Annotated in this window: 51 protein-coding genes and 2 pseudogenes (1 of these 53 running past the window's edge); 28 read left to right on the top strand and 25 right to left on the bottom strand. The window is 62.2% G+C overall.

What is annotated here, in order from left to right; all coding sequences use genetic code 11:
• Positions 1-91: 91 nt before the first annotated feature.
• Positions 92-4,453 carry a proline dehydrogenase family protein gene (locus AMM41_RS07605; protein ID WP_228769173.1) on the bottom strand — a complete coding sequence of 1,454 codons (4,362 nt, stop codon included), beginning with the start codon at positions 4,451-4,453 and terminating at the stop codon, positions 92-94.
• Between the two features lie 210 nt (positions 4,454-4,663).
• On the opposite strand from AMM41_RS07605, the gene AMM41_RS07600 reads away from it, so the two are divergent.
• The 4 genes and pseudogenes from AMM41_RS07600 to AMM41_RS07585 all read left to right on the top strand — a co-directional run bounded on the left by AMM41_RS07600 (position 4,664) and on the right by AMM41_RS07585 (position 6,874).
• Positions 4,664-5,137: an Lrp/AsnC ligand binding domain-containing protein gene (locus tag AMM41_RS07600; RefSeq protein WP_089956317.1), complete on the top strand. Its 474-nt coding sequence runs from the start codon at positions 4,664-4,666 to the stop codon at positions 5,135-5,137.
• A gap of 115 nt (positions 5,138-5,252) precedes the next feature.
• Positions 5,253-5,558 (top strand): annotated as a pseudogene (locus tag AMM41_RS07595) (type II toxin-antitoxin system RelE/ParE family toxin); the annotation flags it as partial.
• The gene (locus tag AMM41_RS07590; RefSeq protein WP_089955646.1) at positions 5,548-5,871 is read left to right on the top strand and encodes a helix-turn-helix domain-containing protein; all 324 of its coding nucleotides are present in this window, start codon (positions 5,548-5,550) and stop codon (positions 5,869-5,871) included. The pseudogene AMM41_RS07595 and the gene AMM41_RS07590, both read left to right, overlap by 11 nt.
• 109 nt (positions 5,872-5,980) lie before the next feature.
• Complete coding sequence (locus tag AMM41_RS07585) at positions 5,981-6,874, top strand: NAD(P)-dependent oxidoreductase (protein ID WP_089955642.1); 894 nt, start codon at positions 5,981-5,983, stop codon at positions 6,872-6,874.
• Here the strand turns inward: AMM41_RS07585 and AMM41_RS07580 are convergent.
• The 5 genes from AMM41_RS07580 to AMM41_RS07560 form a co-directional block, all read right to left on the bottom strand.
• A complete protein-coding gene (locus AMM41_RS07580) occupies positions 6,864-8,237 on the bottom strand; it encodes a leucine-rich repeat-containing protein kinase family protein (RefSeq protein ID WP_089955639.1) in 1,374 nt (457 codons plus the stop codon). The two genes, AMM41_RS07585 and AMM41_RS07580, sit on opposite strands and share 11 nt — an antisense overlap.
• Positions 8,238-8,325: 88 nt before the next feature.
• Positions 8,326-8,634, bottom strand: a complete 309-nt coding sequence (locus tag AMM41_RS07575) for a PaaI family thioesterase (RefSeq protein WP_089955636.1) — start codon at positions 8,632-8,634, stop codon at positions 8,326-8,328.
• A 36-nt stretch (positions 8,635-8,670) separates the two neighbouring features.
• Complete coding sequence (locus AMM41_RS07570) at positions 8,671-9,084, bottom strand: PaaI family thioesterase (RefSeq protein WP_089955629.1); 414 nt, start codon at positions 9,082-9,084, stop codon at positions 8,671-8,673.
• 10 nt (positions 9,085-9,094) lie between these two features.
• On the bottom strand, positions 9,095-10,084 hold the full coding sequence (locus AMM41_RS07565) for a tripartite tricarboxylate transporter substrate binding protein (RefSeq protein ID WP_089955624.1): 990 nt from the start codon (positions 10,082-10,084) through the stop codon (positions 9,095-9,097).
• A 224-nt stretch (positions 10,085-10,308) separates the two neighbouring features.
• On the bottom strand, positions 10,309-10,728 hold the full coding sequence (locus AMM41_RS07560; RefSeq protein ID WP_089955621.1) for an Lrp/AsnC family transcriptional regulator: 420 nt from the start codon (positions 10,726-10,728) through the stop codon (positions 10,309-10,311).
• A gap of 140 nt (positions 10,729-10,868) precedes the next feature.
• Between AMM41_RS07560 and AMM41_RS07555 the strand changes: the two genes are divergently transcribed.
• Positions 10,869-11,975 carry an ornithine cyclodeaminase gene (locus tag AMM41_RS07555; protein ID WP_089955617.1) on the top strand — a complete coding sequence of 369 codons (1,107 nt, stop codon included), beginning with the start codon at positions 10,869-10,871 and terminating at the stop codon, positions 11,973-11,975.
• Positions 11,976-12,099: 124 nt separating this feature from the next.
• On the opposite strand, the gene AMM41_RS07550 is transcribed toward AMM41_RS07555, so the two are convergent.
• Positions 12,100-13,002, bottom strand: coding sequence for a LysR substrate-binding domain-containing protein (locus AMM41_RS07550; RefSeq protein ID WP_194944655.1), 903 nt, complete (start codon positions 13,000-13,002; stop codon positions 12,100-12,102).
• 116 nt (positions 13,003-13,118) lie between these two features.
• Here AMM41_RS07550 and AMM41_RS07545 point away from each other — a divergent pair, with 116 nt between their 5' ends.
• From AMM41_RS07545 to AMM41_RS07535, 3 genes are read left to right on the top strand one after another with little or no spacing between them, the layout of a single operon-like run.
• The gene (locus AMM41_RS07545) at positions 13,119-14,105 is read left to right on the top strand and encodes a tripartite tricarboxylate transporter substrate binding protein (protein ID WP_089956314.1); all 987 of its coding nucleotides are present in this window, start codon (positions 13,119-13,121) and stop codon (positions 14,103-14,105) included.
• Positions 14,102-15,292, top strand: a complete 1,191-nt coding sequence (locus AMM41_RS07540; protein WP_089955609.1) for a M20 aminoacylase family protein — start codon at positions 14,102-14,104, stop codon at positions 15,290-15,292. The genes AMM41_RS07545 and AMM41_RS07540 overlap by 4 nt, the downstream gene beginning before the upstream one ends.
• A 5-nt stretch (positions 15,293-15,297) precedes the next feature.
• Positions 15,298-16,722, top strand: a complete 1,425-nt coding sequence (locus AMM41_RS07535) for an amidase family protein (RefSeq protein ID WP_089955605.1) — start codon at positions 15,298-15,300, stop codon at positions 16,720-16,722.
• Positions 16,723-16,807: 85 nt separating this feature from the next.
• On the opposite strand, the gene AMM41_RS07530 is transcribed toward AMM41_RS07535, so the two are convergent.
• From AMM41_RS07530 to gndA, 5 genes are all read right to left on the bottom strand, one after another.
• Positions 16,808-18,616: a flavin-containing monooxygenase gene (locus AMM41_RS07530; protein WP_089956313.1), complete on the bottom strand. Its 1,809-nt coding sequence runs from the start codon at positions 18,614-18,616 to the stop codon at positions 16,808-16,810.
• Positions 18,617-18,817: 201 nt separating this feature from the next.
• Positions 18,818-20,722 carry a sigma-54-dependent Fis family transcriptional regulator gene (locus AMM41_RS07525; protein WP_089956310.1) on the bottom strand — a complete coding sequence of 635 codons (1,905 nt, stop codon included), beginning with the start codon at positions 20,720-20,722 and terminating at the stop codon, positions 18,818-18,820.
• Positions 20,723-20,821: 99 nt separating this feature from the next.
• Positions 20,822-21,820 (bottom strand): type I glyceraldehyde-3-phosphate dehydrogenase, encoded by a 999-nt coding sequence (gene gap / locus AMM41_RS07520; protein WP_089956309.1) that lies wholly within the window; start codon positions 21,818-21,820, stop codon positions 20,822-20,824.
• Positions 21,821-22,034: 214 nt separating this feature from the next.
• Positions 22,035-22,439, bottom strand: a complete 405-nt coding sequence (locus tag AMM41_RS07515; RefSeq protein WP_089955601.1) for a GFA family protein — start codon at positions 22,437-22,439, stop codon at positions 22,035-22,037.
• Between the two features lie 344 nt (positions 22,440-22,783).
• The gene (gene gndA, locus AMM41_RS07510) at positions 22,784-24,190 is read right to left on the bottom strand and encodes an NADP-dependent phosphogluconate dehydrogenase (protein ID WP_089956306.1); all 1,407 of its coding nucleotides are present in this window, start codon (positions 24,188-24,190) and stop codon (positions 22,784-22,786) included.
• Positions 24,191-24,390: 200 nt separating this feature from the next.
• Here gndA and AMM41_RS07505 point away from each other — a divergent pair, with 200 nt between their 5' ends.
• Positions 24,391-25,677, top strand: a complete 1,287-nt coding sequence (locus tag AMM41_RS07505) for a hypothetical protein (RefSeq protein ID WP_089955596.1) — start codon at positions 24,391-24,393, stop codon at positions 25,675-25,677.
• A gap of 137 nt (positions 25,678-25,814) precedes the next feature.
• On the opposite strand, the gene AMM41_RS07500 is transcribed toward AMM41_RS07505, so the two are convergent.
• The 10 genes from AMM41_RS07500 to AMM41_RS07455 all read right to left on the bottom strand — a co-directional run bounded on the left by AMM41_RS07500 (position 25,815) and on the right by AMM41_RS07455 (position 33,916).
• Positions 25,815-26,492 (bottom strand): microcompartment protein, encoded by a 678-nt coding sequence (locus AMM41_RS07500; protein ID WP_089955592.1) that lies wholly within the window; start codon positions 26,490-26,492, stop codon positions 25,815-25,817.
• Positions 26,493-26,521: 29 nt separating this feature from the next.
• Positions 26,522-26,794 carry a BMC domain-containing protein gene (locus AMM41_RS07495; protein ID WP_089955588.1) on the bottom strand — a complete coding sequence of 91 codons (273 nt, stop codon included), beginning with the start codon at positions 26,792-26,794 and terminating at the stop codon, positions 26,522-26,524.
• 69 nt (positions 26,795-26,863) lie between these two features.
• A complete protein-coding gene (locus tag AMM41_RS07490) occupies positions 26,864-27,133 on the bottom strand; it encodes a EutN/CcmL family microcompartment protein (protein WP_053168998.1) in 270 nt (89 codons plus the stop codon).
• On the bottom strand, positions 27,130-28,104 hold the full coding sequence (locus AMM41_RS07485; protein ID WP_089955583.1) for a nuclear transport factor 2 family protein: 975 nt from the start codon (positions 28,102-28,104) through the stop codon (positions 27,130-27,132). Before AMM41_RS07485 ends, AMM41_RS07490 begins: the two co-directional genes overlap by 4 nt.
• Positions 28,101-28,715: a BMC domain-containing protein gene (locus AMM41_RS07480; RefSeq protein WP_089955580.1), complete on the bottom strand. Its 615-nt coding sequence runs from the start codon at positions 28,713-28,715 to the stop codon at positions 28,101-28,103. Before AMM41_RS07480 ends, AMM41_RS07485 begins: the two co-directional genes overlap by 4 nt.
• Before the next feature lie 9 nt (positions 28,716-28,724).
• The gene (locus AMM41_RS07475; protein ID WP_089955575.1) at positions 28,725-30,233 is read right to left on the bottom strand and encodes an aldehyde dehydrogenase family protein; all 1,509 of its coding nucleotides are present in this window, start codon (positions 30,231-30,233) and stop codon (positions 28,725-28,727) included.
• A 19-nt stretch (positions 30,234-30,252) separates the two neighbouring features.
• Positions 30,253-31,302, bottom strand: a complete 1,050-nt coding sequence (locus tag AMM41_RS07470) for a TauD/TfdA dioxygenase family protein (protein WP_194944654.1) — start codon at positions 31,300-31,302, stop codon at positions 30,253-30,255.
• A gap of 35 nt (positions 31,303-31,337) precedes the next feature.
• The gene (locus AMM41_RS07465; RefSeq protein ID WP_089955566.1) at positions 31,338-32,093 is read right to left on the bottom strand and encodes an ABC transporter permease; all 756 of its coding nucleotides are present in this window, start codon (positions 32,091-32,093) and stop codon (positions 31,338-31,340) included.
• On the bottom strand, positions 32,083-32,883 hold the full coding sequence (locus AMM41_RS07460; protein ID WP_089955562.1) for an ABC transporter ATP-binding protein: 801 nt from the start codon (positions 32,881-32,883) through the stop codon (positions 32,083-32,085). Before AMM41_RS07460 ends, AMM41_RS07465 begins: the two co-directional genes overlap by 11 nt.
• A 28-nt stretch (positions 32,884-32,911) precedes the next feature.
• Positions 32,912-33,916, bottom strand: a complete 1,005-nt coding sequence (locus tag AMM41_RS07455; protein ID WP_228769151.1) for an ABC transporter substrate-binding protein — start codon at positions 33,914-33,916, stop codon at positions 32,912-32,914.
• A 174-nt stretch (positions 33,917-34,090) separates the two neighbouring features.
• Here AMM41_RS07455 and AMM41_RS07450 point away from each other — a divergent pair, with 174 nt between their 5' ends.
• From AMM41_RS07450 to hutG, 11 genes are all read left to right on the top strand, one after another.
• The gene (locus tag AMM41_RS07450) at positions 34,091-34,798 is read left to right on the top strand and encodes a Crp/Fnr family transcriptional regulator (RefSeq protein ID WP_089955556.1); all 708 of its coding nucleotides are present in this window, start codon (positions 34,091-34,093) and stop codon (positions 34,796-34,798) included.
• Positions 34,799-34,901: 103 nt separating this feature from the next.
• Entirely contained in the window at positions 34,902-35,702 is an 801-nt protein-coding gene (locus AMM41_RS07445) for a class II aldolase/adducin family protein (protein ID WP_089955553.1), read from the top strand.
• A 97-nt stretch (positions 35,703-35,799) separates the two neighbouring features.
• Positions 35,800-37,389 carry a GMC family oxidoreductase gene (locus AMM41_RS07440; RefSeq protein WP_089955550.1) on the top strand — a complete coding sequence of 530 codons (1,590 nt, stop codon included), beginning with the start codon at positions 35,800-35,802 and terminating at the stop codon, positions 37,387-37,389.
• Positions 37,390-37,827: 438 nt separating this feature from the next.
• On the top strand, positions 37,828-38,793 hold the full coding sequence (locus AMM41_RS07435; RefSeq protein ID WP_089955546.1) for an ABC transporter substrate-binding protein: 966 nt from the start codon (positions 37,828-37,830) through the stop codon (positions 38,791-38,793).
• 4 nt (positions 38,794-38,797) lie between these two features.
• Positions 38,798-39,631, top strand: a complete 834-nt coding sequence (locus tag AMM41_RS07430; RefSeq protein WP_089955541.1) for an ABC transporter permease — start codon at positions 38,798-38,800, stop codon at positions 39,629-39,631.
• A complete protein-coding gene (locus tag AMM41_RS07425) occupies positions 39,628-40,410 on the top strand; it encodes an ABC transporter ATP-binding protein (protein WP_194944653.1) in 783 nt (260 codons plus the stop codon). The genes AMM41_RS07430 and AMM41_RS07425 overlap by 4 nt, the downstream gene beginning before the upstream one ends.
• 36 nt (positions 40,411-40,446) lie before the next feature.
• Positions 40,447-41,298, top strand: a complete 852-nt coding sequence (gene hutC, locus AMM41_RS07420) for a histidine utilization repressor (protein WP_089955533.1) — start codon at positions 40,447-40,449, stop codon at positions 41,296-41,298.
• A gap of 48 nt (positions 41,299-41,346) precedes the next feature.
• Positions 41,347-42,885, top strand: a complete 1,539-nt coding sequence (gene hutH, locus AMM41_RS07415; RefSeq protein WP_228769150.1) for a histidine ammonia-lyase — start codon at positions 41,347-41,349, stop codon at positions 42,883-42,885.
• A gap of 41 nt (positions 42,886-42,926) precedes the next feature.
• A complete protein-coding gene (gene hutU, locus AMM41_RS07410; protein ID WP_089955526.1) occupies positions 42,927-44,624 on the top strand; it encodes a urocanate hydratase in 1,698 nt (565 codons plus the stop codon).
• 164 nt (positions 44,625-44,788) lie between these two features.
• Positions 44,789-46,111 carry an imidazolonepropionase gene (gene hutI / locus AMM41_RS07405; RefSeq protein WP_089955522.1) on the top strand — a complete coding sequence of 441 codons (1,323 nt, stop codon included), beginning with the start codon at positions 44,789-44,791 and terminating at the stop codon, positions 46,109-46,111.
• A complete protein-coding gene (gene hutG / locus AMM41_RS07400) occupies positions 46,108-46,920 on the top strand; it encodes an N-formylglutamate deformylase (RefSeq protein WP_089955519.1) in 813 nt (270 codons plus the stop codon). The genes hutI and hutG overlap by 4 nt, the downstream gene beginning before the upstream one ends.
• A gap of 504 nt (positions 46,921-47,424) precedes the next feature.
• Here hutG and AMM41_RS07395 read toward each other — a convergent pair.
• A complete protein-coding gene (locus AMM41_RS07395) occupies positions 47,425-48,579 on the bottom strand; it encodes an alkane 1-monooxygenase (protein ID WP_089955515.1) in 1,155 nt (384 codons plus the stop codon).
• Between the two features lie 213 nt (positions 48,580-48,792).
• On the opposite strand from AMM41_RS07395, the pseudogene AMM41_RS07390 reads away from it, so the two are divergent.
• The 8 genes and pseudogenes from AMM41_RS07390 to AMM41_RS07355 all read left to right on the top strand — a co-directional run bounded on the left by AMM41_RS07390 (position 48,793) and on the right by AMM41_RS07355 (position 53,737).
• Positions 48,793-50,381: pseudogene (locus AMM41_RS07390) on the top strand (GMC family oxidoreductase).
• A 400-nt stretch (positions 50,382-50,781) separates the two neighbouring features.
• Positions 50,782-51,435: a glutathione S-transferase family protein gene (locus AMM41_RS07385; RefSeq protein WP_089955511.1), complete on the top strand. Its 654-nt coding sequence runs from the start codon at positions 50,782-50,784 to the stop codon at positions 51,433-51,435.
• 141 nt (positions 51,436-51,576) lie between these two features.
• Positions 51,577-52,137, top strand: coding sequence for a GNAT family N-acetyltransferase (locus AMM41_RS07380; protein ID WP_089955508.1), 561 nt, complete (start codon positions 51,577-51,579; stop codon positions 52,135-52,137).
• Positions 52,138-52,228: 91 nt separating this feature from the next.
• On the top strand, positions 52,229-52,612 hold the full coding sequence (locus AMM41_RS07375) for a nuclear transport factor 2 family protein (protein ID WP_089955504.1): 384 nt from the start codon (positions 52,229-52,231) through the stop codon (positions 52,610-52,612).
• 93 nt (positions 52,613-52,705) lie between these two features.
• A complete protein-coding gene (locus tag AMM41_RS07370) occupies positions 52,706-52,885 on the top strand; it encodes a hypothetical protein (RefSeq protein WP_089955500.1) in 180 nt (59 codons plus the stop codon).
• A 72-nt stretch (positions 52,886-52,957) separates the two neighbouring features.
• Positions 52,958-53,176, top strand: a complete 219-nt coding sequence (locus tag AMM41_RS07365; protein ID WP_228769149.1) for a BrnT family toxin — start codon at positions 52,958-52,960, stop codon at positions 53,174-53,176.
• On the top strand, positions 53,148-53,414 hold the full coding sequence (locus tag AMM41_RS07360; protein ID WP_228769148.1) for a hypothetical protein: 267 nt from the start codon (positions 53,148-53,150) through the stop codon (positions 53,412-53,414). The genes AMM41_RS07365 and AMM41_RS07360 overlap by 29 nt, the downstream gene beginning before the upstream one ends.
• A gap of 53 nt (positions 53,415-53,467) precedes the next feature.
• Positions 53,468-53,737, top strand: coding sequence for a type II toxin-antitoxin system BrnA family antitoxin (locus AMM41_RS07355; protein ID WP_089956301.1), 270 nt, complete (start codon positions 53,468-53,470; stop codon positions 53,735-53,737).
• A 190-nt stretch (positions 53,738-53,927) separates the two neighbouring features.
• Here AMM41_RS07355 and gap (AMM41_RS07350) read toward each other — a convergent pair whose 3' ends face one another.
• Both gap (AMM41_RS07350) and tkt read right to left on the bottom strand, forming a co-directional pair.
• Positions 53,928-54,935, bottom strand: coding sequence for a type I glyceraldehyde-3-phosphate dehydrogenase (gene gap, locus AMM41_RS07350; protein WP_089955487.1), 1,008 nt, complete (start codon positions 54,933-54,935; stop codon positions 53,928-53,930).
• 191 nt (positions 54,936-55,126) lie between these two features.
• Positions 55,127-56,042: the end of a transketolase gene (gene tkt, locus AMM41_RS07345; protein ID WP_089955484.1), read on the bottom strand. It continues 1,115 nt past the right edge of the window; 916 of the gene's 2,031 nt are visible here — the last part of the coding sequence; its start codon lies off the right edge, out of view; its stop codon occupies positions 55,127-55,129.

Genomic DNA, 56,042 nt, shown 5'->3' with positions numbered 1-56,042 from the left:
GCGGCGGGGCTCCCACCCAGATGGCAGCGCTGACCGCTGCGCCCCATACAAGCCTTTCACTTCAAACTTCACAGGGCCGCATCCATGGACATCACATGTTGAGTGTCATCAAACTGGCGTTGCCCCCCGCAGCGGCCGTGTTGGTGCTGATGCTGCGCTCACTCACCAGGCGTGCCAGCGGCACGGCGGCATCGCCCGGGCGCAGGGCCGTGAGCGTGACGATGGCCCCCGGGCGCTGCGCCAATTGGGCTTGCCAGTGCAAGGTGGTGGCTGCGTCGCCGTGCAGCAAGGCGGCGTCTACCGGGTGGCCGTTGGCGATTTCTTCCAGCATCACCTGGCTTTGCACCGCAGCAGGCAGCTGTGCGTGCTGCGCCTGCGCGGACAGGGGCCACACGGCGCGGCTGCCCACGGCCAGCACGGCGGCCAATTGCGTCAGCCGGTCGGCATCGGCCCCGGGCTGTTCGCCCGTCAGGCACAGCACCCGTGCACGGGCTTGCACACGGTAGATGTTGCGCTCGCCGGTGGGGCCGCTCAGGGTGGCTTGCAGACCCGCCGGGCTGGTCGCGGCAAATTGCGCACACACATGCGCCAGCGGCAAACGGCCTTGCGCCACCGCCCAGTCGTGCAGGGCTTGCAACGCAGGCGTGACCTGGGGCAGCGATGCCGCACCGCTGGCCTGCACGCTGCGCAAGGCGGCATCGGGCGGGCAACGCGCCAACAATCGCAAAAGGTAAAGCGGCCCACCCGCCTTGGGGCCGGTGCCCGACAGACCTTCGCCGCCAAAGGGCTGCACGCCCACCACCGCGCCCACCATGTTGCGGTTCACATAGACATTGCCCGCGTGGCTGTGGTCAATGACTTGCGCGATGGTCTCTTCGATGCGCGAGTGCACGCCCAGCGTTAGGGCGTAGCCGGTGGCGTGGATGCTTTGCAGCAGCTCGGGCAGTTCACTGCGGGCATAACGCACGATGTGCAGGACCGGGCCGAAGACCTCGCGTTGCAGTTGAGCGATGCGGTCGATTTCGATCAGCGTGGGCTGCACGTAGGTGCCTGCGGGCAAGCCGTTGGCATTTTTTGTCCATTCGGGTGTTGCACTTTGCATGGATTTTGTGGGGGCTTGCCCTGCAAGCGATGGCTTGTGGTCCACAGGCGTCTGATCGCCAGCAGGGCTGGCTCCTACAAAGCCGTGTGTCTGTAGGTCGGCGGCTTCCGCCCCGACATGGGCTTGCGCCAAAGCCTGCAACGTCGGACCTGAAGGTGCCGACCTACGGGATGTCTGTAGGTCGGCGGCTTCAGCCCCGACATGGGCCTGCGCCAAAGCCTGCAACGTCGGACCTGAAGGTGCCGACCTACGGGATGTCTGCAGGTCGGAGGCTTCAGCCCCGACATGGGCCTGCGCCAAAGCCTGCAACGTCGGACCTGAAGGTGCCGACCTACGGGATGTCTGCAGGTCGGAGGCTTCAGCCCCGACAAGGGCCCGCGCCAAAGCCTGCAACGTCGGACCTGAAGTTGCCGACCTACGGGATGTCTGTAGGTCGGTGGCTTCAGCCCCGACAGGTGTTTGATCGCCCACGGGGTGGGCGCCTACGGTGGGCGATGCGTTCAGCGCGTTGGCGCTGATGCGGTGCACTCGGCAGCCGCGCTGCTGCATGGCTTGCACATGCGCTTCGATGCCTGCGCGTGCCCGCTCGTCGATCACCGGCCCCATGTCCACCGCCAGATGCGCGGGCGCGCCCATGCGAATTTCGGCCATCGCGCCTTGCAGCATGGCGATCAGGCGGTCGGCCACATCGTCCTGTACGCACAGCACGCGCAGGGCTGAGCAGCGCTGACCGGCCGCCTCAAAGGCTGAAGCCATGGCGTCGGTCACCACTTGCTCCAGCAGGGCCGACGAATCGACCACCATGCAGTTTTGGCCGCCAGTCTCGGCGATCAGCGGCACAGGCTGGCCATGCGCGTTCAGGCGCTCGGCCAGCGCTGCTTGCAGCACGCGGGCGGTCTCGGTGGAGCCGGTGAACAGCACGCCTTGCACGCGGGCGTCGCGCACCAGTTGCATGCCCACTTCAGCGCCCCGGCCTGGCAGCAACTGCACAGCAGCTGGTGGCACCCCCGCAGCCCACAGTGTTTGCACGGCCAAGGCGGCGATGGCGGGGGTGGCTTCGGCCGGTTTGGCCAACACCGGATTGCCTGCGGCCAGTGCGGCGGCCACCTGTCCCACAAAAATCGCCAGCGGAAAATTCCACGGGCTGATGCACAGCACCGGGCCCAGCGGTGTGTGGGTGCTGGGGTCAAAGTCGCGGCGTACCTGTGCGGCGTAGTAACGCAAAAAGTCCACCGCTTCGCGCAGCTCGGCCACGGCGTGGCCCCAGGTCTTGCCCGCTTCGCGCACCAGCAAGGCCATCACGCGGGGTGCATCGGCTTGCAGCAGATCGGCCGCGTGCTCCAGCAAGACGGCGCGTTGTGCGGGTGGCGTGGTCGCCCAACCGGGCACGGCTTCGCTGGCGGCTTGAAGAGCTTTCTCCACATCGGCCGGGCTGGCGTAGTGCACTGTGCCCAGCACGTCGCTGTGGTCGGCGGGGTTGCGCAGGGTGTGTATGGTACCCCCTGCGGCAGGTGTTGCGGTCAGTGGCGTCACCGCGACAGGCTGCACCTGCGCTTGCATGTCTGCGGCCAGTTGGCGCAGCGTGGGTTCGTGCGCCAAGTCCGGGCCGCTGGAATTGCGGCGGGCCGCGCCATACAACTGAGCGGGCAGCGCGATTTGCGGGTGGGGCTGGCCGGGGCTGCTGTCTTCGCGCAGGGCATCTTCTTCGGTGCGTGCCACCGGGTCATGCACCAGATCGCTGATGGACACACTCGCGTCGCCCATGCGGTTCACGAATGAACTGTTGGCCCCGTTTTCCAGTAAACGGCGCACCAGATAAGCCAGCAGGGTTTCATGTGTGCCCACCGGGGCGTAGATGCGGCAAGGCCGCGAGAACTGTTGGCCCCCACGCAGGCTCACTTCGTGTAGCCCGCTGCCCCCCGAGGGGGTGCTCGCGCCTTGGGACGGCCCGGCGGCGCTCGCTCGCCCGACCACCTGCCGGTACAGCGGCTCGCCCATGCCGTGCAGGCACTGAAACTCGTACTGGCCGGGTGTGTAGTCGCCGTGCATGTCCTGGGCCATGCTCACGATGGCCGCCAGCGTGTGCGCATTGTGCGTGGCAAATTGGGGGTACACCACATCGGGCGCGACCAGCAGTTTTTGGGCGCAGGCCAGGTACGACACGTCGGTGTGGTGCTTGCGGGTGTAGACCGGGTAGTCGCTTTGCCCGTCGAGTTGGGCGCGTTTGATTTCGCTGTCCCAATACGCGCCTTTGACCAGACGCACCATCAGCCGGTGGCCTGTGCGGCGCGCCAAGTCCACCACAAAGTCGATCACCAAGGGGCAGCGCTTTTGGTAGGCCTGGATCACAAACCCGATCCCGTGCCAGCCCTGCAAACTGGGGGCCAGGCACAGCGCTTCGAGCAGGTCGAGCGAGATGTCCAAACGGTCCACCTCTTCGGCGTCGATGTTGAGGCCAATGTCGTAGTGCATCGCCAATTCGGTGAGCTTCAACACACGCGGAAACAGTTCATCCATCACGCGCTGGTGCTGGGCGCGGCTGTAGCGCGGGTGCAGGGCCGATAGCTTGATCGAGATGCCCGGGCCGTTCACCACGCCTTGGCCGTTGGATGCCTTGCCAATCGCGTGGATCGCGTTTTCATAGGCCTGCATGTAACGCTGCGCGTCGGCTTCGGTCAGGGCCGCTTCACCCAGCATGTCATACGAGTAGCGAAAGCCTTGCGCTTCCATGGCGCGGGCGCGGTGCAGGGCCTCGTCAATCGTCTCGCCCGTCACAAACTGCTCGCCCAGCATCTGCATGGCCAGTTGCACACCCTGGCGGATCAGCGGCTCGCCGCTTTTGCCGATCAGCCGGGTGAGCGAGGCCAGCAGCGCGCCCTCGCTGTGCGTGGCCACCAGCTTGCCCGTGAGCAGCAGGCCCCACGACGCAGCGTTCACAAACAGCGAAGGGCTGCGCCCCACATGTTGCTGCCAGTCGCCCTGGCCAATCTTGTCGCGGATCAGCGCGTCGCGCGTGGCCGCATCGGGGATGCGCAGCAGCGCCTCGGCCAGGCACATCAGGGCCACGCCTTCTTCGCTGGACAGCGCGTAGGTCTGCATCAGGCTTTGCACGCGTGCGGCGCGCCCGCCCAGTTGTGGGCCTTCGCGCATGCCCCTCACCAGCTGACGGGCCAGCGCGTCGGTGCGTTCGGCTTGGGGGCCGCTCATGCGGGCAGCGGCCAGCAAGGGGGCCAGGGCCTGCGCTTCAGGCAAGCGGGTGGCGCGGGCGATGGCTTCGCGCAGGGCGCTGCGCTCGGGCAGCGGGCCGCCGGGGGTGAAGTGGGCGCCCGTGGGCAGCGTGTTTGGGGTCATGGGTGCGTTCATGGTGGTGGCCTTGCAGATTCGATGCACTTGATGCTGGCGTCATGTCGGGGCTGAAGCCGCCGACCTACAAGAACCTGTCTTCGTAGGTCGGTGGCTTCAGCCCCGACAATGACCGCCAAGGGGCATGAATCGCTATCATCCGGAAAACTTGATGAATATTTCACCAAATCTAATCAGATCAGCCGGATAAAAATCACCATGCCCACCGAAACCCCGGACATCGACCGCACCGACCGCCGCATCCTGGATCTGCTGCAACGCGACGGCCGCATCAGCAACCTCAAGCTCGCCGAAGGCGTGGCCCTGTCGCCCACGGCGGTGCTGGCGCGGGTGCAGCGCCTGACGCGCGAGGGCTTCATCCTGGGCTACGAGGCGCGTCTGAACCCGCTCAAACTGGGCGCGGGGATGATGGTGTTTGTGGAAATCTTGCTCGACCGCACCAGCCCCAATGTGTTCGAGCAGTTCAAGGCGGCGGTGCAAGTGCGCCCCGAAATCATGGAGTGCCACATGGTGGCCGGGGGCTTTGACTACCTGCTCAAGACCCGCGCCGCCGACATGAACGCCTACCGCGAATTTGCCGGCACCGTGCTGTGGCAACTGCCCGGCGTGCGCGAGACGCGCACCTACGCGGTGATGGAAGAGGTCAAGAACACGACGGCGCTGGCCTTGTGAGTGCCATTGAGCCACCTCAATTACCTCACCTGGTGCTACACTTTAAGCAGGGAGCGGACACCAAATGACACGTACTTTCAAGACGGCATGGTTTCACTAACAAGCACGCAAGGCCAAAATTTCAGATGCGCAATTGTGCAAAGCTGTGACACAGATCGGCCAAGGTCAAATGGTCGATTTGGGTGGTGGTGTTTACAAAAAACGATTGGATGAAAACCGACATCGCTCCATCATCTTGGCGCACTGCGGTCAATTCTGGATCTATGAGTTCCTGTTTGCAAAAAAAGACCGCGACAACATTGATGCGAGGGAACTGATGACTTTTCGCACACTGGTCAAAGCCTACAAAGGACTGACCTCAACGCAACTCCAGCAACTGCTGGATGAAGGTGATTTTCTGGAGATTTGTCATGAAGCCTAAACCCAAATACAAAAGCGATGCACTGCAGGCAGCCCACGCATCGGCCAAAGCCTTGCTCAAAGTCGGCGGGATCGACAAGGCCACCATGCGTCAATTTGATGCTTCTTGCTTGGTCACGCCCCCCTTGCTGGCACCCGATCAAATCAAACAATTGCGTGAGCGTGAGCATGTGAGTCAACCGGTCTTCGCCCTGTACCTCAACACCAGTGAATCCACGATTCAAAAATGGGAAACCGGCAACAAGCAGCCCAGCGGCATGGCCTTGAAGCTGCTGGACATTGTGCAAAAACACGGATTGCAAGTGCTGACCTGAACGCTTGATTTCAGGCGCACTGAGGGCCGTCCCCGGCTGCACAGGCGACAGCCCCACCCTGTACTTTCTCCCAGAATGACCGTTCATTCACCACACACCAGAGACTCACATGCAACACATCGGATTTGTCGGCGCTTCGGGTTTGATGGGCCATGGCATGGCCAAGAACATCCGGGCCAAAGGGTTTGACTTGTCGATTTCGGTCCACCAGCGCACCGCGCCCGTGCAGGACCTGTTGGCCGCAGGTGCCCGCCAGGTGGGCAGTTATGCCGACTTGGCGGCTTGCGATGCGGTGCTCATTTGTGTGACCGGCTCTCCCCAGGTCGAGGCGGTGGTGGCTGGGCCGGGCGGCTTGTTGTCCCAGGCACGCGCGGGCCTGATCGTCATCGACACCTCCACCAGCGAACCCGAGTCCACCCGCCGCCTGGCGGCACTCTGCGCTGAGCAGGGCGTGATTTATGTGGACGCGCCGCTCACACGCACGCCCATCGAGGCCGAGGCGGGCAAGCTCAACTCCATGGTGGGCGCGTCGCCTGAAGTCTTCGCCCGCATCGAGCCGGTGATTCGCGCTTACAGCGAAAACGTGTTCCATGTCGGCGGGATGGGATCGGGCCACGTCATCAAGCTGCTCAACAACTTTGTGGCGCAAGCCATTTGCACCGCCACAGCAGAGGCCTTTGCGGTGGGGGCCAAGGCGGGCGTGGACCTGAACCAATTGGTGCAGGTCATCTCGGCCGGGGGCGTCAATTCGGGCCTGTTCCAGCTGATGAGCAAAACCCTGCAGGGCGACTACGGCGCGATGAAGTTCGAGCTGAACAATGCGGCCAAGGATTTGCGTTATTACTCACACCTGACCGAGAGCGTGAAGGTGCCCTCCATGATTGGCACCAGCGTGCACCAGGCCCTGAACACGGCCGTGGCTTTGGGCTACGGCAGCGAGATGGTGCCCTCGCTGGTCAAGGCGCAGGCCCAGCTGAATCAGGTCACGATCGTCAAGTCTTGAGGGTTTGGAGGGCTTGCGCCACCTCCACCGCAGTGGGCCGATGGCGCGGCTGATCTGACAGGCAGGCACGGGCCAGTGCTTGCAGGGTTGGGACGGCTGCGTCGGCTGATGAATCATCGGCTGTTGAGGACGAGCCAGCCTTTTGACCCCAAGTTGTCGTGGCAGGGGCTGTTGATGGGTGCTGCACCGCAAGGACCAGTTCTTCCAGCAAACACCCCAAAGCCCGCACCTCCAGCGCCAGCAGACTTTGTTGCAGCTCGGGTGTGTCCATGGGCAATCGCGTGGCCGCGCCAAAGTCGCCCAGCTGGGCTTGGCCATGCACCGGGTCGATCAGGATGTTGTGGGCATACAAGTCGCCGTGCATCACACCACGCAGGTGCAAGTGCGCCAGCGCATGGGCCACATCGTGGGCAATGCCAAGGGCCAACGCGGATGAGAGTTGAAAGCCCGGTGGGTACACATCCCGCGTGCAGCTTTGCAAGCTGGGCGGACCGGCCAGATTGATGTGTGCGGCCGGGATGAGTGGCATCAACAAACCCTGCGCCTGCGTGGGGTGGTCCGTGAGCCGTGCCACCGGGGTGGTCAGGCTGGGGTACTGCCCCGCCGCCAGGCAGGCGGCCAGCTCGTCTTGGGGCAAACCGTCGCTGGTGACAGCCCCTTTGAACAGCTTGAGCGCCAAAGCTTGCGACCAGCCCGTGGCCTGCACTTGGTAAATGTGGCCCGAAGCCCCCTCGCCCAGCAGCGGGCCGTGCGTCAGATCGGGCCAGGCGATGCTTGGCAAGTCAGACCCTGCGGGACAAACCCAGCCCAGCGCATTGCCCGCCAAGGCCAACCAGGACAGGCGCGGCAATTCGGTCAGCCAGCCGGGCACCTTGCTCAGGCGGTTGGCCGATACGCGCAGCAATTCCAGTCGGTGTGCCGCCTGCAGGCTGTCGGGCAGTGCGGTGAGTTGGTTGCCCGCCAGCATCAACTTTTGTAGGGCCGGGCGCTGGCCCAATTCGCTGGGCAAATGGCCGATGGCGTTGTCGGTCAGCGTCAACCAACGCAAAGCGGGCGGCAGCGCGGCGGCAGGCACATGGGCAATGCGGTTGGCCTTGAAGCCGACCATGTGCAATGCCGGGCAATCGCCCAACACTTCGGGCAGCGCGGTGAAGTCGTTGTCTGAGGCAAACAGCACCTGCATCTTGTGCAACTGGCTCAGCTGGTGTGGCAAATCGCGCAGCCGGTTGCCGCTCAGGTTGAGCACCTCCAGCGTGTCGGCCAGGTCAAAAACCTCGTGGGGCAACTCAGTCAGGCCGCAAGACAGATCGAGGCGGCGCGTGCCCGCCAAAGCGCCGCTGCGCAGTTGTTCAAGGGTGTGCATGGGAGAAAGTGGGGTCAATACGCCATCGTCAGCAGGGTGCCGATTGTGACCGGTCACAGACCTCAACAACGGTGAACCTGGGGCCGCGTCAGGATGTTTGTGCCCGGTAGGTGCCGAGGGCCTGGGCCAACACGTCGCCCTCGGTGTTGCACAGCTGCGCTTCGCAAAACACCATGGTCTTGCCGCCGCCGACCACCTGGGCCGTGGCCATGGCTTGGCCTGCGGCCGGGCGCATGAACGACATGTGCAGGTCCACGGCCACCACCGAACGCACCGGCTGCTTGTCAGCGCTGCCGCCGTTGACTCGGGCCAAAGCTGCTTGAACCATGGCCTCATCCAGCAGGTTCATCACCGCACTGCGGCTCAAGAGGGCCGGGGATTCATGGGGAAGGCTCATGCAGTTTCCTTGAGTGCCAAATTGAACGCGATGGTTTCATTGGGGTCTGGGCAAGTAACGGAACGAGCCCTGCGCTTTGGCCACCACGCGGCCTTGGGCGTCGCACACCTTGGCTTGGCACCAAGCCACATCGTCGTCGCAGCTGACCACTTCGCCATGCGCCGTCAGCGGGCCACGCCCGGGCTCCAAAAAGCAGGTGTCCAGGTTCAGTGTGACCACGGTCTTTTGAAAATCGACCTGCGAGACCGATGCGCTGGCCATGACCACATCGAGCAGCGTGACCACCACGCCGCCGTGTACTGCGCCGATCACATTGCCCAAGTCGGCGTGCGGATCAAGCGAAATTTGTGCCTTGCCGCCTTCGGAGAAATCACGCCGCATGCCGATCAGGCGCGTGAACGGCGTCTTCGCAAAAATCGCCAGCGGGTCGTCAGAGATGACGGGGTTCATGGCGGTGCTTTCAGTCCAGCTTGAAGCCCATGTCCTTGAGCATCTTGGCGTCGCGCTCGAAGGCCGTACGGGCGTAGGCGGTGTAGGCCTCGCCCGTCATCAGGTTGGGCTGCATGTCAAAGTTCTCCAACTGGATTTGGTGCACCGCGTCGGCCGAGGCCTTGCGAAAAGCCGCTGCCAGCTTGGTCGCGATGGCGGGCGGCAGGTTCTTGGGCGCGACCAGGCCCATGGGCGAGTCGATGGTGATGTCAAAGCCCGCCGCCTTGACGGTCGGCACACCCGGGTAGCCTTTCAGGGGCTCTTGCGTGAATGTGGCCAAAAGCCGCGCTTTGCCGCCGCGCACCTGTGCGCCAAAGCCGGGGTCGCCGTACACGTCCAAGTGCCGCCCGATCAAGGCGGTGAAGGCTTCTCCACCGCCCTTGAAAGGCACCATGTTGAACGAAGTGCCTGCCATTTTGGCCAAGCGCTCGGCCACGATGCGGTTGATGCTGATCGCCCCCACCGTGCCCCAGCTGATGGCACCCGGGCGCTTCTTGGCATCGGCCAGCAAATCGCCCAGCGTTTGCCAAGGGGCATCGGCGGCCACGCAAATGCCGGTGGTCAGGTTGAACAGGCCAATCAAGTAAGTGAAGTCTTTAAGCGGGTCGAAGTTGACCTTTTGCACCAGAGGTGCGCGGATCACCGAGTTGTGCATCACGGCCACCGTGTAGCCGTCCGACTCGGGCATGCTCGCCAGCGCCGCCGTGCCCATGACACCGCCCGCACCGGGCTTGTGCATCAGCACCACGCTTTGGCCGAGCTCTTTGGACGCAGCCTCGGCCAAGGTGCGAAAGATCGGGTCCATCGAGCCCCCGGGTGGAAAGGGCAGCACCAGCTGGATTGGCTTGGTCGGGAAAGCGTCTGTGGGGCGGCTTTGAGCCAGCGCCGCGCTGCCCACCGCCATGGCCGACAGGGCCACCAAAGCCTGCCTGCGGTCAACCGGGAATCCGTGCGGGTTCATGTGTGTCTCCTTGTGCAAAGCCCACGGCACCCGACAACAGGCGCATGCACAGGCTTTTCATCGGACTTCAGGGTAAGGGCACAAGCGCGCATTCTCAAATGGCCGAAAAGCACAAAACCGCTGGCAAAACCTGCCAGCGCTGCGAGGCAAGCCATGAACAGCTGCCGCAACGAACCACGCCTTCTTGAAGGGAATGCGTCAGCTCAACTCTGACGCAAACAGCGTCAACGGTAAGTCGCCAGGTGGATGTTGGTTTCGGTGCTGCGGATGCCGCTGATCAGGCGGATGCGCTCCAGCACCTGCGACAGCTCTTTCATTGAAGTGGCCTCGATTTCGGCCAGCAAATCCCAGCGGCCATTGGTGTCGTGCAAAGCCGCCACACCCGGCTCGCCCAACAAACTCGCAATCACTTGCCGGGTGGTGTTGCCCTCGACCAGCACGCCCATCCAGGCCCTGATGCGCTCGGTCTCGGTTTCGGGCCGCAGCTTCACGGTGTAGCCCACGATGACTTGGCTGTCTTCGAGTTTGCGCAGGCGGTTGTTCACGGTGCCGCGAGACACCCCGAGCTTGTGGGCCAAGTCGGCAATGTTCAAACGGGCGTTTTGCCGCAGCAGGCCGATCAGGCTTTGGTCGATGTCATCCATGTGCCAAATTGTCACTGCAACTTGACATTTTGGCAATATAACCAACAAAACAGCACATTTATATCCATTTACATTGGCATCGCGATCCAAGAAACTGCTTCCTCGATCAACAGGGTCTGAAGGACCCACAGAACCCGCGCATGAACCACGCCCAAAACGCTCAAGTACAAAACCGCCCCGACCGTACCGAATTCCAGTCCCCCCTTTACCTGAGCGCCCCCGATGCCGTGGCCATGGTCCAACACTTGGGCTTGAACAATTGCATGGCCTGCATGGCTGACCACATCCAAGCCGACTTTTTGCGTTGGCACGACTTTGACAAATCACCCCGCGTGGCCCACCACTCACACCACGGCGTGATCGAGCTGATGCCGATCTCCAACGCCCAGGCCTACAGCTTCAAATACGTCAACGGTCACCCCGGCAACACCGCCCTGGGCATGCCCACGGTGATGGCCTTTGGGCTGCTGGCAGATGTGCAAACAGGTGCCCCCACCTTGATCAGCGAGCTGACCCTGACCACCGCCCTGCGCACCGCCGCCACCTCGGCTTTGGCCGCCAAAACCTTGGCGCGACCCGACAGCCGGGTGATGGCCCTGATTGGCAACGGTGCTCAAAGCGAGTTTCAGGCGCTGGCGTTTCAGCACTTGGTGGGCATCACCACCTTGCGCCTTTACGACATTGACCCACAAGCCACCGCCAAACTGGTCAGCAATTTGAGTGGCAGCGGCTTGAAGTTGGTGGTGTGCCCCAGCACCGCCCACGCGGTCCAAGGAGCCGACATCGTCACCACGATCACCGCCGACAAAACCTGTGCCACCATCCTCAGCGCGGACATGCTGGAGCCGGGCATGCACATCAACGCGGTGGGCGGCGACTGTCCGGGCAAAACCGAGCTGTCTGCAGGCGTGCTGCGTGCGGCCAAAGTGTTTGTGGAGTACGCACTGCAAACCCGCATGGAGGGCGACATTCAGCAAATGCCACCTGACTTTGCCGTGACCGAGCTGTGGGAGGTGCTGAGCCAGCGCTGCGTTGGCCGTGACAGTGCGCAGCAAATCACCGTTTTCGACTCGGTGGGCTTTGCCCTGGAAGACTTTTCTGCACTGCGCTTCATGCACGATGCCGCGTTGGCACTGGGTTACGGCCAACGACTGGACCTGATCCCGTCCATGCAAGACCCGAAGAACTTGTTTGGCACTTTGCACAGCGCCACTGCCAAGCCATCAACCGCGACACCGATGCCTTGATTTGATTGATCCGGCCCTGTGAACTTTGAAGTGGTCTGCGAGGCGCTATCGCGGCGGGGGCGCCGCTCCTACAAAATCAGCATTCATGTGGGGCACAGCGATTGCCAGTTTGATTGCCTGTTTTTCAGGGGCGGCCCCGCGCAGCGATGGCATCCGTCAGGCAACGCGCCAAATAAGCCGCTGCGGGGGTCAGCGGCACATCGGGTGGGGACAGCAAGACCAGCTCGATGTCCGGTGGGCGCATGCTGAGTAATGACAACTCCACCAAACCATGTCCCTCGGGTTGGGCCAGCAAAGCGGCGGGCATTACGCTCATGGCGTCCGATTGGCGGATCAAAGCCATGGCGGCCATGGCGTCGCAGCGGGTGATTTGGCTGGGCGGGGCCACACCTGCTTGTGAAAACATGGCCAGCAGCCCCTCGTCCAGCCCTTGCGAAAACGGCCCCGGCATGACCCACTCCAATGCCGCCAGCTTGGCAGCGGTGGGCTGCAGCAACACCGGGTGCCCCGCCCGCACCACCAGTTTTTGCTGGTCTTTTTGCAAACGGGTGCACTGAAACTCTTGCGGCGTCACGTCGCCGCTGTCGGCCACGATGGCGAAGTCCACGGTGCCGTCACGCAAACCCGGCAACACCCGCGCCACCAGGCCTTCAATCAAGCGCAGCTGGATGCGCGGGTAGCGTTTGCGAAACCACAAAAACGCCTCGCCCAACACCGTGAGCATGAGGTAAGGCGTGAGCGCCACCCGCACCGTGCCCTCTTGGTCGCCTTGGGCCTGCTGCAACTCGTCTTGCGCCAAGGCCATTTGGCGCATCACCAGCTGGGCGCGGGCGTGCAGGCGCTGGCCCGCTTCGGTCAGCACGATGCCCCGTGATTTGCGTATCAACAAGGCCACGCCCGTGTCTTCTTCCAGCTGGCGCAAAGACTTGGTCAGGGCCGCCTGCGTCAGGTGCAATTCGCGGGCGGCTGCGCGGATGCTGCCGTGTTCGACGGCGGCCACCAAGGCCTGGAGTTGGTGCAGTTTCATGGTCGGGCAGTTTAATCCAATGACAACCATGGGTTGTCATGAAAAGAATTAACAGTCTTTCGGTTGTCCCCTGTCAGGTCTAGCATCGCGCCATCATTTTGACGATGGAGACCCGCATGAAACTGCTCAAACCCCTGGGCCTGCTGCTGAGCCTGGCCATGGCGGCCAGCGCCCCCGCTCTGGCACAAAACTTCCCCAGCAAGCCCGTGACCCTCATGGTGCCGTATCCGGCCGGTGGTCTGTCAGACCTGATTGCCCGCAAGGTCAACGTGGCCTTGGCGGCCGAACTCAAGCAGCCGGTCATCATCGAAAACCTGGGCGGTGCAGGCGGGGCCATCGCGGCACAAAAAGTGCTCAATGCCCCCGCAGACGGCTACTACCTGTTTCAGGGCTCGCCCAACGAACTCATCCTCGCTCCCTTGGCCATGAAGGCCGTCAAGCACAAGCCCGATGACTTTCGCCTGATCCAGCGCATGGCCATGGCCCCCATGGCCATCGTGGCCAGCAAGAACTTCCCGGCCAACAACCCGCAAGAGATGGTGGCCGAGATCATCAAACGTTCCAAAGCGGGCAAACCGGTCAACTACGCCAGCGTGGGCATTGGCAGCTTCTACCATTTGCTGGGCGAAGAAATGGCCAAAAAGCTCGGTGCCCAGATGCTGCATGTGCCCTACAAAGGCGGTGGCCCCATCCTGCAAGACTTGCTCGGCGGCCAGATTGACCTGTTCATCACCCCCTATGGTGCGCCCCATGTGGCCATGGCCAAAGAAGGCAAAACCAAATTCATCGGCGCCCTGTCGCCCCAGCCGCAGCGCCTGATTCCGGAGGTGCCCTCGGTGGACCAGGCCAAAGAACTCAAAGGGTTTCATTACACGATTGGCAGCGGCTACTACGTGAAAAAAGGCACGCCCGAGCCCATTGTCGAGGCCCTGCACCGGGCGCTGACCAAGACCATGTTTGACGCTGACTTCCGCAACACCATGACCGCCATGGGCCAGGAAGTGGGTGACGCCTTGCGTTTGGACCAGACCGATCAGGTCTATGCCGATGAGGTCAAGCTCTACCAAGGCATTGCCAAGTCCATCCAACTCGAAGCCCAATGAACATGCTGCACGCCCTGCAGCAGCGTGCGGCCCCTTTTGTGGCGCTGCGCCGCGATTTGCACCGCCACCCCGAGCTGGGCCTGCAAGAGTTTCGCACCTCGCAGTTGCTGGCCGAGCAGTTGCAAAGCTGGGGCTACACCGTCACACGCGGTCTGGCCAGCACCGGGCTGGTGGCTCAGTTGCAGCGCGGCAGCGGCCACAAACGCCTGGGCTTGCGGGCCGACATGGACGCGCTGCCCATCCACGAGGCCAATGACCTGGCGCACTGCAGCGTGCACGACGGCGTGATGCACGCCTGCGGCCACGACGGGCACAGCGCCATGCTCATGGCGGCTGCCCAATACATCGCCCAAGAAGTCGAGTTTTCGGGCACGCTGAACCTGATTTTTCAGCCCGCCGAAGAGCACCCGGGCGGCGCGAAGATCATGATCGAAGAAGGTCTGTTCGAGCGCTTTCCGTGTGACGCGATTTTTGCTGCACACAACATGCCCGGCGTGCCTGCGGGGCAGCTGGTGTTCATCGAGGGCCCGGCCATGGCGTCCAGCGACGACGTGACCATCACCCTGACGGGGGTGGGTGGGCACGGGGCCATGCCGCACCGCGCACAAGACCCCATCGTGGCAGCGGCCGCCATCGTCATGACGCTGCAAACCATCGTCTCGCGCAATGTGGACCCGCAGCACACCGCCGTGATCACCGTGGGTTCGCTGGTGGCGGGCAAAGCCAACAACGTGATTCCTGCCAGCGCCCGGCTGGAGCTGAGCGTGCGCTCGCTCGACCGCGAGGTGCGCGACCTGCTGCAAGAGCGCATCACCGCCTTGGTCACAGCGCAGGCCCAAAGTCTGGGTGTGCAAGCGCACATCGACTACAAGCGCGACTACCCCGTGCTGGTGAACACCGCCGCAGAGACCGAGTTGGCCCGCCAGGTGGGTACCGAGCTGCTGGGGGCAGAACGCGTCATGCGCCAAGGCCGCCCGCTCACAGGCAGCGAAGACTTTGCCTTCATGCTGGAGCACTGCCCGGGCAGTTATTTCATGATTGGCAACGGTGCGGGCGAGGGCACGGGTGACAGCGCGGTCGCCCACGCCTGCATGGTGCACAACCCGGGTTACGACTTCAACGACGACATCTTGCCCGTGGGCGCAGCCTTCTGGGCCTTGCTCACACAACGCTATTTGAAAGACTGAACACCATGGCCACCGAACTTTGGCAACTGAGCGCCACCGAATTGGCTGCTCGCATCGCCCGCCGCGAAACCACCGCACGCGCCGCCACCGAAAGCGTGCTGGCCCGCATTGCCGAGGCCAACCCGCAGGTCAACGCCTTGGCCAGCGTCACGCCCGACAAAGCTTTGCAAGCCGCCGATGCGGCAGACGCCGCACAAACCCGGGGCGATGCTCTGGGGCCGCTGCACGGCGTGCCGGTCACCATCAAGATCAACATCGACGTGCAGGGCGAGGCCACCGACGAAGGTGTGCACGACTTCAAAGACAACATTGCCAGCAGCGACTCACCCCTGGTGCAGTCCATGCGCGAAGCGGGGGCGATCATTGTGGGACGCAACAACGCGCCCGCCTTTTCGCTGCGCTGGTTCACCGACAACGCCTTGCACGGCCGCACGCTCAACCCGTTTGACGCGGGCGTCACCCCCGGTGGCTCCAGCGGCGGTGCAGCCGTGGCCACCGCTTTGGGCATGGGCGCGATCGCGCACGGCAACGACTACGGCGGCTCGATCCGCTATCCGGCCTGGGCCTGTGGTGTGGTGGGCTTGCGCACTACGGTGGGCCGGGTGCCGTCTTACAAGGCCAGCGCCCCCAACCGCATCATCAGCAACCAGCAAATGTCGGTGCAAGGGCCACTGACCCGCACGGTGGCCGATGCCCGGCTGGCGCTGCAGGTCATGGCGCAAGGCTCGCCCGAAAGTTTGGCACTCGACCCGCAATGGGTGCCTGCCCCGCTTGAATTTGCCGATGCCAAGCAGCCCACCCGCGTGGCGGTGTTTCGCAGCTGGGCGCATTCGGCCGTTGACCCCACGGTGAGCGCTGCCGTCGATCAGGCGGCCCAGTGGTTGCAGGAGGCGGGCTACACCGTCGAAGAAGTGGAGCCACCCCACTTTGCCGAGGTTTCGGCCATGCAGTTCCACATGGTCATGAACGACATGCGCCGGGGCGGTGAGCCCTTCATGCGCGAGCACGGCGACGACGCTTTGCGCACCGCTTTGAGCCACTACATGGCCATCAACCCCGTGTGGGACCGCGACCAGTATCTGGACTCGATGACCCGTCGCTTCAACATCGCCCGCGATTGGGCGGTGTTTTTGGCGCGTTACCCGGTGCTGCTCATGCCCAACTCGTGGGAGCGGCAGCTCCCCATCGACGACGACCAGCACTCGGCCGAACGCACCGCACAAATCCTGCTGGCGCAAGCGCCCTTGCTGAGCACCGCCACACTGGGTTTGCCGGGCCTGTCGGTGCCCACCGGGGTGGTGAACGGCTTGCCCGTGGGCGTGCAGATCGTCAGCACCAAATTCCGCGAAGACCGGATGTTGGCTGCGGGCGAGGTGATCGAGCGGGCCGCACAGTTTTCGGCGCTGGATTATTTGAGGGGCCAGGGCTGAAAAAAGGGATCGGCACCCCACCTGCACACCTGAACATGTGCAGGCAGTGGTGCCGATCAGCGCAGCATCAGATGCAGCGCCCGTTTCAGCGCAAGTGGTGCACCGGTGCAGGCTTGTACACCGGCGTGTCCAGGCCTTCGTAACGCGCCTTCAGTTGCAGCGACAAAAACTGCGAGTAATGGCGGCTTTGGTGCAGGTTGCCGCCATGGATCCACAGCTGTTTTTGTTGTGTGGGTTTCCACATGTTGCGCAACTCGCCTTCCCAAGGGCCGGGGTCTTTGGTGGTGCCCGAACCCAAGCCCCAGACCTTGCCCACACGGTCGGCCACTTCGGGTGAGATCAGATCGGCCAGCCAGTGGTTCATCGAGCCATAACCCGTGGCGTACACCAGCAAATCGGCCTCCAGCTCGGTGCCATCGGTCAGGGTCACGCTTTTGGGGTTGATGCGCTCGATGTTGTTGTGGCTTTTGAGCTTCACACTGCCGTTGGCCACCAGCTCGCTCGCACCCACATCGATGTAATAACCCGAGCCCCGGCGCAGGTACTTCATGAACAGGCCCGAGCCATCGTCGCCAAAGTCCAACATGAAGCCCGCCTTTTCCAGCCGTCCGTACAGGTCGGCATCGCGCTTTTTCATCTCGTCATACACCGGAATGTGGAAGGTGTGCATGATCTGATAGGGCACGCTGGCAAACACCAAATCGGCCTTGTGGTGGTCAATGCCGCTTTGCACCGCCTCTTCGCTGTAGAGCCCACCCAGCGCCAGCTCCATGAGCGACTCCGAAGGCGCAATGTGTGTGCTGCTGCGCTGCACCATGGTCACATCGACGCCGTTTTCCCACAGGGCCGCGCAGATGTCGTGCGCGGAATTGTTGGAGCCCAACACCACCGCTTTTTTGCCTTTGTAGGTCTCGGGGCCAGGGTGCTTGCTGGAATGGTGCTGGTCGCCCAAAAAGCTGTCAGCGCCCGCAATCTTGGGCACGTTGGCATAACCCGATACGCCCAGCGCAAACACCAGCTCTTTGGGGCGCAACACCACCTCTTGGCCAGCCCGGTCCACCACGACTTCCCACTCGCCCTTGGCTTCGTTGAATGTGGCCTTTTTGGCGGTGGTCGATCCCCAGTAGTTGATCTCCATGACCTTGGTGTACATCTCCAGCCAGTCACCGACCTTGTCCTTGGGGGCAAACACCGGCCAGTCGTCGGGGAAAGGCATGTAGGGCAGGTGGTCGTACCAAACCGGGTCGTGCAGGCACAGGGTTTTGTAGCGCTTGCGCCAGCTGTCACCGGCTTTTTCATTGCGCTCGACCACGATGGTCGGCACACCCAGACGCCGCAGCCGGGCCGCCAGCATGATGCCGCCCTGACCGCCGCCCACGATCAGCACATGGGGCTGCTCGTCGTAGCCCAAGCGGGCCTCTTCATCCTGGCGTCGCTCCAGCCAGCTTTTGCGGCCCACCTGCGCCCCGTGTTCGGCCCCTTTGACGCGCCGGCTGCCCTTTTTTTCCTCAAAGCCTTTGAGCTCGGTCATGGTGGTCAAGAGCGTCCAGGCCTTATCGCCTTGGGCCGTGGCCTTGAGCCGCAGGTGACCACGCCCGCGCGAGACACCGGTTTCAAAGGTGAACCAGGCATCGACCACGCCATCGGCCTCGGTGGCTTCACCTTCGAGTGCAAAGTTCGAGGGTTGCACATCGGCCAGCCGCGCTTGCAGCATGGCCTCGATGGCACTTTGGCCTTCCTGGGTGCAAATGTTCCAAGTGAACGACACCAGATCACGCCAATAGCAGTCGGTGTCAAACAGGGCCGTGGCTTGTGCCGTCTGGCCTTGGCTCAGGGCATTCTCAAAGCCCGACAGCCAATCTTGCGCCCTCTGCGAGGGGGTCTTGTCACTCATGGGTTTCTCTCCTGGTAGTGCCGCACTCGACATGGTGCGGTACAGGGGAACAATCAAGTGCCGTGCCAGATCGGTCGCCACTTGCAAGTCCTTGTCAGAACACAAGAAATCAAAACCTACCCGGGGTCTACCCGGATGTCACAGCGCATCACCTGTCACGCCAGAACCTGTGACAGGTGTGACAGGTGTCACGCGCTGCACTCACCCCGCCTGTCGATGTGGGGCCACGATGCCCGCCCGCTTCATGCGGCGGTACAGGGTCATGCGCGAGACGTTCAGGCTGCGGGCGACGGCGCTCACGTTCCATTGCGACAAGCGAAGTGCTTGCAACAAGCTGGCATCCCCGTTGGGGGTCAGCTCGTTTGGGGTGTCGGGGTAAGCTTGCCGGACCTCGTGGCTGCCCAGCAGTTCGGGCAAATCGTCCAAGCCTATGGGACCCTGCTGGCACATGCTGCTGGCGTAATCGAGCACATTGCGCAGTTCGCGCAGGTTGCCCGGCCAGGGGTGCTGCAACAAGCACTGCCGGGCTTCGGGGGCCAGCGTGCGCCCTGGCAGCAGACGGTCGATCATGGCGCTCAGATCGGATCGCTCGCGCAAGGGCGGCAGCATGATGTGCGCCCCGTTCAAGCGGTAATACAGGTCATCCCGAAAACGCCCGGCCCGCACCCAGGTCTCCAGCGGTGCATGGGTGGCCGCGATCACCCGCACATTGACCGGCACCGCCCGTGTGGCCCCCACGGGCAAGACTTCGCGCTCGGACAACACACGCAACAGCCGGGCCTGCAAGCCCAGCGGCATGTCCCCGATTTCGTCCAGAAACAAGGTGCCCCCATCGGCCTCCGGAATCAGTCCCCGTTTGCCTTTGGGCGAAGCACCCGAGAAGCTGCCGGGCAAATGCCCAAACAGCTCGCTCTCGATCAGGGCTTCAGGAATGGCAGCGCAATTGACCGCCACAAAGGGCTGCTGTCGGCGTTCGCTGCTGGCGTGCACCGCCTTGGCAAAGTATTCCTTGCCCGAGCCGGTTTCACCGGTGATCAACAAACTGATGGGCGAGTTGACCAAGCGGGCCACGCGCTCGATTTGTCGCTCCAAAGGGGGATCACCCGCCGACAGGGCGGCCAAAGCAGGGGGCACCGCTGTGTCGCGCTGGCTCTGGCTGTTGGGCAGCTTGGGCGGTGGGGTGGCTGACAAAAACAGCAATTGCCGCCCCTCCGAATGCATGACCGCACGCTGATCCGATGGCCGCGTTTGCACATAACGACCCAGATCGGCAAAAGGCAAATCAAACAGGCGCTCAAAGCGGGTGCCCAGCAAGGGCTGCGCGGGGTCGGCTCTGAGGCCCAGTTGGGCGCGTCGGTTGTGGCCCACCACACGGCCCTGCACATCCAGCGCCAGCAGGTATTCGGGTTGCACATCCAGAAACTGCGGTGCACTGGACAGGCGCAAAATCCAGTCGCGCCGATGTCGGTACAAAAAAGCGGCGTTCTCAATGTCGTGTGCATACATCTGCACCAGCTGCAATGCCAGGTGCTGGCTCGATTTGGGCTGGGCCGAGCTGAGCTGCGAAATATCCAGCACCGCACTGAGCTGGCCACGGCTGTCGTAAACGGGTGCCGAGGTGCAGGTCAAGGGAATGTGTGTGGCATCAAAATGGTCGTTCAGGTGCACCGTGAGCGCCTGCCCGGTGCTGATGCAGGTGCCCACGCCGCAAGTGCCCGCGTGCTGCTCGCTCCAGTCCGCCCCCAGGTACAGCCCGGCTTTGCGAAGGCTGGGCTCAAACACCAAATCACCCAAAAAATCCACCGTCACGCCCTTGGCATCGGTCAGCAACACCACATAACCCAGCCCGGCCACCTTGGAGTAAAGCGTCTCCAGCCCATGACGGGCGATGTGCAAAAACGCCTCCATCTGGTCTTGGTGTTCGCGCAAACGGGCGTGCGGCAAGATGATGGCTTCTTGCATGCGGGTGGGGTCCAGTTGGTGCTCGTGCACACAACGGAACCAGGAGTCGCGAATCAGCTGTTCATGGCCCGTCGCGGCCAGGGCGGCACCCTGCGTGGCCACGCTGACCACGGTGGCGATGTGCGCGTGCTGGGAGGTGTTCATGGGCAGGCCCGTGTCGTTAGAACAGCCGCCCACTTTGGGTGGACCCGCGTGGCCTGTCAAGACCACGTTTTCCCGGTGACTCCCCATCCAATGACAGGCTCAGCGCCCCACCACCCGTGCCATCTCCAGGCATTTGTTCGAGTAACCCCACTCGTTGTCGTACCAAGCCACCACCTTGATGAAGGTGTTGTCCAGCGCGATGCCCGCATCGGCGTCAAACACGCTGGTGCACACCTCGCCCCTGAAGTCGGTCGACACCACTTTGTCGGTGGTGTAACCCAGCACGCCCTTCAAAGCGCCTTCGCTTTGCGCTTTCATCTCGGCGCAAATTTCAGCATAGGTGGCTGGTGTTTCCAGCTCGGCCGTCAGGTCCACCACCGACACGTCCGAGGTGGGCACACGAAACGCCATGCCCGTCAACTTGCCCTGGATGGCCGGGATCACCACGCCCACCGCCTTGGCCGCGCCCGTGCTGCTGGGGATGATGTTTTCCAGAATGCCGCGACCGCCGCGCCAGTCCTTGTTGCTGGGGCCGTCCACGGTTTTTTGCGTGGCGGTGGCGGCGTGCACCGTGGTCATCAGGCCGCGCTTGATGCCCCACTTGTCGTGCAGCACTTTGGTGATGGGGGCCAGGCAGTTGGTGGTGCAGCTGGCGTTGCTGATGATGGCTTGCCCGGCGTAGGACGCGTGGTTCACGCCGTACACGAACATGGGCGTGTCGTCCTTCGATGGCGCTGACATGACCACCTTTTTGGCCCCGGCGACCAGGTGCTTGCCCGCACTGTCCTTGTCCAAAAACAGGCCGGTGGCTTCGATCACCACATCGGCACCGACCTCGTTCCACTTCAGATTGACCGGGTCGCGCTCTTGCGTGAGTCGAATGCGCTGGCCGTTGACCACCAGAGTGTTGCCGTCCACGGCCACCGTGCCCTTGAAGCGGCCGTGCACGCTGTCGTATTGCAGCATGTAGGCCAGGTAATCGGGTTCGAGCAAATCGTTGATGCCGACGATCTCGATGTGGTTGAAGTTTTGCACCGCTGCACGCAGCACCATGCGGCCAATGCGGCCAAATCCGTTGATACCGATACGGGTGGTCATGGGGGTCTCACTTTCGTTGGAGGTTTCAATGACAGCGCGCCCGAAGGGCAACTGTCGATGTAACCATCGTATGCGAATTTATGAAACTTTGTTACATGCGCCTTGGCTGGTGTGGGTTTGTTCTGGTTTTGTAACTCGGGGCTTGGTGCAACATCCGATTCAATCGCGTAAACCGCTGCAACACGGACACTCCGCCTGAGTCAGGTGTTGGTTTTCATCTGTTCGGAACATCGTGTGGGAAGGATCGAAGTGACGGATCCATGGATGCCCATGGGACCGCTTGGCTTGCATGGATGTGAAGTTGAGGTTGGAATGCCGCTGGATCGTCAAGCGTTCCTGCACGCACTGAGAGCAGGTCAGGCAGACGTTCCAGACGCCCAAATAACTGGGATCCACACTTTCCGCAAAACCCGCGATAAATGCTTTTTCCGCTTGAGCCCTTGGACTCGTAGTACGTCACTTCGCCTTCAATGGATAGACCTTGTGATGGAAAGAAGATGATTGGCGCAGAGGCGCTACCGCTGGCCCTTTGGCAATCGCGGCAGTGGCAATAAAGTTGATACACAGGTGCTGCTTCGCTCTTGTAACGCACCGCCCCACACAGGCAACCACCGTTCATCTCTGCTCCTTGAGAAAAATAGTCAACGATTCAAACATGGCACCTGCCGAATGTCTAGAAAAATACCGGCTTCTGATCACCCATATTTGAATGTGACGGTCGACCGCAACGGTCGCGCTCCAGTTGTTCACCGTGTTGGACCAAAGCACTGCAGAGGGTCGGCACTTGACGTTCTCCAACTCGCTTCGGTGGTGCATTTCCGGTCTGAACCAGACAGATGCTTCAGGCAATTCCCCTCCAACATGGGCAAGAGCGGTCCCAAATGACCCGTACGCTCAACGCCAACACACGCTGACAGCATCAATCAACGGCGCCCAAACCCAAGCGTGTCACAGCCCCTGGCTTTATTCACCCCAGCGCGTGTGAAACTTCCCCGCCCGGTCGGTGCGCTGGTAGGTGTGGGCACCAAAATAATCGCGCTGGGCTTGCAGCAAGTTGGCGGGCAAGCGGGCCGAGCGATAGGCGTCGTAATAGCTCAGGGCGCTCATGAAGGCGGGCACGGGCACGCCGCTCAACGCCGCCATGGCCACGACTTCGCGCAGGTCTTGCTGGCAGTCGGCCATGACGCGGGCAAAGTGCGGGTCAATCAGCAAGTTGGGCAGGTCGGCTTGGCTGCTGTAAGCGCGGCGAATGTCTTCGAGCAAGTGCGCCCGGATGATGCAGCCTGCGCGCCAGACCGAGGCGACCTGGGCCATGGGCAGCTGCCACTGGTGTTCGCGGTCGGCGGCGCGCAAGAGGGCAAAGCCCTGGGCGTAGGCGCAAATTTTGGCGGCCAGCAAGGCGCGGCGCAACTTGCCCAGCATGGCCCCGCGCTCGGGTGCCGTGGCCACGCTCGGACCCGACAACACAAGCGATGCGGCCACACGTTCGGTCTTGATGGCGCTCAGGGTGCGGGCGAACACCGCTTCGGCAATGGTGGGCGCACTCACCCCCAGGTCGAGTGCGATTTGGCTGGCCCATTTGCCGGTGCCTTTTTGTTCGGCCGTGTCCAAAATCACATCGACCAGCGGCACGCCCGTTTCGGGGTCGGTTTTGGTCAAAATTTGTGCGGTGATGTCGATCAGGTAGCTGCCCAACTCGCCGTCGTTCCAGCGCTCGAATTCAGCGGCCATGTCGTTCGCGGTCATGCCCAGGCTTTGCATCAGCGCGTAGGCCTCGCAGATCATTTGCATGTCGGCGTATTCAATGCCGTTGTGCACCATTTTCACGAAATGGCCCGAGCCCCCCGGCCCCATCCACTGGCAGCAGGGCTGGCCGTCTTCGGCCTGTGCGGCGATGGCCTGCATGAGTGGCTGCACCAGCGGCCAGGCTTCGGGTGAGCCACCGGGCATGAGCGCCGGGCCACGCAAAGCACCTTCTTCACCGCCGCTGACCCCCGCGCCCACATACAAAATGCCCGAGCCTTGCAGCGCCGCGATGCGGCGCTGGGTGTCGGTGTACAGCGTGTTGCCACCGTCAATGAGCACGTCGCCTGCCGACAGCAAAGGGCGCAGCTGCGCCAGCACCTCGTCCACCGTGGCACCGGCGGGCACCATCATCCAGATGCGCCGGGGCAGCGTGAGGCTGGCCACCAGTTCGGGCAGCGACGAAGCAGCCTGTGCCCGCAGACCCTGCGTGCGCAAAGAAAAGTTCTCGCGGCGGGTGGCGTCCAGGTCAAAGCCGCTGACCGAGAACCCGTTGCGCTCCAAATTCAGGGCCAGGTTTTCGCCCATCACGCCCAGGCCCACCAGGCCGATGTCCATCGCTTGCATGTCTGTCATTGTCTTGAATCCTTTGGCCAGGCGCGCACGCCCATTGGCTCCGTTGTCGAGCGCGGATTGTCCGTTGAAACCCGCAACACGCCTGTCACAAGGCTGTCCTTCACCCCGAGCGTAAGATCGTGTGAATCCGTGCCCATGCTGCTCAAAGCCCTTGTGCTCAAGGTGCGGACGCAACACATGAAGGGTCCTTTGTGAACACCGAACACATCAACGCGGACAACTTCAACAGCGCATGTTTTTGCATCAGCCTGGACGATCAGGCCCTGGCGCGCAGCATGGCTGAAGGCCTGGGCAATGCGTCCTTGCTGGATCTGGTGCGTGACCGCTTGCCGTCGATGTTTTCTGCGCGTCCGGTGGTGCTGGCCGCAGAGCAGGTTCAGCGCATGGCACGCCTGATCACCGCACTGGAGTCGGTGGTCGCTTTGCCCGCTTACCGTGAAGAGGTGCTGTCGCGCTCGGATCCGATTGCGCGGCACCCGACCCGTGCCCAAAGCGTGTTCATGGGTTACGACTTTCATGTGCACGCGGGACACCAAGACCCCGGTGATTTTGGCCTGATTGAGGTCAATACCAACGCGGGCGGCGCTTTGCTGAACGCCATGCTGGCGCGCGCGCAACGGGCCTGCTGCCCAGAAATTGAAAATTGGGTGCCCACCGCCGCGCAGGCAGATGCCCTGGAGGCGGCTTTTGTGGCGATGTTTCAAAACGAGTGGCGGCTGTGCCAAGCTTCACGCCCCTTGCAAACGGTGGCGATTATCGACACCTTGCCCGCGCAGCAATACCTGTACCCGGAGTTTTTGCTGTTTCAAAACTTGTTCCAACGCCATGGCCTCAAGGCCTTCATTGCCGACCCCGCACAACTGGTTTGGCGCGATCAGCGGCTGTGGTGCGATGGCGTGGCGTTAGACCTCGTTTACAACCGCCTGACCGACTTTGCTTTGAGTGAGCCCGCACACGCGCATGTGCGAGAGGCCTACTTGCAAGATGCGTTGGTCTTGACGCCGCACCCACAGGCCCATGCGCTGTTGGCTGACAAGCGCAACCTGGCCCTGCTGTGCCACGCCCCAACCCTGCAGGCCATGGGCGTGCCTGCCGACACGCAGGCGGTGTTGCTGGAGGGCATTCCCCAGACCGAGGTGGTGACGCCGAATAACGCCGAGCGCTTTTGGGCGCAGCGCAAGGGCTATTTCTTCAAGCCTTTTGCGGGCTATGGCGGCAAGGCCGCTTACCGCGGCGACAAGCTGACCCACCGCGTGTGGGACGAAATCAAGTCAGGCGGCTTCATCGCTCAAGCTTGGGTGGCCCCGGGCGAGCGCACCATCTCGGCGGGCGAGTCGGGTCAGGTGCTCAAGTTCGATGTGCGCAATTACGTGTACGGCGGCCATGTGCAATCGCTGGCGGCCCGTTTGTACCAAGGACAAACCACCAACTTCCGCACACCTGGCGGGGGCTTTGCGCCGGTGTACGTGGGGCCGTGAGGGGGGGTGTGTGGGGAATCGCCCACGGGGTGAGCTCCTGCAGGTGATGGTTTTGTAGGAGCCCACCCCTGTGGGCGATTGCATGATGTCCTGGTGTGCGAAAAATCGCCCGTGAGGTGGGCTCCTACAAATGCAGCTCAGCCCCTGCCCGGAATCTCGGCGAGCAGTTGCTCCACATGCGCCTTGGCTTTTTCAAGCGAGGCCAAGCTGCCGGTCAGGTACATGCGGCCGCTGGCACCGATCATGCTGCACTCGACCAAGGTGAGGTCGGGCGCGACTTTTTCGGCTTCGTTGGCCATGTGGGCGCCAAACAAGGCTGGGGCCACTTCCATGAGCAGCATGTTGTCGCCGGGCAGCACCATGCTGGCTTGACGCGTGCGGTTCATCAGCACGGCGTGCTGATCGGTCACGTTTTCCAGAATGTCGCTGTAGAGCAATTGCGGGCGCAATTGGTCTTCGGCTTGGGCTCCCATCCAGTCCAGGATGACCTGGCCTGCACGCTGCAAGGCCGCGCCGTCGTTGCTGTGCAACTCCAGCACACCAAACTGGCGCTCTACCGCCAAAATGCCCGGCTCCAGTGTGGGCTCGGCTTTCAGGGCCAGGTCAATCACGCGCTGGATGGACAGCCCGGGGGCGATCTCGACCAGCAGCGCGTGGGTGCCCTGCATCGCCACGTAGCCGCGTGCGCCCAGGGGCGAACTCATCCACGATGAAAACTGGCGTTGCAGGTCGGTGAGCGTCAGGTACACCCGAAGCTCAGCGGCCGGTTTGGCAGGCGGTTTAGCGGACTCGGTGGCTTTTTTGCTTGTGGCCATGCGGCCTCCTTGTCAACAGCGTTCGCGGATCAGTTGCCGTCAAAGGCTTTGGACACGTCGGCGTGCGGACGTGGGATGACGTGGCAAGACACCACTTCACCGATCGCGCCTGCGGCTTCTGCACCGGCTTCGGTGGCGGCCTTCACAGCCCCCACGTCGCCCGAAACGATGATGGCAACCAGGCCACCACCGACTTCTTTTTTGCCAACGATGTTGACGTTGGCGGCTTTGACCATGGCGTCAGCGGCAGCGAAAGCAGCAACATAACCTTTGGTTTCGATCATTCCGATGGCTTGTGACATGTGAGTCTCCTTGAGGGGTTAAAAAAAGAAAGGGTTGAGGGAAAGGGTGAGGGAAAAAATACCGCTGCGTCAGCGCATCGGTGTTGGGGTGTCGTAGTTGTCGAGCGAGGCGATGATGAGCGCATCGGCCACCACACGCGGGTGCGCCGGGGCGAACCACCAGGCCGCAGGTGCGCCGATGGTGATCATCACGCGCTCGCCAATGCCGCAGCCCATCGGGTCATAGCAGACCACCACGTCTTTGGGGTAGTCCAGTTGCACCTCCAGCAAAGCGCCTGGCGGCAGTTCGGGCAGGCGTTTGCTGGCCACGATGCGGCCGATCACGGTTCCTGTTTTCATGTTTTTGCTCCACGGTCAATGGTGATGCCACGCTTGCGCAGCGCTTCTTTGCCCAAGGGCGTCAGGACCGCCTTGGGATGCAGCCGAACGGTTTTCACACTCGGCGACAGGGTTTTGAGCAGTTTTTCGCCGATCACACCTTTGAGTTCGGGTATGTCTGCTGGGTGATCGTGCAGGCCGCAGGTGTCGCCTTTGCACTCGCAGGCCTTGCCCGCCTTGCAGGACGAACAGCAGGCGGCCGGGTCGATGGCCGTGGTGGCGGCCATGGCCGATGTGCCAGCAGTTGCCGTGGGGGGTGTTGCCGCAGTGGCGGACGTGGGTGTGGTTGCACTTGCGGCGACAGCCTTGACCGCCGCCTCGTCCACCCGCATGTCAAAACGCAGCAGGCCCGATTGCGCTGCCTGCAGCAGTGCCGGGCTGGCGGCCAGGCGCTTGAACAGATCGGTCAGGGCAGCGGCGTGCGCGGCCGTGCCCACACGCAAGGGCACCACCACGCCTTGAGTCCCAGTCGCTGGCGCAGCGGCAGGGGCTGCTGGTTTGGGTGCGCTGATCTGCTTCCAGTAAGCGTCTTTGCGGGCAATCAGGCCATCGCGTATTTGGTAGACATCGGTGCCGTCCAAGGTGACCGATTGGCCACCGGGCAGCGGCACGCTCACCTTGTAGTTTTGCACCACGGTCTGGCCCAGCACGTTCATGTGCGAGTCCGAGAACTTGGGGCCCGTGGGGCTGGCAAAGCGTTCTTTCAAAAACGCCAGGCACGCTGCGCGGCCACTGAGCACACGCGAATCGGGCAGGGTCCACACCACATCGGGGGCAAAACAAGCCACGATCGCCTCGGCATTGGCAGCGGCGTAACCGGCTTCGAAGCGTTGCATCAAGGCGGCCACCGATGTGTCAGCGCCCGTGGCTTTGGCTCCCAGGGCGGTGCGCACCTGCGCCCGAATTTGCTCGCGCAAAGCGTCTGCGCTCATGCAGCACCTCCGGCGTCGCGGATCACGGCTTCGGCCACGGCAGCGGCTGCCCGCACGTCTGAGGCATTGCCCGACAGGTACAGGCGACCGGCCGGGCCCATGAAGCGGCAGTCGATCAGTTTCACGTTGGCGGCTTTTTCAGCCTCGTTGGCCACCAGCAGCGCATAAGACGAGGTGGTCATCTCCATGATGTAGAGCGACTCACCGGGCAAGAGCATGCTGCCGGCTTTGCTGCGGTTGATCAAAAACGCGTGGTAGCCATCGACCCGGTCAATGACTTTGGAGGCCAAAATTTCGGGCTTGAGCACACTTTTCTCGCTCACGCCCATGGCATCCAACACGGCAGCACCGGCCGACTTGACTGACGAAGAAGACTGGCCGTGGAACTCCAGATAACCGAACTGCCGCTCAACCACCAAGTTGCCGGGCTTGACGTTGTCGTGCTTCAAGGCGATGTCGGTCAACCACTCGATGTCCATGCCGGGGGCCACTTCGATCACCATGGCGGCGTCGTTGTGGCGCGGCAAAAAACCACGGGCCGTCGACCCCAGCAAACACATCAGTTGTGGCTGCAAGCGGTCCAGAAAAATATAGCTGCGCAAAGTGGACATGTCAGGCTTTCAGCGAAGGTGTTCGAGTTCTTCCTGCACGATGCGCAGGACCATGGCCTGGAGTTCAGGCGTGAGGGTGGACAGTTGCGAAGGCGAGGCACCGGCCGAAGGAGCCGCAGAGGCCGCGCCCGAAGCCATGGCTCCGGCCCAACCACCGGGCAGCGGAAAGGCCACGCGTTTCCAGTTGACCAGCAGTTCGGGGCCGACGTTGCAGTCCACCGAGCTTTTGCCCGCGTAACCCGTGCCAATGGTGAAGGTGTAGGGCAAGCCGGTGTTGGCACCCGTGCTGTCGTGCACCGTGGAGCCGTTGACGACCACACGGTAATAGTCGAGTGCCGCACCCCAGACCACCGCTTGCTCGGCGCTGGCCGAATGGATGCCCGAGGTGTGGCCAGCGCCGCTGTGCTGCAGCATGAGCCGGGCCACGTCGATGGCCTGGTCCATGCCCGGCACCACCACACAGCCCAAAATGGGCGAGAGCTTTTCTTTCAGCAGCACATGGCCAGCCTGCGGGTTGGCAATGGGGCACACCAAGGCTTGGCAATCCACGGGCACTTGCACGCCTGCGGCCTGGGCGATCTCGTGCGCCGGGCGGCCCACCACTTTGCCGTTGAACTTGCCGCCGGGGAAGGCGTAATTCTGGATTTGCAGTGCTTCTTGCTCGGTGCAGACATGCGCACCTTGGCGGGCCAGCGCTTGCTGCATCTGCGGCGCAATGCTGGCGTGCAGCATCAGCACCGAAGGGGCCGAGCAGGGGCTGCCGTGGTCGAAGTTTTTGGCGGCCACAATGGTCGGCGCAGCCGCTTCGATGTCGGCGCTGGCGTCCACATAAATCGGCACATTGCCCGAACCCACGCCAATGGCGGGGTTGCCCGAGCCATAGGCCGCACGCACCATGGGCGTGCCGCCGGTGGCCAAAATCACGTCGGTGCGGGCGTCGCGCATCAGCGCCCCCGTGGCCTCGACCGTGGGGCGGGTCAGAATCTGCAGCGCATGGGCCGGGCCACCGGCTTTTTCGATGGCCGCTTGCAGCTCATTCGTCACGGCGGTGCAGCAACCCAGCGCCACCGGGTGCGGCGAGATGACCAGCGCGTTGCGCGTCATCAGGCACAAAATGGTCTTGAAGATGATGGTGGCCACGGGCGAGGTGGAGTTGGACAAGCCTACCACCACACCGGCGGGCCGACCGATTTCGACGATGCGCAGCGCATCGTTGCGCCGCACGCCGCCCAGCGCCACCTGGTCCCACGCGTTGGGCGTGAGGGTGCAGGCGATCTGGTTTTTGGCAATCTTGTCGGCCACTTTGCCGATGCGGCTTTCGCGCACGGCCCACTCTGCATAAAACTCGGCACGCGGCAGCAAGGCGGCAGCCACTTCTTTGGCCACGCGTTTGGCCTCTTCGGGCGACCACAGCGCCAGCGTGGCAGCGGCTTGCCGGGCGCGGCCCAGCAGGTCGCGGGCCTCCTGCAAGGCGGCCAGGTCGTGGTCGGCCAGGTCGATGGGAGCGCTTGTACTCATGACGGGGTGCGTTCCTGAATCAACGGCGCTGGGCTGCAGCGGCCACGGCGTTCAGGTCCACGCTTTCGAGGGCGCTGAAGATGGCTTCCACCGCTTGCTGTTCACGCGGGCTGGCCGCTTGCATGCGGGTGGTGTCGAGCAGCTGGCGCATCACCGAAGGCTGGCCACCTGCGGCGGCGGCACCGGGGTTGAGCGTGGGCACAAAGCTCCCGCAGGTCATGCGCTGACCGGCGCGGTAGTGCGGCGCATAGTCAAACACGGCGTAGTGTTGCGTGGCGCAGTTGTCCCACATGGCGACCGAGTCTTTTTCCCAGCGGAAACGCACCATGAACTCGGGCTTTTTCACCCATTCGTAGAGCATGTTCAGCACCGCCTCGGACAGGTCCATGTGCATGCCCAGCAGGCGCTTGGTCCAGATCGAGTTGACGAACAAAATCTTGCGACCGTTGTAAGGATGCGTGATCACCGCCGGGTGCGTCACCGTGGGCGTGTTCTCGATCATCTTGCACTCTTGCTGGCTGGCCTGCACCATCATGCCGGTCTTGGCCGAGGCCCTTTGGGCCAGACGTTCGTTGGCATTGATGCGGCGAAAGTGCCAGGGCAAATCGTGGTCGGCCTGCAGGCCTTCGAGCATCTGCTGCATGCCGGGGTTGAGCGCGTCATACGCAGCGCCCCCGTGCATCCACATGGTGTCACCACCCGATGGAGGCAGGTCGGTGATGCGCAAGATGGACACCATGTTGGGTTTCTTGCGGAAGGTCACATCGGTGTGCCAGCGGTCGGTTTCGGGGGCTTCGCTGCCCTGGTGCGCGATCAGCTGAATTTGGGGGTGCCCCTCGATGTGCGGGAAAAATTCGTGCTGTTCCATCTCGCCAAAGTTCTGACCCAGACGGATGTAAGCCTCGGGCTTCAGGGCCTGCTTGCGGAAGAACACCACGCCGTGTTGCCAAAGCGCCTGCTTGATCTCTTCGTAAACGTCTTCAGAGCGGGTGTTGTTCAGGTCGACGCCACTGATCATGCCGCCGATGGTGGGCGTCATAGGGTCGACTTGGATGTGACGGAATTTCATTCTTGTATCTCCTTGAGGTGTCAAAGCAACCCGGCTCATTGCCAGTGCAGCAAACGTTTTTCGAGCCAGGTCATGGTGCGCACCACGGCCACGCCCAAGAGGGCCAGTACCAGCAGCAGCGCCATCACGCCATTGACTTCAAAAGTCGAGCCCAGATAGGCCAGCGACTGGCCCAAACCTTTTTCGGAAGCGATGATCTCGGCACCGATCACACCCAACATGGCGTAGATCAGACCCAGGCGCAGGCCCGAAAAAATGACCGGCACCGCGCCGGGCAAGGTGACCTGAAAAAAGGTGGTCACCGGGCTGGCACCCAGCGTTTTGCACAGGGTGAGGTGGTCTTGACTCACGCCGCGAATGCCGGCCACCGTGCTGGACAGCACGATGAAAAAAGTCAGGCTGCAACCCACCGCGATCTTGGAGCCCAGGCCGAGGCCAAACCACAAAATGAACAGGGGTGCCAAGGCAATCCGCGGCATCACGTTCATGGCGTTCAGATAAGGGTCAAGAAATTTTTCGACCTGAGGAAAAGCCACAAACAACAAGCCCACGGCCAGGGCCGCTGTGCTGCCCAAGGCAAACGAAATCAGGGTGCCCGCCATGGTCCAGCCCAGGTCGGTCCAGAGCTTGCCCGTGGCGATGTTGTTCCACAAAAATTTGATGACGCCACTGGGTTGGCCCACAAAGGTGGGGTCCAGCCAGCGGTTGACGGTGAGCCACTCGCCCAGCGCCAGCAGCACGGCGATGAACACGAGGTGGGCGCCGCCCCAGCGCAGTGTGTCAGCCTTCATGTTTGCTCCAGCCAGATTCAAGGTGCGACCACAGCTGTGCATACAGCTCGTGGAAATGGGGGTCTTTTTGCAGCTCGCGAATGGAGCGCGGGCGGGGCAGGTCAATGGGGATGTCGGCCACGATGCGCCCTGGGCGCGAAGTCATGACCACCACACGGTCGGACACGGCCACCGCTTCGGACAGGTCGTGTGTGACGAACAGCACCGATTGTTTGTACTGCTGGCACAGGCGCAGCAGCAGGTCTTCGAGTTGCAGCTTGGTTTGTGCATCCAGCGCCCCAAAAGGCTCGTCCATCAGCAGCAGGGGCGAACCCATGGCAAAGGTGCGGGCCAGGGCCACCCGCTGGCGCATGCCATGCGAGAGGGCCTTGGGCAAAGCGTTTTCAAAACCCGCCAAACCGACTTCTTGCAGCATGGCGCGGGCACGTTCTTCGGCCTGGGCACGCGGCACGCCGCGCACTTCCATGCCAAACATGGCGTTGCCCAAAGCGGTTTTCCAGGGCATGAGGCTGTCGCGGGCCAGCATGTAGCCGACCTGCGGGTTGCCTTGGCGTGGCGCTTGGCCACCCACGGTCAAACTGCCCTTGCCGGTGTGCGCCACCAGCCCGGCGGCCAGGTTCAGCAGCGTGGTTTTGCCACAGCCGCTGGGGCCGACCAAAGAGACAAATTCGCCTTGACGGACGTGCAGCGAGACATCGGACAACACCTGGTTGGTGCCATCGAAGCTCAGGTGCACGCCATCGGCAGCGATGGCCAGGGACGTTGCGCTCAATTCAGGTGCTCCGCTCATGCAATCAGGGGGTCAGGTCGTGCAGCGATCAGCGCAATTGCAAGATCTTGCTGGTGTCGAAGTTCTTGTCGATTTGCTTGGTGTTGTGCAGGTAATCGGCCGCATGCTGCAAGGCTTTGGGGTCCAGCGAGAATTTGGAGCCCCCAATTGAGTTACGCAAAGAGGCCTCGACCGCCGCAGCGCCTGCAGGGCCATCGATCTTGAAGGTGTCGTTGATCACCTTGAGCACAGCCGCAAAGTTGGCAGGGTTTTGGATGAAGGCTTCGGACTCGCGCATGGCCTTGGCAAAGGCGTCCAGCGTGGCGCTGTTCTTTTGCGCAAAGTCACCACGCACCGTCATCGGGCCAGAGGCCCCGTTGAGCTGTGTGATCTCTTTGGGGCCTTCGCCTTTGCGGGGGTCCACAATCACGCGGCAAATTTTCATGGCCGCGCAAAAGCCGTCCATGGGGGCGAACAGCATCACGGCGTCGATTTGCTTGTTGGCAATGGCGGGCAAGGCGGTGTTGGGTGCGCCCACGGGCACGATGGTCACGTCGCTGCCGGACAGGCCAGCGCCCTTGAGCAGGTCGAGCAACTGGAACTCAGCGCCGGAGCCACGGGCTGTGACGCCAATCTTTTTGCCCTTGAGGTCGGCCATCACGGCGGGGTAGCCCTTGGCGGCGTTGGGGGTTTCGGTGTGGGCACCGGCCATCAAAAAGAAGATGTTGTCACGCGCTGCGTTGCCAATGATCTTGAGGTCAGCACCTTTGTTGGCCGCCTGAATGACCACTTCGGCCGGGCCAAAAGCCACGTCAATGTCGCCCGCCATCAGGGTCTGGATGCCCAAGGGGCCTGCAGGAATGGTTTTGAGTTCGCACTTGAGGCCGTTCTTTTCGCAGTAGCCGTTGGCAGCCGCCACACGAACGATCATGTTGCCCAGGCCTGGATAGTCCTGGATGCGCAAGGTCTGGGTTTGCGCCATGGCGTTGGCGCTCAGCGACAGGGCAAGGGCACCAAGGGCGGTGCGCAGCAAGGCGGGGGCAGATAAGGTCATGTCGTCTCCATGGGGTTGGGGTACTGGCTTGATCACCGTCAAACTCGGTGTGCCCGATTTAAATCCCCTGAGCGATCACGAATTGTTTCTGATGTGACAATTTAAGGGAAAGCACTCAAAATCGCTCACCTTCCGACTCCCCTTCCCGCCCACAGGGCCATTTCTTTGTCCAACATGAATTCAGCACCCCCTCACGCCCGTGGCCGGGCCTTCAAAAACATGGATGTGGAGGCCCTGTCGCAGACGTGGTCCTTGAACTCGGCCTTGACGCCACGCTCGACCCAAGCCCTGCTGGGCATTGGCGTGCTGCGCCATTGGCAAGAGGGGCAAGTGGTGCTCAGCCGGGGGCAGTCCATCTCGACCGCGCTGCTGCTCATGAAAGGCCGCTTGCGCGTGAGCGTGACCACCCCCGAAGGCGAAGAACAACTGCTGCGCTGGATGCTGCCCGGCGAGATTTCAGGCTTGAGTTCGGTGTTTGCAGAAACCACTTACCCGGCCGATCTGGTCTCGGCCGGCCCCAGCCAGGTGCTGCACATCGAGCGGGCCAAACTGCTGGGGCTGATCAGCCAGGACGCCACCGTGGCGGTGGACCTGCTGCGCATTTTGGGTTTGCGCATCAACCAGCTGTTTGACACCCTGGCCGACCAAGGCATGCACACGCTGGAACAGCGCGTGTGGGCCACTTTGGAGCGCATTGCCAAGTTCAACAGCGTGCAAGTGGCCGACGGCGTGCAGCTGCGCGTGAGCCAATCGGACCTGGCCCAGGCCGCCATGGCCTCGCGCCAACGCGTCAACCAGCAGCTGCAACGCTTTCAGGACAAAGGCCTGATCCGGCTGGGCTACCGCAACATCGTGTTGCTGCGCAACGCCCCCAAGTCCTGACGGCCGTCACCCAAGGCGCAGCCGTTTGGCCCCGCCCTGATACAGTGAAAAGTCAAGCTGTCGGTCAAGCCGCTCAGCCATGACCCTCACCGGAGTGACACCCATGACCCCTGCCATCGCGCTCGCCCAGCGCCCATCAGCACCGCCAGACATGTCACCCCAAGAGTGGCAAGCCCGCATCGACCTGGCCGCTTGCTACCGGCTGGTGGCGCACCATGGCTGGACCGACCTGATTTACACCCACATTTCGCTGCGCGTGCCAGGCACCGAGCATTTTCTGATCAACCCTTTTGGCTGGTCATTTGACGAGATCACCGCGTCCAGCCTGGTCAAGATCGACAGCGATGGCCAGAAGGTCGGTGACAGCCCGCACGATGTGCACCGTGCCGGCTTTGTGATCCACAGCGCCATCCACACCGCACGCGACGACGCCCATTGCGTGCTGCATCTGCACACCCGTGCCGGCATGGCGATCTCGATGCTCAAGTGCGGCCTGCTGCCATTGAGCCAGCACGCCATGATGTTCCACGGCAAAGTGGCCTACCACGAGTCCGAGGGCCTGGCGGTGCAACTGAACGAGCGCCAGCGACTGGCCCACGACCTGGGCGACAAAATGGTCATGGTCTTGCGCAACCACGGCACGCTGGTGGTCGGTTACACCGTGGCCGAAGCCTTCAGCAGCATGTGGCACCTCGAAAAAGCCTGCCAGGCCCAACTCGACGCCATGGCCTGCGGGCAAGACTTGAACTTTCCCCCAGAAGGCGTGGCCGAACAAATCAGCCGATTGGGCTTCAACAAAGCCGCACTGCGGGAATACCCCGAGGGACGAAGTCCGCTGGGTTGGAAAGAATGGCCTGCCATGCTGCGTTTGGCGGACAAGGTCTCACCTGGTTATGCGGTGTGACACAGGGTGGGCAATCAAATAAAAACCTTTTGTCAGCGGAATGGGCTACAGCACAGCCAGCGATAGGAAAAAAATAATTTTCAAAGGGAGAACAAGCATGGAATTTGACTACATCGTGGTCGGTGCGGGCTCGGCCGGTTGTGTGCTGGCGGCACGCCTGAGTGAAGACCCGTCGGTCACGGTGGCTTTGCTCGAAGCAGGGCCACCCGACACCAGCCCGCTCATCCATTGCCCGGCCGGCATTGCGGCCATGCCCTTGATCAACAGCGTGTCCCAGCCCTTGAGCACCGTGCCCCAAGAAGGCTTGCTGGGCCGCACCGGTTACCAGCCCCGGGGGCGCACCTTGGGTGGCTCCAGCTCCACCAACGCGATGGTTTACATCCGAGGCCAGCATGCCGACTACGACCGCTGGGCGGCCATGGGCAACCCCGGCTGGGGCTGGGCCGATGTGTTGCCCTACTTTCGAAAAGCCGAGCACAACGAGCGCCTGAGCGATGACTGGCATGGGCAAAACGGCCCCCTGAATGTGGCCGAACTGCAAAGCCCCAACGTTTTTTCCAAACGCTTTGTCGAGGCCGGTGTGCAGGCCGGCTGGGCGCACAACCCCGACTTCAACGGGGCCAGGCAAGACGGCGTGGGGCTCTACCAGGTGACGCACAAAAACGGTGAACGTTTCAGTGCGGCCAAGGCCTACCTCACCCCCCACCGCCAGCGCCCCAATTTGCAGGTGATGACCGGTGTGACCGCGCAGCGCATCGTGCTCGAAAGTGGTGTGGCCCGGCAAGTGCAGGTGCTGCAAGGCGGCAGCCAGCGCAGCTTGAGGGCGCGGCGCGAGATCATTGTCAGTGGCGGGGCTTTTCAGTCCCCGGCCTTGTTGATGCGCTCTGGAATCGGCCCGGGTGCCCACCTGCAGGCCATGGGCGTGGCCACGCAGTGCGATGTACCAGGTGTGGGCGAAAACCTGCACGACCACCCCGATGTGGTGCTGGTGGCCGATGCGCCCCACACCGAATTGTTTGGGGTCTCGCCCATGGGGGCCTGGCACATTCTGCAAGGCATGTGGCAGTGGCGTCAGCAGCGAAAAGGCCTGTTGACCACCAATTTTGCCGAGGCGGGCGGCTTTTTTAAAAGCTCACCCGAGCAAGCCCGACCCGACATTCAGCTGCATTTTGTGGTGGGCAAGCTGATCAACCACGGCCGCACGCCCAGTTGGGGCCACGGTTTTTCGCTGCATGTGTGCTTGCTGCAACCCCAAAGCCGGGGCACCGTGCGCTTGGCCAGCACCGATGCCAACGCCTCGCCCTTGATCGATCCCCGCTTCCTCACCCATGCCGACGATATGGCACAAATGATCGCAGGCGTGCGCCAAGCCCGGCGCATCTTGCAAGCCCCCGCCCTGAGCGCTTATGGCCGCGAATCGCGGGCATCGGCCAGTTTGCAAAACGATGCACAGCTGTCCCAGTGGATTCGTGAAAACGCCGACACCATCTACCACCCCGTGGGCACCTGCCGCATGGGCTCAGACCCCCTGGCGGTGGTCGATGCCCAGCTGCGCGTGCACGGCGTGCCCGGTTTGCGCGTGGTCGACGCCTCGGTCATGCCCTGCGTGCCCAGCGGCAACACCAACGCGCCCACCATCATGTTGGCCGAAAAAGCGGCGGACCTGATCAAGGCGGCGGCCCGCTGATCCGCGCAGGGGGGCGACTCCTGCTGTGGGCCATGGTGGTTTTTGTGGGAGCCCCGCCCTCGGGGCGATGGGTGGTGGTCTGCGGGGCTTATCGCGACGAGGGCGTCGCTCCTACCTGGTCAAAGCAACGACACAACTGCTGGCCGACCTGGCTTGGCACGCGCCTTGCTGTGCTTCAAGGTCATCCATAACACCTATTTGTATAGACAGCAAGATGGTGCAATTCCCGATACCCTTTGGGGCGTCTGGGCTCATGATGCACAGTGCTGGTGCGAATGTTGGGAAAGATGTTGTGTCCTGCACGCGAACAGCAATTTTTTTGGACCCATCCTGTCTATACAGGTTTGATGGGGTGTCGGTGATGGCTGTGTGTCTGCGTTCAGGTGCCGATTTGCGGCATCTGAAGTGCAGGCTTGATCAACAACAAGGAGTTCCTTCATGCGCAAGTCAAACGTCAAATTCGCCTCGCTGCTCTTGGCCGGTGCGACCGCGGCCACCCTGGCCTTTTCAACGCAAGCCCAAGAGGTCAAGCTCGCATTGGGCATGTCCGGCTGGACCGGCTTTGCCCCGCTGACCCTGGCCGACAAGGCCGGTTTGTTCAAGAAACACGGCCTGGATGTGGAGCTGAAAATGATCCCCCAGAAAGACCGCCACCTTGCCCTGGCCTCCAAGGCCATTCAGTGCGCCGCCACCACGGTGGAAACGCATGTGGCCTGGAACACCAATGGCGTGCCCATCGTGCAGATTTTCCAGATGGACAAGTCTTTTGGCGCGGACGGCATCGCGGTGCGCGGCAACATCAACAACTTTGCTGACCTCAAGGGCAAGACCATTGGCGTTGACGCCCCCGGCACCGCGCCTTTCTTTGGCCTGGCCTGGATGCTGAGCAAAAACGGCATGAGCCTGAAAGACGTCAAGCTCAGCACCTTGTCACCCCAGGCAGCCGCACAGTCCTTTGTGGCCGGTCAAAACGATGCCGCCATGACCTACGAGCCCTACCTGTCCACCGTGCGTGCCAACCCGCAGGCAGGCAAGATTTTGGCCACCACGCTCGACTACCCCATGGTCATGGACACCGTGGGCTGCGCCCCCGAGTGGCTCAAGGCCAACCCCAAGGCCGCACAAAGCCTGGCCAATGCCTACTTTGACGCACTGGAGATGATCAAGGCCGACCCGGCCAAGTCCAACGAGATCATGGGCGCGGCCGTCAAGCAAACCGGCGAGGCCTTTGCCAAATCCTCGGCCTTCCTGCGCTGGCAAGACAAAGCGGCCAACCAGAAGTTTTTTTCAGGCGAGCTGCAAAGCTTCATGAAAGACGCCGCAGCGATCTTGCTGGAGGCCGGTGTGATCCGCAAAGCACCGACCGACTTCAACGCCATGTTTGACACCAGCTTCATCAAGTAAAGCCATGGCCACCACACACCCGACTTCGACACGCCCGACCACCGTGCGGCCACGCCGCCGCGCACTGGCCCCGCTGGAGCCGGTGCGTGCGCAGTCGCGGTGGGTGCTGGGCATTGGTTTTTTCATTTTGTTTTTTGCCGTCTGGGCGTTTTTCACGCTGGGCGGTTATGTGTCGCCCACGTTTTTGGCCAGCCCGGTGACCATGGTGCAAGAGGCCATCCTCTTGTTCACCGAGTTCAACTTTGCCCACGACATCGGCATGACCATCTGGCGCGTGCTGGCCGGCTTCATTTTGGCCAGCCTGATCGCCGTGCCGCTGGGCATTGCGATGGGGGCGCACAAAGGGGTGGAGGCCTTCCTCGAACCCTTTGTGTCCTTTTGCCGTTACCTGCCCGCCTCGGCTTTCATTCCCCTGCTGATCTTGTGGGCCGGCATTGGCGAGCTGCAAAAGGTGCTGGTGATCTTCATCGGCTCGGTCTTCCAGATCGTGCTGATGGTGGCGGTGTGTGTGGGCGCGGCCCGGCGTGACCTGGTCGAAGCCGCCTACACCCTGGGGGCCAATCCGGCCGGCATCGTCAAACGCGTGCTGATTCCGGGTGCGGCGCCCGAGATCGCCGAAATTTTGCGACTGGTGCTGGGCTGGGCCTGGACCTATGTGATCGTGGCCGAGTTGATCGGCTCGTCGTCGGGCATTGGCCACATGATCACCGACAGCCAGGCGCTGCTCAACACGGGCCAGATCATCTTCGGCATCATCGTCATTGGCCTGATCGGGCTGGTGTCTGACTTCGCCTTCAAGGCGCTCAACCGCCGCCTGTTTGCCTGGAGTTCACTGTGAGCAGCCAACTGTCCATTCAAGGCGTCTCACGCGTCTTCACTTCGCCCAAAGGTCAAACAACCCAGGCGCTCACGCCGGTGGATTTTGAGGTGCGTGAAAACGATTTCGTCACCATCCTCGGGCCATCGGGCTGCGGCAAGTCGACCTTGCTGCGCATCGTGGCGGGGCTGGACCAGCCCACCACCGGGCAGGTGCTGCTGGACGGTGCACCGGTACAAGGCCCGGGGGCCGACCGGGGCATGGTGTTCCAGAGTTACACGCTGTTTCCGTGGCTGACCATCGAGCAAAACATCCGCTTTGGCCTGCGCGAACGCGGCATGCCCGAGCGCGAGCAAAAAGAACGGGCCGACTACTTCATCGCCAAGGTGGGGCTGCGCGGTTTTGAGCAGCACTTTCCCAAGCAACTGTCGGGCGGCATGCAGCAGCGCACCGCGATTGCACGGGCGCTGGCCAACGACCCCAAAATTTTGTTGCTCGACGAACCCTTTGGCGCCCTGGACAACCAGACCCGGGTGCTGATGCAGGAGCTGCTCTTGGGCATTTGGGAATCCGCCCAAAAAACCGTGTTGTTTGTCACGCACGACATCGACGAAGCCATCTTCATGGCCAACCGCGTGGCGGTGTTCAGCGCCCGGCCTGGCCGCATCAAGACCGAGCTGGCGGTGGACTTTCCGCACCCTCGGCATTACACGATCAAGACCTCGCCCGAGTTCATGGCCCTCAAGGCGCGGCTGACCGAAGAAATTCGTGCCGAAGCCATGGCCACCGATCTGCACTGAGTCGGCTTTCGCGCTGCTTTGAAACCGACGCCCTTCATGACCCGCCTGGATCCTTCTCCCGCCCAGTTGGCCGCAAACACGGCGACTGACAAGGCCACTGACACGGCCCACGAAAAGGCCACCGCCCACCGCCCGCACAAAGCGCGGGCGGCGCTGCCAGCCTCGGGCGATGTGGCCTTGTTCCAGCAGGTCAAGGACCACATTGCCCGCCAGATTCAGGACGGCACCCTGCGTGCGGGTGACCGCCTGCCGTCCGAGCACGAACTGGTTGCCCAGTTTGGCATCTCGCGCATGACCGTCAACCGGGCCTTGCGCGAGTTGGTGACGCAGGGGCGCATCGTGCGCGTGGCGGGTGTGGGCAGTTTTGTGGCCGAACAAAAACCGCAGGCCAACCTGCTGCAGATCGTCAACCTGGCCAGTGAAATCCGACAACGCGGTCACGACTACGCCTGCCAAATGCTGGTGGTCGAACGTGTGGCCGCCACCCTGGAAGTGGCTGCGGCCCTGAATGTGCGCACCGGCGAGTCGGTGTTCCATTCGGTGTGTGTGCACCTGGAAGACGGCGTGCCCATTCAGCTCGAAGACCGCTTTGTCAACCCGCAGGTGGTGCCCGATTTTGCGCAGCAAGATTTCACGCAGCAGCAGCCGTCCGAGTTTTTGGTGCGCACCGTGCCCTTTGACGAAATCGAGCATGTGGTTGATGCGGTGCTGCCCACGCCCGAGCAAGCGCTGCGCCTGCAGATGGACGCGGCCGAGCCTTGCTTGCTGCTCACGCGCCGCACCTGGACCCAAGGCGTGCCGGTGACCCTGGTGCGCTGCCTGCACCCGGCCAGCCGCTACCGCCTGGGCAGCCGCTACAGCGCCAGTGGCAACCCGATCTCGACCTGATGCACTCCGACTTGGTGCGCATCGCCTTTTGATGAACGGACACAGCACATGCCAACCCCCATGTTGAAACTCATTCCCGGCCAAGTGCCCTTGGCCGACTGGTGCGCCATTTACCGGGGTGCCACGCCTGCGCTGGACACCGCCTGCGCCGCCGCCGTGCAAGCCAGTGCCGACAGCGTGGCCCGCATCGTGGCCAAGGGCGAGCCGGTGTACGGCATCAACACCGGCTTTGGCAAATTGGCCAGCGTGCGCATTCCGGCCGAAGACCTGGAAACCCTGCAACGCAACATCGTGCTCTCGCACGCCGCAGGTGTGGGCGAAGCCACGCCGGTGGCCATCACCCGTTTGATGATGGCTTTGAAAATCGCCAGTCTGGCTCAAGGCGCTTCGGGCATTCGCCCGGCCACGCTGGCCTTGCTCGAAGCCATGTTGGCCCAAGGCATCATCCCGGTGGTGCCAGGGCAAGGCTCGGTTGGAGCCTCGGGCGATCTGGCCCCGCTGGCGCACATGACCGCCGTGATGATCGGCGTGGGCGATGCCGACACGCCCCAAGGCCGCATGCCCGCCCAACAGGCGCTGGCCAGCGTGGGCCTGGTCCCGGTGACGCTGGGGCCCAAAGAAGGGCTGGCCCTGCTCAACGGCACGCAGTTTTCCACCGCCAACGCACTGGCCGGTTTGTTTGAAGCCGAGCGCCTGTTCCAGTCGGCGCTGCTCACCGGTGCTTTGGCCACCGATGCGGCCAAGGGATCGGACGCGCCTTTTGATGCCCGCATTCACCGCCTGCGCAAGCACCGGGGGCAGATTGCCACCGCAGAAGCTTTGCGCCAGTTGCTCAGCGGCAGCGCCATCCGCGCCTCGCATTTGCAGGGGGACGAGCGCGTGCAAGACCCCTATTGCCTGCGCTGCCAGCCGCAGGTCATGGGCGCGTGTTTTGATGTGCTGCACAACGCCGCCCAGTTGCTGGAGACCGAGGCCAACGGCGTGTCCGACAACCCGCTGATCTTCAGCGACACCGATGAATCGCTGTCGGGCGGCAACTTCCACGCCGAGCCGGTGGCCTTTGCCGCCGACATGATCGCCATGGCCATTTGCGAGATCGGCTCTTTGGCCGAGCGCCGCATCGCCATGCTGGTGGACCCGGCGCTGTCGGGGCTGCCCGCATTCCTCACACCCAAGCCGGGGCTCAATTCGGGCTTCATGATCCCGCAGGTCACCGCAGCCGCCTTGGTGTCAGAAAACAAACAACGCGCCTACCCGGCCAGTGTCGACTCCATCCCCACCTCGGCCAACCAGGAAGACCATGTGTCCATGGCCGCGCACGGTGCACGCCGCCTGCTGCCCATGGCCGACAACGCCATGGCGGTGATCGGCATCGAGTGGATGGCAGCGGCCCAAGGCTGTGACTTTCATGCGCCGCTGCACACCAGTGCGCCCTTGGCCGCTGCGGTGGCTTTGCTGCGCACACGCGTGGCGCATCTGAGCGACGACCGCCACATCCAGCCCGACATGCAAGCCGCCATCGACATGGTCAAGAGCGGGGCCTTGCTGCAAAGCGGCTCGTGCCTTGATTTGCCCGGCCTGCGCTGAACGCCTTTTATGTATCCATTGCTCATCCTCAAGGAGACCCCATGACCCCCTCCATCGACCCCCGCCTCGACCCGACCCGCGTGGTGCGTGCGCCGCGTGGCAGCACGCTCACTTGCAAGAACTGGGTCACCGAAGCCGCTTACCGCATGGTCCAGAACAACCTGGACGCCGAAGTGGCCGAGAACCCACAAAGCCTGGTGGTCTACGGCGGCATTGGCCGTGCGGCCCGTGACTGGGCCTGCTTTGACCAGATCCTGGCCTCGCTCAAAGACCTGAACGAAGACGAGTCCTTGCTCATTCAATCGGGCAAACCGGTGGGCGTGTTCAAGACGCACGCCAACGCGCCGCGTGTGCTGATTGCCAACTCCAATCTCGTGCCCAAGTGGGCCAACTGGGAACACTTCAACGAACTCGACCGCAAAGGCCTGTTCATGTACGGGCAGATGACCGCAGGCTCGTGGATTTACATCGGCACCCAAGGCATCGTGCAAGGCACCTTCGAGACCTTTGTGGAAGCCGGTCGCCAGCACTACAACAACGACTGGACAGGCCGCTGGATTTTGACGGCCGGTCTGGGCGGCATGGGCGGTGCACAGCCCTTGGCCGCCACGCTGGCCGGAGCCTGTTCGCTCAACATCGAATGCCAGCAAAGCAGCATCGACTTCCGTTTGCGCACCCGCTATGTGGACAAACAAGCCAAAGACCTGGACGACGCCTTGGCCTTGATCAAACACCACACCGCCGCCAAAGAGGCGATCTCGATTGCCCTGTTGGGCAACGCGGCTGAAATCTTGCCCGAGCTGGTGCGCCGCGCCCAGGCGGGTGGCATGCGCCCCGATCTGGTGACCGACCAGACCTCGGCACACGACCTGATCAACGGCTACCTGCCCCCGGGCTGGACCGTGGCGCAGTGGAAAGCCGCCCAACACGACCCTGCACAACACGCCCGCCTGAAGGCCGAAGCTGCACAAGGCTGCGCCACCCAGGTGCAAGCCATGCTGGACTTCCAGACCATGGGCATCCCCACGGTGGACTACGGCAACAACATCCGCCAAGTGGCGTTTGACCATGGCGTGAGCAACGCGTTCGACTTCCCCGGTTTTGTGCCCGCCTACATCCGCCCCATGTTCTGCGAAGGCAAAGGGCCCTTCCGCTGGGTGGCCTTGTCGGGTGATCCGGAAGACATCTACAAAACCGATGCCAAGATCAAGGAACTGTTCCCCAACAACACGCACACCCACCGCTGGCTGGACATGGCGCGTGAACGCATCAGCTTTCAGGGCCTGCCCGCACGCATTTGCTGGCTGGGCCTGGGTGAGCGGCACCTGGCCGGTCTGGCCTTCAACGAGATGGTGCGCTCGGGCGAACTCAAAGCCCCCATCGTGATCGGGCGTGACCACCTGGACACCGGCTCGGTGGCCAGCCCCAACCGCGAGACCGAAGCCATGAAAGACGGCACCGACGCCGTGAGCGACTGGCCGCTGCTGAACGCCTTGCTCAACACCGCAGGCGGCGCCAGCTGGGTCAGCCTGCACCACGGCGGCGGCGTGGGCATGGGCTATTCACAACACTCGGGCATGGTCATCGTGGCCGACGGCACCGACGCGGCGGCCGAGCGCCTGGCGCGTGTGCTGGTCAACGACAGCGGCTCGGGCGTGATGCGCCACGCCGATGCGGGTTACGAGCTGGCTGTGGCCACCGCCAAAAAGCAGGGGCTCAAGCTGCCCATGATCAAGTGATGTGCACAGCGACCCGATGTGATGCAGGAGCCCCGCCCTCGGAGCGATGGCGGCAGGTCACCACGCCTGCAAAAAATGTAGGAGCCCCGCCCTCGGGGCGATAGCGGCAGGTCACCGCGCCTGCAAAAAACCAGGTCCGTGTCCACGCCTATTTTGAAATCACCATGACCTTGAACCGATTCGATCTGCCCGATTCACCCGCCATGCGCAGCGCCGACGGCGTTTGGCACCACCTGCACTTGGCACCCGAAGCCTTGGGAGCAGGTACACCAGCCGTGCCCGATGCTGCAATCGTGGTCGAACAAGGGGCCATCGCCTGGGTGGGTGCGCACGCCGATTTGCCAGACGCTTACCGGCCACTGCCCTCACACGACGGCCAAGGCGCCTGGGTCACGCCGGGCCTCATCGATTGCCACACGCACCTGGTGTACGGCGGGCAGCGGGCCAACGAATTCGCCATGCGCTTGGCGGGTGCCAGTTACGAAGAGGTGGCGCGTGCCGGGGGCGGCATTGTGTCCAGCGTCAAGGCCACACGCCAGGCCAGCGAAGACGACTTGTTCGACGCGGCCGTGCCGCATTTGCAGGCTTTGCTGGCCGAAGGTGTGTGCGCCATCGAGATCAAATCGGGTTATGGCCTGAGCCTGGAGGACGAACGCAAACAGCTGCGTGTGGCCCGGCGGCTGGGCGAGGTGTTTGGCGTCACGGTGCGCACCACGTTTTTGGGGGCCCATGCGTTGCCGCCCGAATACGCCGGGCGCAGCGACGACTACATCCGGCAGGTTTGTGAAGAGATGATGCCCACACTGGCTGCCGAAGGCTTGGTGGACGCGGTGGATGTGTTTTGCGAAACCATTGGCTTCACGCTGGCGCAGACCGAGCAGGTGTTCCAGGCGGCGCAAGCGCTGGGCTTGCCGGTCAAGCTGCACGCCGAGCAACTGTCGGACATGGGCGGCTCGGCGCTGGCGGCACGCTTCGGGGCGCTGTCGTGCGACCACATCGAACACCTGAGCGCCGAAGGCATCGCCGCCATGCGGCAAGCGGGCACGGTGGCGGTGCTGTTGCCGGGCGCTTATTACACGCTGCGTGACACGCACATGCCGCCCATTGCGGCGCTGCGTGCTGCTGGCGTGCCCATGGCCGTGTCCACCGACCACAACCCGGGCACCTCGCCTGCTTTGAGTTTGTTGCTCATGGTCAACATGGCCTGCACCTTGTTCCGCTTGACGGTGCCCGAGGCGCTGGCGGGCGTGACACGCCATGCCGCGCAGGCACTGGGCCTGCAGGCCACACATGGCCGCATCGCAGCCGGGTGCCCTGCCAATTTTGTGCTGTGGCCATTGGGCGATGTGGCAGAACTCGCCTATTGGCTGGGCCAACGCCCGGCCTGCAGCGTGGTGCGCCAGGGCCGTTTGGCGGTCGATGGCATGGCCTTGCAGCACATGGATCCCTTGACCGAACATCCACCCTTGTCACCTCATCAAGCATGACTTTTCAAACCACCGAACCCCCTTTTCGCTTTCGCCAAGGCACGCGCCCTTTGCTGATTTCCATGCCGCATGTGGGCACACATGTGCCGCCCGCATTGGCCGCACGCCTGACCGACGAAGCCCAGCGCGTGCCCGACACCGACTGGCATCTGGAACGCCTGTACGACTTTGCCGACGCGCTGGGGGCCTCGGTGCTGGTGGCCACGCATTCGCGCTTTGTGATCGACCTCAACCGCCCGCCAGACGGCGCGAGCCTGTACCCCGGGCAAAGCGTGACCGGCCTGTGCCCGGTGGACTTGTTCGACGACCAGCCGCTGTACCGCGACCCGAGCGATGTGCCGGGCCAGGCAGAGATTGCCGCGCGGCGCGAAGCCGTCTGGCAACCCTATCACGCGCAACTCGCGCACGAGCTGGCCCGCATCAAAGCCCAGCATGGCGTAGCCGCGCTGTGGGACGCCCACTCGATCCGCTCGGTGCTGCCGCGATTTTTTGAAGGCCGTTTGCCCGACCTGAACCTGGGCACCGCCAACGGTGCCAGCTGCGACCCGACACTGGCCGAGCAGCTGCTGGCCATTGGCCAATCAGCACCGGGCTACACCGCCGTGCTCAACGGCCGCTTCAAAGGCGGGCACATCACGCGCCAGTACGGCAACCCGGCGCAAGGCATTCACGCGGTGCAGCTGGAAATGACGCAATGCAGCTACATGCAAGAAAGCTGGCCGTTCGACTATTTGCCCGAGGTGGCTTCAGGCGTTCAACCCCATGTGCAGCGCATGCTGGAGGCCGTTCTGGCGTTTGTGGAAACCTGAGGCCGGGCCCACACCCGGGCAGCGCGTTGATCGCCCCAATCCGCTGTTTTGGGATGAACCCTCTTTTGTAGGCGCGGCACCCTCGCCGCGATCAAGCCTCGCAGACCACACCCCATCGCCCCGAGGGCGGGGCTCCCACAAAATGCAGGGCACTCTCCCCGTAGGAGCGACGCCCCCGTCGCGATCACCCTCGCAGACCCCCAACCATCGCCCCGAGGGCGGGGCTCCCACAAAATGCAGGGCACTCTCCCCGTAGGAGCGACGCCCCCATCGCGATCAAGCCTCGCAGACCACCCCCATCGCCCCGAGGGCGGGGCTCCCACAAAACACAGGGCACTCCCCCCGTAGGAGCGACGCCCCCATCGCGATCAAGCCTCGCAGACCACACCCCCATCGCCCCGAGGGCGGGGCTCCCACAAAATGCAGGGCACTCTCCCCGTAGGAGCGACGCCCCCATCGCGATCAAGCCTCGCAGACCACACCCCCATCGCCCCGAGGGTGAGATCAACAAGCCCAGCGCCGCAAGAGTCTCTGCCGGGCCGACGCTTGCACATTCACCAAGCTCAGGTCGCCGCCGTAGTGGGCCATCACACGGTGGTCCATCCATGCAAACCACAGGGGCGGGCAATAAGCCACCGAAATCATGGTGGCGTAACCCGCCGGCAGTTGGGGTGCCGAGGCGAAATGCCGCAGCGCCTGGTAGCGGCGACTGGGGTGGGCGTGGTGGTCAGAGTGCCTTTGCAGCTGGTACAACACCAGATTGCCCACCAGGTGGTTGCTGTTCCACGAATGCTCTGGCTCGCAGCGCACATACCGGCCAGACGCGTCGCGCTGGCGCAGCAAGCCGTAATGCTCCACGTAGTTCACCACCTCCAGCATGGATGCCGCATACACCGCCTGCAAGACCAAAAACGGCCACACCGTCCAGCCCAGCCACACCCCCAGTCCTCCAAACAAGAGCAGCGTCAGACCCCAGGACTGCAGGTTGTGGTTTTGGCGGTGCCAAACGCTGAGGCCTTGTTTGTTCAGGCGTTCTTTTTCCAACGCCCAGGCCGATTGCAAGCTGCCCCACACCGAGCGTGGCAAAAAGGCCCAAAAGCTTTCGCCCATGCGGGCGCTGGCCGGGTCTTCAGGGGTGGCAACCCGTTTGTGGTGACCCCGGTTGTGCTCTACAAAAAAGTGGCCGTATGCACTGGGTGCCAAGGCGAGCTTGGACAGCCACCGGTCCAGGGTTTCTTTCTTGTGGCCCAACTCGTGCGCGGTGCCAATGCCAATGCCGTTGATGGCCCCCACGGTAAACACCAAAGCGGCGTAGCCCAACCAGGCCAACGGCTGAGTGGCCGCGATCCAAGCGCCCAACACGGTGCCGATGAATTGCGCAGGCACATAGGCCCACACCAAGGCCCGGTAAAACAGATCCTGATCGAGTTGCGCTACCGCCGATTCGGGTGGGTTGCTGAAGTCTTCGCCAAGCACCCGGTCGAGCATGGGCAGCAAGACATGAATGACGATGGGGGCCAGGAGCATGCACCACCATTGGTCACTCCAGACAAAGGCCAGCAAAGACCCCGTTAAAGCCAACGGGATGGCAGGGCTCAGCAGCCACCACCAGCGCTTGTCTTGCCAAGCTTGTTCGAGTTCGACGGCTGGGCTGTTCATGGGTGTGGCCTGCTGAACCGTTCCGGGCCAACAAACTCAAGGACGGCACGCATAATTTGTCTCCCAATGTGGTGCCATTGTGCGGGGTGTTTGGGTCAAGGAGATGCCGCCTTGACGATGCGTTTGCTGGGAAAAACCCTGATGCACACAAGACAGGCCAAGGCACGCTGGGGCCCTTACATTGGACGCACAAAGCATTGGGGGAAGTGTTTCATGGAGTTTGACTATGTGATCGTGGGCGGTGGCTCGGCCGGTTGTGTACTGGCAGCCCGTTTGAGCGAAGACCCTGCCGTGCAGGTGGCCCTGATCGAGGCCGGTCCGCCCGACACCAGTGCCTTGATCCATTGCCCCGCGGGCATCGCGCTCATGGCCCGCACCGAAATCGTCTCGCAAGGCCTGAACACCGTCCCGCAGCCCGGCTTGAACGGCCGCATCGGTTTTCAGCCCCGTGGCCGCACCTTGGGGGCTCCAGCTCAACCAATGCGATGGCCTGCATCCGTGGCCAAGCCGTGGACTACGACACCTGGGCCCAGATGGGTTGCGCGGGTTGGTCATGGGCCGAGGTCTTGCCCTACTTTCTGAAGGCCGAGCACAACGAGCGCATTCGCAACGAATGGCATGGCCAAAACGGCCCATTGAACGTGGCCGACCTGCAAAGCCCCAATGCGTTTGCCAAACGCTTTGTGGAGGCAGGCGTGCAAGCGGGTTTGGCGCACACCACCGACTTCAACGGCCCCACGCAAGAAGGTGTGGGCCTGTACCAAGTCACGCAGAAGGCAGGCGAGCGTTTCAGCGCGGCCAAGGCTTACCTCACGCCCAACTTGGGCCGCCCCAATTTGCATGTCATGACCGGCATCAAGGTGGACCGCATTGGCTTGGTGGATGGCGTGGCGCGGCGGGTGCACACCTTGCAGGGTGGCAAGGCACAGACCGTGACCGCCCGGCGAGAAATCATTTTGAGTGCAGGCGCTTTTCAGTCACCCGCCATCCTCATGCGTTCGGGCATTGGGCCCGCCGCGCATTTGCAAAGCCAGGGCATCGAGGTGCTGCGCGACTTGCCCGGTGTGGGCGAAAACCTGTACGACCACCCTGACGCGGTGCTGGTGGCCGATGCACCGGGGCACACCGATTTGATCGGGGTGTCACTGCGGGGTACATGGCAGACCATGCAAGCCCTGTGGGCCTGGCGGCAACACCGCAAGGGGCCGCTCACCACCAACTTTGCCGAGGGCGATGCCTTTTACAAAAGCCGACCTGACGAAGCGCACCCGGACATCCAGCTGCACTTTGTGGTGGCCAAGCTGGTGTACCACGGCCGCCAATTGACGCTGGGGCATGGCTACTCTTTGCATGTGTGCTTGTTGCAACCCGACAGCCGGGGCCGCGTGCAATTGGCCGACCGCAACCCGAATAGCGCACCGTTGATTGACCCGCAGTTTTTGAGTGACCCGCGTGATCTGCAGCGCTTGCGCGACAAAGTTCGCCAAGCCCAAAACATCCTAGCCCAACCCGCCTTGACCGCGTACGGCAAAGAGTGGGCAGCGTCTGCCGATGCGCGCAGCGACGAACAACTCGAACACTGGATTCGCCAGCACGCCGACACGGTCTACCACCCGGTGGGCACCTGCCGCATGGGCCAAGACAACATGGCGGTGGTGGACGCGAAACTGCTCGTGCACGGCGTGCCCGGCCTGCGCGTGGTCGACGCGTCGGTCATGCCGCGCATCGTGAGTGGCAACACCAACGCGCCGACGATCATGATTGCAGAGAAGGCGGTGGATTGGATTCGCGGGGCGCATTGATGCTTTTCGCCAGGCCGCGTATGGCTGTGAATGCCGGTTTTTGTTGTTCTTTGCAGTGGAGTGCATCTGAAAGGCGTTGAGCGCACCAAAATAATTTGTAGCTAATTTTTCGTATTTATTTCGGTATAGTGGAGCGCTTCACGCCTGCTGCGCTGGTTGGTGCGGGAGGGATGTTGCAAGGGGCTGGTTGCCGGGTTAGGTCTGTTGATTTATCCCTGCATGTAAACATATTGACTGGTCTGAAACCCATGGCACAAGTCGATTGCAACGAGTTCAACAAAAAGATGTATCGACCGTGCCCGGATGTATCCACCGGGTTTTTGCGGTTTACATCACGTTAGGTTTCACATCTAGTCTGCGTCAACGTTAGGTCTCGCAATTCACATCTCATCAATCGCACATGAAGTCATCGATCACTGTTTGGGGCAGGCGCTCCTCTTTTAATGTTCAGAAGGTTCTATGGACGCTTGATGAACTAGGACTTCACTACGAGCACCGCAATGCGGGCGGAAGCTTTGGCGGCCTCGACGATCCAGCATTCCTGGCAATGAATCCAAATGGACTTGTCCCGGTCATCCTTGACGAGGAAGGGTCAGTTTGGGAATCCAACTCTATCGTCAGGTACCTCTGCGCCAAACACTCGCAAGGGAATCTCTGGATTGAAGATTCTTTTGCCCGGTCAAAAGCGGATCGTTGGATCGACTGGGCTGCTACAGCACTGCAACCCAGTTTCATGCGTCTCTTCTGGGGCTACTACCGCACGCCAGAAGCTCAGCGAGACAAATTGGCCAACCAGGCCGCACTTTCAAGCTGTCTCAAGCACTTTCGACTACTTGACGCCCATCTTGCGAACAACGACTTTTTGGCAGGAAGTCACTTCACGGCGGCTGACATTCCAGCAGGAACTGCCCTTCATCGTTACTTCGGGCTGGGTCTGGCGGTTGAGGAACCACCCAACGTGATGGCTTGGTTCAGCCGCCTCAAGAAGAGACCCGCGTTCCGTCAGCATGTACTCGTACCATTCGATGACTTGTATGGGCGCATTGCTTTCTAGGCGCCAGCGAGCGAGGCTTAACCATTTGCTCAACCGAACGCTACAGAGCTTGCCGCCGTCTGGGTCGGCATTTAATTCTGGCCCTCCCTTCGCCAACTTGTTCTGCGCAGGTTAGCTCAAACTTTAAGACGCAAACACCTTATGGTCGATTTTCCCGCACTGCAGACATCCCGACTCACGCTGCGTGAGGTTGTGGAATCGGATGCGGAAAATATTTTTCGTATTCATGGCGACGCCAAGTACATGAGATGGTTCGGTTCGGATCCGATTCGCGATCTTGACGACGCCGCGAAGTTGGTCGCTACGTTTGCCAGTTGGCGCAAAGAGCCAGTTTCCGGTGCACGCTGGGCTTTGGAGTTGAAAGACCAACCCGGACTGATCGGTACATGTGGCTTGTTTCGCTGGAATCGAAGCTGGAAATCCTGCATCGTCGGTTACGAAATCAGTCCAGCGTATCAGGACCGCGGATATGTAAAAGAAGCTCTAAAAGCAATCATCACATGGGGTTTTCGAGAGGCGCAGTTCAATCGAATCGAGGCGCAGGTTCACCCTGACAACACGGCATCTCTGGCCTTACTCGAGGCGCTCGGGTTCCTGCAAGAGGGGCGGCAGCGCGAAGCTGGCTACTGGGTGGGCCAGCACCATGACCTCCTACAGTACGCGCTGCTCAATAAGCAGTGGAGCACAACGAATGAGGTCTGACCTTCTGTTGATGCGGATGTCTTCGCCCACCGCTGAGCGTTAGCGTTGGCTTGCCAAATCAATTACATCATCCATCGAAGAGGAGCATTCCATGTCGCACAGATCCCCGCTTGAAGTCGTACAGGCTCAACTGGACGCGTACAACGCGAAAGACATTGAGGCACTGCTGGCCACCTACTCGCCAAATGCGGAGCAGTACGCAACAGGTGGAGAGCTGCTGGCGCGAGGGCACGAGCAGATGCGTCCGCGCTTTCTTGCGCGGTTCGCCGAGCCCAACCTTTACGCAAGGCTACTGTCTCGACAAGTGGTGGGAAATATGGTCGCTGACCTTGAGCTGATTGAACGCACATTTCCAGAGGGCGTCGGCTCCATCGAGATGTTGTGTGTCTACGAAGTGTTCGATGGTCAAATTTTGCGGGCCACGTTCGCTACTGGCGAGAAAAGGCTGTATGCAGGCCCTTCCATTGCAAGCTAATAAATTGCTCAAACGGTCGAGTTTGCCGTTAGCATTTGATTCATCAGCCCAAAGAATTGGCGCTTGCGCGCAAACGTATGAAGGACTGGAAACATGTTGACGCATCAACAACTGCCCACCCAAGCACTGGCCGATGCGGCTGTCAAAGCAGAATTTGACAAACTAAGCGACGAATTTTCTTTGTTGGATGATTTCTTGATGGAACGCATGTCGCAAGGCCTCACTCAAGCGCCCTGCTCAGCGAGCAAAAAATTTAACAAAGTGGGCGGCTGAGAACGTCAATGCAAGGAACTCGCATGTTCAAGTTCGAATGGAAAAGCACAAAGCAACTTGCTCAAGCATGGCGTGTCTTTTGACGAAACTGTCAGCGTTTTTGGAGATGCTTTGGCCTTGACTTTTTCGGACACTGATCACTCAATGGATGAGGACAGGAGCCGAACCTATGGAATCTCAAACAAGGAGCGACATTTGGTGGTCGTTCACACGGAGCGTCGCAACAGCATTCGAATCATCAGCGCAAGAAAGGCAACCCGATATGAAAAAGACATCTACAAAAATGGCTGATCTGGATATTCCTGAATTGAAGCGCGATCAACTTGGCAAGGGTGTTCGCGGCAAGCACCTTCAACATTTCGCGCAGGGCAGCAATGTCGTGGTGTTGCAGCCCGAAATTCTCAAGTCGTTTCCGACTTCTGAAGCCGTCAATAAGGCTTTGGCCAGCATGCTTGCTTTTGCTCACGAAACTCAAGTTCTGTCTGTTCGTACAAAAACCACCACGCGCAAACGCTTGGCGGCTCCCTGAACGAAATAGTGCAACAGCCGTGCGTCACGCACGCAGAGAAGAGGTGGCACTTTATGAAAGCTAAAAATTTCGACCAGCAGTTTGATGATGGTGTCGACATCACTGCTTCTTTGGACTTGTCCAAAGCCAGGCGCGTGCAGCAAGCGCAGAAGCGGGTGAATGTTGATTTCCCAACATGGATGGTTGACTCGCTGGACCGCGAAGCCAGCAAACTGGGGGTGACGAGGCAGTCCGTGATCAAGGTTTGGCTGGCCGAGCGCCTTCAGGCGACGAATTCTCAGGTGCCGTTACAACGGACGTCCAAAGTTGCGACTCACCGTTGAACTTCACCTCAGTTTCACCCCACCCGCCGATACCCCCACGCAACCCGCATCCCCGTCGTCACCGCACACAGCGGCAAACACCGCCAATGTTTCGCTCAGGATTGATCGCGGCGAGTGCACCGCCCCTACAGAAAACCATCGCCCATGAAAAAAGCGCCCGAAGGCGCTTTTTTCATGGGGGCGGTCAAGCTCACTTCTTCTTGGCCACCACCCGCACCATCTCCAGGCACTGCTTGGCGTAGCCCCATTCGTTGTCGTACCAGGCGACGATCTTGACGAAGCTCTTGTCGAGCGCGATGCCGGCGGTTGCGTCAAACACGCTGGCGCAGGATTCGCCACGGAAGTCGGTGGAGACCACTTTTTCGTCGGTGTAACCCAGCACGCCTTTGAGGGCGCCTTCGCTTTGTGCTTTCATCTCGGCGCAGATTTCGGCGTAGCTGGCGTCGCTGTTCAGCTCCACCGTGAGGTCCACCACCGACACGTCAGACGTGGGCACGCGGAAGGCCATGCCGGTGATCTTGCCCTTGATTTCGGGGATGACCACGCCCACGGCCTTGGCCGCGCCCGTGCTGCTGGGGATGATGTTTTCCAGGATGCCACGGCCGCCGCGCCAGTCTTTGCGGGACGAGCCGTCCACGGTCATTTGGCTGGCGGTGGCGGCGTGCACGGTGGTCATGAGGCCGCGCTTGATGCCCCATTTGTCTTGCAGCACTTTGACCACGGGGGCCAGGCAGTTGGTGGTGCATGACGCATTCGACACGATGGCTTCGCCTGCGTATTTTTTGTGGTTCACGCCATAGACGAACATGGGGATGCTGTCTTTGGACGGGGCCGAGATCACGACCTTTTTGGCGCCCGCAGCCAGGTGCATTTGGCTGGTGGGCTCGGTCAGGTAGTGGCCCGTGCATTCGAGCACGGTGTGCACGCCCATCTCGCCCCAGCGCAGGTTGTGTGCATCGCGCTCGTGCGAGAGCTTGATCTTTTTGCCGTTGACGATGAGGGTGTCTTCGGTGAAGTCCACCGTGCCGTCAAAGCGGCCGTGCACGCTGTCGTACTTGAGCATGTAGGCCAGGTAGTCGGACGGCTTGGGGTCGTTGATGCCGACGATCTGGATATCGTCGTAGCCGTGTTTGAGGGCGGCGCGAAGAGCCAGACGGCCGATGCGGCCAAATCCGTTGATACCCAGCTTGATGGTCATGGTGAGAGCCTCAGGAGATAAGTTACTAAACCGTTACGTAACCGGATTTGAAATCAAAACCCTTGCATGGGCCTGATCCCCGGACCTGTCTTGTGCACTTAGTCAAGCCAAATGACGTTGAAGCGGTCCGGCCGGTCAGTGGCCGACTGGCCCCACCACGAACCCGCATGGGTTCGTGATGGGGGTGTCCATCAGGCCTTGAGCAGCGCAGTGTGGACCGTGTCGGCCACGTTTTCGGCAGTGAAGCCGAAGTGTTTGAAGAGCACAGACGCGGGGGCCGACTCGCCGTAGGTGTCGATGCCGACCACAGCGGCGCAGCCGTATTTCCACCAGCCGTCGGTGGAGCCCATCTCGACCGCCACACGGGGCAGGCCCTTGGGCAGCACGCTTTGTTTGTATTCGGTGTCTTGGCGGTCAAACACATTGGTGCTGGGCATGGAGACCACGCGCACACCGATCTTGCGTTCGGCCAGCAGTTTTTGCGCGGCCAAGGCCAGTTGCACTTCAGAGCCGGTGGCGATGATCACGCCGTGGGTCTTCTTGATGCCGACGTGCTCAGGCTCGGACAAGACATAAGCGCCACGGCTGATGTCGCCCAGATCGCTCTTGGGCGAGTAGGCCAGGTTTTGACGGCTGAGCAGCAGGGCCGATGGACGGTGAGCGTTTTGCAGCGCCACAGCCCAGGCCACGGTGGTTTCGGCCGTGTCGGCCGGACGCCACACGTCCAGGCCAGGGATCAGGCGCAGGCTGGCGGCGTGCTCGATCGACTGGTGGGTCGGGCCGTCTTCGCCCAGACCGATGGAGTCGTGGGTGAAGACGTGGATCACGCGCTGCTTCATCAGCGCGGCCATGCGGATGGCGTTGCGCGAGTAGTCAGAGAAAGTGAGGAAGGTGCCGCCGTAAGGGATGTAGCCACCGTGCAGGGCCACGCCGTTCATGATGGCGGCCATGCCGAATTCGCGCACGCCGTAGTTGATGTGGCGACCGATTTGGCCGTCTTCGGTCTTGACCACGTCGCCCGCCAGGTCCACGCGGAAGGCGGGGGTGCTTTTGGTGTTGGTCAGGTTAGAGCCCGTGAGGTCGGCCGAACCGCCCAGCATTTCAGGC

It is taken from the genome of Limnohabitans sp. 2KL-3 (assembly GCF_001269405.1).
Classification (GTDB): domain Bacteria; phylum Pseudomonadota; class Gammaproteobacteria; order Burkholderiales; family Burkholderiaceae_C; genus Limnohabitans_A.
The sequence above is the reverse complement of the archived record's forward strand: the minus strand, read 5'-3'. Positions and strand labels throughout refer to the sequence as shown.

What these genes read in the sequence shown, in the direction of transcription:
- AMM41_RS07605 (WP_228769173.1), bottom strand. Translation starts at nt 4,453, where the DNA reads ATGACCCCAAACACGCTGCCCACGGGCGCCCACTTCACCCCCGGCGGC.
- AMM41_RS07600 (WP_089956317.1), top strand. Translation starts at nt 4,664, where the DNA reads ATGCCCACCGAAACCCCGGACATCGACCGCACCGACCGCCGCATCCTG.
- AMM41_RS07590 (WP_089955646.1), top strand. Translation starts at nt 5,548, where the DNA reads ATGAAGCCTAAACCCAAATACAAAAGCGATGCACTGCAGGCAGCCCAC.
- AMM41_RS07585 (WP_089955642.1), top strand. Translation starts at nt 5,981, where the DNA reads ATGCAACACATCGGATTTGTCGGCGCTTCGGGTTTGATGGGCCATGGC.
- AMM41_RS07580 (WP_089955639.1), bottom strand. Translation starts at nt 8,237, where the DNA reads ATGCACACCCTTGAACAACTGCGCAGCGGCGCTTTGGCGGGCACGCGC.
- AMM41_RS07575 (WP_089955636.1), bottom strand. Translation starts at nt 8,634, where the DNA reads ATGAGCCTTCCCCATGAATCCCCGGCCCTCTTGAGCCGCAGTGCGGTG.
- AMM41_RS07570 (WP_089955629.1), bottom strand. Translation starts at nt 9,084, where the DNA reads ATGAACCCCGTCATCTCTGACGACCCGCTGGCGATTTTTGCGAAGACG.
- AMM41_RS07565 (WP_089955624.1), bottom strand. Translation starts at nt 10,084, where the DNA reads ATGAACCCGCACGGATTCCCGGTTGACCGCAGGCAGGCTTTGGTGGCC.
- AMM41_RS07560 (WP_089955621.1), bottom strand. Translation starts at nt 10,728, where the DNA reads ATGGATGACATCGACCAAAGCCTGATCGGCCTGCTGCGGCAAAACGCC.
- AMM41_RS07555 (WP_089955617.1), top strand. Translation starts at nt 10,869, where the DNA reads ATGAACCACGCCCAAAACGCTCAAGTACAAAACCGCCCCGACCGTACC.
- AMM41_RS07550 (WP_194944655.1), bottom strand. Translation starts at nt 13,002, where the DNA reads ATGAAACTGCACCAACTCCAGGCCTTGGTGGCCGCCGTCGAACACGGC.
- AMM41_RS07545 (WP_089956314.1), top strand. Translation starts at nt 13,119, where the DNA reads ATGAAACTGCTCAAACCCCTGGGCCTGCTGCTGAGCCTGGCCATGGCG.
- AMM41_RS07540 (WP_089955609.1), top strand. Translation starts at nt 14,102, where the DNA reads ATGAACATGCTGCACGCCCTGCAGCAGCGTGCGGCCCCTTTTGTGGCG.
- AMM41_RS07535 (WP_089955605.1), top strand. Translation starts at nt 15,298, where the DNA reads ATGGCCACCGAACTTTGGCAACTGAGCGCCACCGAATTGGCTGCTCGC.
- AMM41_RS07530 (WP_089956313.1), bottom strand. Translation starts at nt 18,616, where the DNA reads ATGAGTGACAAGACCCCCTCGCAGAGGGCGCAAGATTGGCTGTCGGGC.
- AMM41_RS07525 (WP_089956310.1), bottom strand. Translation starts at nt 20,722, where the DNA reads ATGAACACCTCCCAGCACGCGCACATCGCCACCGTGGTCAGCGTGGCC.
- gap (WP_089956309.1), bottom strand. Translation starts at nt 21,820, where the DNA reads ATGACCACCCGTATCGGTATCAACGGATTTGGCCGCATTGGCCGCATG.
- AMM41_RS07515 (WP_089955601.1), bottom strand. Translation starts at nt 22,439, where the DNA reads ATGAACGGTGGTTGCCTGTGTGGGGCGGTGCGTTACAAGAGCGAAGCA.
- gndA (WP_089956306.1), bottom strand. Translation starts at nt 24,190, where the DNA reads ATGCAAGCGATGGACATCGGCCTGGTGGGCCTGGGCGTGATGGGCGAA.
- AMM41_RS07500 (WP_089955592.1), bottom strand. Translation starts at nt 26,492, where the DNA reads ATGGCCACAAGCAAAAAAGCCACCGAGTCCGCTAAACCGCCTGCCAAA.
- AMM41_RS07495 (WP_089955588.1), bottom strand. Translation starts at nt 26,794, where the DNA reads ATGTCACAAGCCATCGGAATGATCGAAACCAAAGGTTATGTTGCTGCT.
- AMM41_RS07490 (WP_053168998.1), bottom strand. Translation starts at nt 27,133, where the DNA reads ATGAAAACAGGAACCGTGATCGGCCGCATCGTGGCCAGCAAACGCCTG.
- AMM41_RS07485 (WP_089955583.1), bottom strand. Translation starts at nt 28,104, where the DNA reads ATGAGCGCAGACGCTTTGCGCGAGCAAATTCGGGCGCAGGTGCGCACC.
- AMM41_RS07480 (WP_089955580.1), bottom strand. Translation starts at nt 28,715, where the DNA reads ATGTCCACTTTGCGCAGCTATATTTTTCTGGACCGCTTGCAGCCACAA.
- AMM41_RS07475 (WP_089955575.1), bottom strand. Translation starts at nt 30,233, where the DNA reads ATGAGTACAAGCGCTCCCATCGACCTGGCCGACCACGACCTGGCCGCC.
- AMM41_RS07470 (WP_194944654.1), bottom strand. Translation starts at nt 31,302, where the DNA reads ATGAAATTCCGTCACATCCAAGTCGACCCTATGACGCCCACCATCGGC.
- AMM41_RS07465 (WP_089955566.1), bottom strand. Translation starts at nt 32,093, where the DNA reads ATGAAGGCTGACACACTGCGCTGGGGCGGCGCCCACCTCGTGTTCATC.
- AMM41_RS07460 (WP_089955562.1), bottom strand. Translation starts at nt 32,883, where the DNA reads ATGAGCGGAGCACCTGAATTGAGCGCAACGTCCCTGGCCATCGCTGCC.
- AMM41_RS07455 (WP_228769151.1), bottom strand. Translation starts at nt 33,916, where the DNA reads ATGACCTTATCTGCCCCCGCCTTGCTGCGCACCGCCCTTGGTGCCCTT.
- AMM41_RS07450 (WP_089955556.1), top strand. Translation starts at nt 34,091, where the DNA reads ATGAATTCAGCACCCCCTCACGCCCGTGGCCGGGCCTTCAAAAACATG.
- AMM41_RS07445 (WP_089955553.1), top strand. Translation starts at nt 34,902, where the DNA reads ATGACCCCTGCCATCGCGCTCGCCCAGCGCCCATCAGCACCGCCAGAC.
- AMM41_RS07440 (WP_089955550.1), top strand. Translation starts at nt 35,800, where the DNA reads ATGGAATTTGACTACATCGTGGTCGGTGCGGGCTCGGCCGGTTGTGTG.
- AMM41_RS07435 (WP_089955546.1), top strand. Translation starts at nt 37,828, where the DNA reads ATGCGCAAGTCAAACGTCAAATTCGCCTCGCTGCTCTTGGCCGGTGCG.
- AMM41_RS07430 (WP_089955541.1), top strand. Translation starts at nt 38,798, where the DNA reads ATGGCCACCACACACCCGACTTCGACACGCCCGACCACCGTGCGGCCA.
- hutC (WP_089955533.1), top strand. Translation starts at nt 40,447, where the DNA reads ATGACCCGCCTGGATCCTTCTCCCGCCCAGTTGGCCGCAAACACGGCG.
- hutH (WP_228769150.1), top strand. Translation starts at nt 41,347, where the DNA reads ATGCCAACCCCCATGTTGAAACTCATTCCCGGCCAAGTGCCCTTGGCC.
- hutU (WP_089955526.1), top strand. Translation starts at nt 42,927, where the DNA reads ATGACCCCCTCCATCGACCCCCGCCTCGACCCGACCCGCGTGGTGCGT.
- hutI (WP_089955522.1), top strand. Translation starts at nt 44,789, where the DNA reads ATGACCTTGAACCGATTCGATCTGCCCGATTCACCCGCCATGCGCAGC.
- hutG (WP_089955519.1), top strand. Translation starts at nt 46,108, where the DNA reads ATGACTTTTCAAACCACCGAACCCCCTTTTCGCTTTCGCCAAGGCACG.
- AMM41_RS07395 (WP_089955515.1), bottom strand. Translation starts at nt 48,579, where the DNA reads ATGAACAGCCCAGCCGTCGAACTCGAACAAGCTTGGCAAGACAAGCGC.
- AMM41_RS07385 (WP_089955511.1), top strand. Translation starts at nt 50,782, where the DNA reads ATGAAGTCATCGATCACTGTTTGGGGCAGGCGCTCCTCTTTTAATGTT.
- AMM41_RS07380 (WP_089955508.1), top strand. Translation starts at nt 51,577, where the DNA reads ATGGTCGATTTTCCCGCACTGCAGACATCCCGACTCACGCTGCGTGAG.
- AMM41_RS07375 (WP_089955504.1), top strand. Translation starts at nt 52,229, where the DNA reads ATGTCGCACAGATCCCCGCTTGAAGTCGTACAGGCTCAACTGGACGCG.
- AMM41_RS07370 (WP_089955500.1), top strand. Translation starts at nt 52,706, where the DNA reads ATGTTGACGCATCAACAACTGCCCACCCAAGCACTGGCCGATGCGGCT.
- AMM41_RS07360 (WP_228769148.1), top strand. Translation starts at nt 53,148, where the DNA reads ATGAAAAAGACATCTACAAAAATGGCTGATCTGGATATTCCTGAATTG.
- AMM41_RS07355 (WP_089956301.1), top strand. Translation starts at nt 53,468, where the DNA reads ATGAAAGCTAAAAATTTCGACCAGCAGTTTGATGATGGTGTCGACATC.
- gap (WP_089955487.1), bottom strand. Translation starts at nt 54,935, where the DNA reads ATGACCATCAAGCTGGGTATCAACGGATTTGGCCGCATCGGCCGTCTG.